Annotated in this window: 45 protein-coding genes, 8 tRNA genes, 1 pseudogene and 1 riboswitch (1 of these 55 cut by a window edge); of the genes and pseudogenes, 28 read left to right on the top strand and 26 right to left on the bottom strand. The window is 70.8% G+C overall.

All coding sequences use genetic code 11. The annotated features are described in order from the left end of the window. The 3 genes from STRVI_RS01570 to STRVI_RS01560 all read right to left on the bottom strand — a co-directional run. On the bottom strand, positions 1-592 hold the start of the coding sequence (locus tag STRVI_RS01570) for a M23 family metallopeptidase (protein WP_014053858.1). 599 nt of this gene lie to the left of the window's left edge; 592 of the gene's 1,191 nt are visible here — the first part of the coding sequence; its start codon is at positions 590-592; its stop codon lies beyond the left edge, outside the window. An 11-nt stretch (positions 593-603) separates the two neighbouring features. Next, positions 604-738, bottom strand: a riboswitch (cyclic di-AMP (ydaO/yuaA leader). 282 nt (positions 739-1,020) lie between these two features. Beyond that, complete coding sequence (locus STRVI_RS01565; RefSeq protein ID WP_014053857.1) at positions 1,021-2,427, bottom strand: PP2C family protein-serine/threonine phosphatase; 1,407 nt, start codon at positions 2,425-2,427, stop codon at positions 1,021-1,023. Between the two features lie 458 nt (positions 2,428-2,885). Beyond that, a complete protein-coding gene (locus STRVI_RS01560; RefSeq protein WP_014053856.1) occupies positions 2,886-3,656 on the bottom strand; it encodes a DUF6227 family protein in 771 nt (256 codons plus the stop codon). 532 nt (positions 3,657-4,188) lie between these two features. Here STRVI_RS01560 and STRVI_RS01555 point away from each other — a divergent pair. The 3 genes from STRVI_RS01555 to STRVI_RS01545 all read left to right on the top strand — a co-directional run bounded on the left by STRVI_RS01555 (position 4,189) and on the right by STRVI_RS01545 (position 6,088). After that, positions 4,189-4,548, top strand: a complete 360-nt coding sequence (locus tag STRVI_RS01555) for a hypothetical protein (protein ID WP_014053855.1) — start codon at positions 4,189-4,191, stop codon at positions 4,546-4,548. A gap of 118 nt (positions 4,549-4,666) precedes the next feature. Continuing rightward, on the top strand, positions 4,667-5,272 hold the full coding sequence (locus tag STRVI_RS01550) for a hypothetical protein (RefSeq protein WP_208949117.1): 606 nt from the start codon (positions 4,667-4,669) through the stop codon (positions 5,270-5,272). 291 nt (positions 5,273-5,563) lie between these two features. Continuing rightward, complete coding sequence (locus STRVI_RS01545; RefSeq protein WP_014053853.1) at positions 5,564-6,088, top strand: hypothetical protein; 525 nt, start codon at positions 5,564-5,566, stop codon at positions 6,086-6,088. Positions 6,089-6,189: 101 nt separating this feature from the next. On the opposite strand, the gene STRVI_RS01540 is transcribed toward STRVI_RS01545, so the two are convergent. From STRVI_RS01540 to STRVI_RS01520, 5 genes are all read right to left on the bottom strand, one after another. Next, positions 6,190-7,284 carry a right-handed parallel beta-helix repeat-containing protein gene (locus tag STRVI_RS01540; protein WP_014053852.1) on the bottom strand — a complete coding sequence of 365 codons (1,095 nt, stop codon included), beginning with the start codon at positions 7,282-7,284 and terminating at the stop codon, positions 6,190-6,192. Between the two features lie 224 nt (positions 7,285-7,508). After that, positions 7,509-7,581: transfer RNA gene (locus STRVI_RS01535), tRNA-Lys, on the bottom strand. Between the two features lie 108 nt (positions 7,582-7,689). Next, positions 7,690-9,897 (bottom strand): DEAD/DEAH box helicase, encoded by a 2,208-nt coding sequence (locus STRVI_RS01530; protein WP_014053851.1) that lies wholly within the window; start codon positions 9,895-9,897, stop codon positions 7,690-7,692. Between the two features lie 368 nt (positions 9,898-10,265). Then, complete coding sequence (locus STRVI_RS01525) at positions 10,266-10,871, bottom strand: hypothetical protein (RefSeq protein WP_014053850.1); 606 nt, start codon at positions 10,869-10,871, stop codon at positions 10,266-10,268. A 199-nt stretch (positions 10,872-11,070) separates the two neighbouring features. After that, a complete protein-coding gene (locus STRVI_RS01520; RefSeq protein WP_043235238.1) occupies positions 11,071-11,421 on the bottom strand; it encodes a metallopeptidase family protein in 351 nt (116 codons plus the stop codon). Between the two features lie 268 nt (positions 11,422-11,689). On the opposite strand from STRVI_RS01520, the gene STRVI_RS01515 reads away from it, so the two are divergent. The 6 genes from STRVI_RS01515 to STRVI_RS01490 all read left to right on the top strand — a co-directional run bounded on the left by STRVI_RS01515 (position 11,690) and on the right by STRVI_RS01490 (position 15,532). After that, positions 11,690-13,282 (top strand): metallophosphoesterase family protein, encoded by a 1,593-nt coding sequence (locus tag STRVI_RS01515; protein ID WP_014053848.1) that lies wholly within the window; start codon positions 11,690-11,692, stop codon positions 13,280-13,282. Positions 13,283-13,363: 81 nt separating this feature from the next. Next, a tRNA-Glu gene (locus STRVI_RS01510) sits at positions 13,364-13,439 on the top strand. Between the two features lie 212 nt (positions 13,440-13,651). Continuing rightward, a complete protein-coding gene (locus tag STRVI_RS01505) occupies positions 13,652-14,476 on the top strand; it encodes a DUF1684 domain-containing protein (protein WP_014053847.1) in 825 nt (274 codons plus the stop codon). A gap of 202 nt (positions 14,477-14,678) precedes the next feature. Further along, positions 14,679-14,753, top strand: a tRNA-Asp gene (locus STRVI_RS01500). Positions 14,754-14,757: 4 nt separating this feature from the next. Continuing rightward, positions 14,758-14,831, top strand: a tRNA-Phe gene (locus STRVI_RS01495). A 158-nt stretch (positions 14,832-14,989) separates the two neighbouring features. Further along, positions 14,990-15,532, top strand: coding sequence for an NUDIX hydrolase (locus tag STRVI_RS01490; protein ID WP_043237654.1), 543 nt, complete (start codon positions 14,990-14,992; stop codon positions 15,530-15,532). On the opposite strand, the gene STRVI_RS01485 is transcribed toward STRVI_RS01490, so the two are convergent. Further along, entirely contained in the window at positions 15,529-16,845 is a 1,317-nt protein-coding gene (locus tag STRVI_RS01485; protein WP_014053845.1) for a hypothetical protein, read from the bottom strand. The two genes, STRVI_RS01490 and STRVI_RS01485, sit on opposite strands and share 4 nt — an antisense overlap. Before the next feature lie 161 nt (positions 16,846-17,006). On the opposite strand from STRVI_RS01485, the gene STRVI_RS01480 reads away from it, so the two are divergent. The 3 genes from STRVI_RS01480 (at position 17,007) to STRVI_RS01475 (ending at position 19,066) form a co-directional block, all read left to right on the top strand. Then, positions 17,007-17,450: an ATP-binding protein gene (locus STRVI_RS01480; protein WP_251982538.1), complete on the top strand. Its 444-nt coding sequence runs from the start codon at positions 17,007-17,009 to the stop codon at positions 17,448-17,450. Continuing rightward, on the top strand, positions 17,443-17,604 hold the full coding sequence (locus STRVI_RS52450) for a hypothetical protein (protein WP_167543191.1): 162 nt from the start codon (positions 17,443-17,445) through the stop codon (positions 17,602-17,604). Before STRVI_RS01480 ends, STRVI_RS52450 begins: the two co-directional genes overlap by 8 nt. Before the next feature lie 454 nt (positions 17,605-18,058). After that, positions 18,059-19,066: a zinc-binding dehydrogenase gene (locus STRVI_RS01475; protein WP_014053843.1), complete on the top strand. Its 1,008-nt coding sequence runs from the start codon at positions 18,059-18,061 to the stop codon at positions 19,064-19,066. Positions 19,067-19,161: 95 nt separating this feature from the next. On the opposite strand, the gene STRVI_RS01470 is transcribed toward STRVI_RS01475, so the two are convergent. Continuing rightward, complete coding sequence (locus STRVI_RS01470) at positions 19,162-19,554, bottom strand: hypothetical protein (protein ID WP_014053842.1); 393 nt, start codon at positions 19,552-19,554, stop codon at positions 19,162-19,164. A 286-nt stretch (positions 19,555-19,840) separates the two neighbouring features. Here STRVI_RS01470 and STRVI_RS01465 point away from each other — a divergent pair, with 286 nt between their 5' ends. Continuing rightward, a complete protein-coding gene (locus STRVI_RS01465) occupies positions 19,841-21,199 on the top strand; it encodes an MFS transporter (RefSeq protein WP_014053841.1) in 1,359 nt (452 codons plus the stop codon). A 124-nt stretch (positions 21,200-21,323) separates the two neighbouring features. Continuing rightward, a complete protein-coding gene (locus STRVI_RS01460; RefSeq protein WP_014053840.1) occupies positions 21,324-22,415 on the top strand; it encodes a DUF1152 domain-containing protein in 1,092 nt (363 codons plus the stop codon). Positions 22,416-22,646: 231 nt separating this feature from the next. On the opposite strand, the gene STRVI_RS01455 is transcribed toward STRVI_RS01460, so the two are convergent. Continuing rightward, positions 22,647-23,867, bottom strand: coding sequence for a membrane protein (locus tag STRVI_RS01455; RefSeq protein ID WP_014053839.1), 1,221 nt, complete (start codon positions 23,865-23,867; stop codon positions 22,647-22,649). A gap of 110 nt (positions 23,868-23,977) precedes the next feature. Here STRVI_RS01455 and hrpA point away from each other — a divergent pair, with 110 nt between their 5' ends. From hrpA to STRVI_RS01440, 3 genes are all read left to right on the top strand, one after another. After that, entirely contained in the window at positions 23,978-27,904 is a 3,927-nt protein-coding gene (gene hrpA, locus STRVI_RS01450; RefSeq protein ID WP_014053838.1) for an ATP-dependent RNA helicase HrpA, read from the top strand. Positions 27,905-28,042: 138 nt separating this feature from the next. Next, positions 28,043-28,117, top strand: a tRNA-Asp gene (locus STRVI_RS01445). Positions 28,118-28,232: 115 nt separating this feature from the next. Then, entirely contained in the window at positions 28,233-28,457 is a 225-nt protein-coding gene (locus STRVI_RS01440) for a DUF6274 family protein (protein WP_014053837.1), read from the top strand. Between the two features lie 450 nt (positions 28,458-28,907). Here STRVI_RS01440 and bldC read toward each other — a convergent pair whose 3' ends face one another. Together bldC and STRVI_RS01430 are read right to left on the bottom strand one after the other, a co-directional pair. Continuing rightward, on the bottom strand, positions 28,908-29,114 hold the full coding sequence (gene bldC / locus STRVI_RS01435; protein ID WP_003949541.1) for a developmental transcriptional regulator BldC: 207 nt from the start codon (positions 29,112-29,114) through the stop codon (positions 28,908-28,910). 497 nt (positions 29,115-29,611) lie between these two features. Beyond that, positions 29,612-30,448, bottom strand: coding sequence for a hypothetical protein (locus STRVI_RS01430; protein WP_014053835.1), 837 nt, complete (start codon positions 30,446-30,448; stop codon positions 29,612-29,614). 176 nt (positions 30,449-30,624) lie between these two features. Between STRVI_RS01430 and STRVI_RS01425 the strand changes: the two genes are divergently transcribed. Together STRVI_RS01425 and STRVI_RS01420 are read left to right on the top strand one after the other, a co-directional pair. Then, the gene (locus STRVI_RS01425) at positions 30,625-31,779 is read left to right on the top strand and encodes a Leu/Phe/Val dehydrogenase (protein WP_043235236.1); all 1,155 of its coding nucleotides are present in this window, start codon (positions 30,625-30,627) and stop codon (positions 31,777-31,779) included. A 369-nt stretch (positions 31,780-32,148) separates the two neighbouring features. Next, positions 32,149-32,403: a DUF3073 domain-containing protein gene (locus STRVI_RS01420; RefSeq protein ID WP_014053833.1), complete on the top strand. Its 255-nt coding sequence runs from the start codon at positions 32,149-32,151 to the stop codon at positions 32,401-32,403. 120 nt (positions 32,404-32,523) lie between these two features. Here the strand turns inward: STRVI_RS01420 and purM are convergent, their stop codons facing one another. From purM to STRVI_RS01405, 3 genes are all read right to left on the bottom strand, one after another. Continuing rightward, the gene (gene purM / locus STRVI_RS01415) at positions 32,524-33,591 is read right to left on the bottom strand and encodes a phosphoribosylformylglycinamidine cyclo-ligase (protein ID WP_014053832.1); all 1,068 of its coding nucleotides are present in this window, start codon (positions 33,589-33,591) and stop codon (positions 32,524-32,526) included. Between the two features lie 40 nt (positions 33,592-33,631). Continuing rightward, the gene (purF, locus tag STRVI_RS01410) at positions 33,632-35,191 is read right to left on the bottom strand and encodes an amidophosphoribosyltransferase (protein ID WP_014053831.1); all 1,560 of its coding nucleotides are present in this window, start codon (positions 35,189-35,191) and stop codon (positions 33,632-33,634) included. Between the two features lie 189 nt (positions 35,192-35,380). Then, the gene (locus tag STRVI_RS01405; protein WP_014053830.1) at positions 35,381-36,169 is read right to left on the bottom strand and encodes a maleylpyruvate isomerase family mycothiol-dependent enzyme; all 789 of its coding nucleotides are present in this window, start codon (positions 36,167-36,169) and stop codon (positions 35,381-35,383) included. An 84-nt stretch (positions 36,170-36,253) separates the two neighbouring features. On the opposite strand from STRVI_RS01405, the gene STRVI_RS01400 reads away from it, so the two are divergent. Beyond that, positions 36,254-36,652 (top strand): nuclear transport factor 2 family protein, encoded by a 399-nt coding sequence (locus STRVI_RS01400; RefSeq protein ID WP_014053829.1) that lies wholly within the window; start codon positions 36,254-36,256, stop codon positions 36,650-36,652. Positions 36,653-36,757: 105 nt separating this feature from the next. Here STRVI_RS01400 and purL read toward each other — a convergent pair whose 3' ends face one another. The 3 genes from purL to purS are packed head-to-tail and all read right to left on the bottom strand — an operon-like array spanning position 36,758 to position 39,989. Continuing rightward, positions 36,758-39,031, bottom strand: coding sequence for a phosphoribosylformylglycinamidine synthase subunit PurL (gene purL / locus STRVI_RS01395; RefSeq protein WP_014053828.1), 2,274 nt, complete (start codon positions 39,029-39,031; stop codon positions 36,758-36,760). Further along, the gene (gene purQ, locus STRVI_RS01390; protein ID WP_014053827.1) at positions 39,028-39,708 is read right to left on the bottom strand and encodes a phosphoribosylformylglycinamidine synthase subunit PurQ; all 681 of its coding nucleotides are present in this window, start codon (positions 39,706-39,708) and stop codon (positions 39,028-39,030) included. Before purQ ends, purL begins: the two co-directional genes overlap by 4 nt. Beyond that, positions 39,705-39,989 carry a phosphoribosylformylglycinamidine synthase subunit PurS gene (gene purS / locus STRVI_RS01385; RefSeq protein WP_014053826.1) on the bottom strand — a complete coding sequence of 95 codons (285 nt, stop codon included), beginning with the start codon at positions 39,987-39,989 and terminating at the stop codon, positions 39,705-39,707. Before purS ends, purQ begins: the two co-directional genes overlap by 4 nt. Positions 39,990-40,292: 303 nt before the next feature. On the opposite strand from purS, the gene STRVI_RS01380 reads away from it, so the two are divergent. The 5 genes from STRVI_RS01380 (at position 40,293) to STRVI_RS01360 (ending at position 41,982) form a co-directional block, all read left to right on the top strand. After that, entirely contained in the window at positions 40,293-40,610 is a 318-nt protein-coding gene (locus tag STRVI_RS01380; protein ID WP_014053825.1) for a histone-like nucleoid-structuring protein Lsr2, read from the top strand. A 104-nt stretch (positions 40,611-40,714) separates the two neighbouring features. After that, a tRNA-Gly gene (locus tag STRVI_RS01375) sits at positions 40,715-40,786 on the top strand. 81 nt (positions 40,787-40,867) lie between these two features. After that, positions 40,868-40,943 (top strand) — tRNA-Gly (locus STRVI_RS01370). A 203-nt stretch (positions 40,944-41,146) separates the two neighbouring features. Next, positions 41,147-41,767: a response regulator transcription factor gene (locus STRVI_RS01365; protein WP_014053824.1), complete on the top strand. Its 621-nt coding sequence runs from the start codon at positions 41,147-41,149 to the stop codon at positions 41,765-41,767. 139 nt (positions 41,768-41,906) lie between these two features. After that, positions 41,907-41,982 (top strand) — tRNA-Gly (locus tag STRVI_RS01360). A gap of 50 nt (positions 41,983-42,032) precedes the next feature. Here STRVI_RS01360 and STRVI_RS01355 read toward each other — a convergent pair. Then, a complete protein-coding gene (locus STRVI_RS01355; protein WP_014053823.1) occupies positions 42,033-42,953 on the bottom strand; it encodes a phosphoribosylaminoimidazolesuccinocarboxamide synthase in 921 nt (306 codons plus the stop codon). A gap of 287 nt (positions 42,954-43,240) precedes the next feature. Between STRVI_RS01355 and STRVI_RS01350 the strand changes: the two genes are divergently transcribed. Continuing rightward, the gene (locus STRVI_RS01350; protein WP_014053822.1) at positions 43,241-44,695 is read left to right on the top strand and encodes a phytoene desaturase family protein; all 1,455 of its coding nucleotides are present in this window, start codon (positions 43,241-43,243) and stop codon (positions 44,693-44,695) included. Between the two features lie 246 nt (positions 44,696-44,941). Here STRVI_RS01350 and STRVI_RS01345 read toward each other — a convergent pair whose 3' ends face one another. The 3 genes from STRVI_RS01345 to purD all read right to left on the bottom strand — a co-directional run bounded on the left by STRVI_RS01345 (position 44,942) and on the right by purD (position 50,177). After that, positions 44,942-46,453 carry a N,N-dimethylformamidase beta subunit family domain-containing protein gene (locus tag STRVI_RS01345; protein ID WP_014053821.1) on the bottom strand — a complete coding sequence of 504 codons (1,512 nt, stop codon included), beginning with the start codon at positions 46,451-46,453 and terminating at the stop codon, positions 44,942-44,944. Between the two features lie 273 nt (positions 46,454-46,726). Further along, positions 46,727-48,574, bottom strand: a complete 1,848-nt coding sequence (locus tag STRVI_RS01340; protein ID WP_014053820.1) for a hypothetical protein — start codon at positions 48,572-48,574, stop codon at positions 46,727-46,729. A 337-nt stretch (positions 48,575-48,911) separates the two neighbouring features. Beyond that, entirely contained in the window at positions 48,912-50,177 is a 1,266-nt protein-coding gene (purD, locus tag STRVI_RS01335; protein WP_014053819.1) for a phosphoribosylamine--glycine ligase, read from the bottom strand. A gap of 559 nt (positions 50,178-50,736) precedes the next feature. On the opposite strand from purD, the gene STRVI_RS01330 reads away from it, so the two are divergent. Then, entirely contained in the window at positions 50,737-51,471 is a 735-nt protein-coding gene (locus tag STRVI_RS01330) for an SLATT domain-containing protein (RefSeq protein WP_014053818.1), read from the top strand. Positions 51,472-51,532: 61 nt separating this feature from the next. Here the strand turns inward: STRVI_RS01330 and STRVI_RS01325 are convergent, their stop codons facing one another. The 3 genes from STRVI_RS01325 to STRVI_RS01315 form a co-directional block, all read right to left on the bottom strand. Further along, positions 51,533-52,183, bottom strand: coding sequence for a hypothetical protein (locus tag STRVI_RS01325; RefSeq protein WP_014053817.1), 651 nt, complete (start codon positions 52,181-52,183; stop codon positions 51,533-51,535). 200 nt (positions 52,184-52,383) lie between these two features. Further along, complete coding sequence (locus STRVI_RS01320; RefSeq protein ID WP_014053816.1) at positions 52,384-53,103, bottom strand: GntR family transcriptional regulator; 720 nt, start codon at positions 53,101-53,103, stop codon at positions 52,384-52,386. A gap of 221 nt (positions 53,104-53,324) precedes the next feature. Next, a complete protein-coding gene (locus STRVI_RS01315; protein ID WP_014053815.1) occupies positions 53,325-54,686 on the bottom strand; it encodes an aspartate aminotransferase family protein in 1,362 nt (453 codons plus the stop codon). A gap of 307 nt (positions 54,687-54,993) precedes the next feature. Between STRVI_RS01315 and STRVI_RS55475 the strand changes: the two are divergent. Continuing rightward, positions 54,994-56,364: pseudogene (locus tag STRVI_RS55475) on the top strand (serine/threonine-protein kinase); the annotation flags it as partial. Positions 56,365-57,671: the final 1,307 nt, after the last annotated feature.

Below are 57,671 nucleotides of genomic sequence, written 5' to 3'. Positions count from 1 at the left end.
GCTGGAGGATGCGGGCGCGGAGCGCCTCGCCCGCGTCGGTGGTGCCGCGCTGCTCGTCCTCGCTGGTCAGGCCGGCCTGGGAGAGGGGGGCGGCGGCCGTCTGCGGGCCACTGCTGTCGTCCGACGTCCAGGAGCCGATGCCGGGCAGGTCCTTGGCGGCGGGCAGGCTGGCTTTGACCTCATCGGCGACCTGGCCGAGATCAGGCATGGAAATGGGCGGCTTGGGACGGTCCTTGGCGCTGGCCATACCGCCCGCACCGACCGCCGCGATCACGCCGACCCCGAGGACGGCGCCGCTGCGCGCCATGGTCCCGCCGCGCTGCTTGGCCACGCGGTGCCGGCCGCGTACGGGAGCGATGGACTCCTCGGTGGGGTTCCACTCCTCCCAGGGCTCGGTCTCGAATCCGGCACCCGGGCCCTCGAACGCGTGCCCATCCGCGTCCAGGTACCGATCGTCGGGGGCGAAGTGGCCGTCCCCGGAGCTCATCCCGCCGCCGGCGTCAAAGCCGGGGCCGTAGGCGGTGGCGGTCCCCAAACCGCCTCCCCGTGTGCGATACGGGGCTTCGTCCAGGGCAGACCTGTTGGACGCCACGGAGGCGCACTCCTTTCCTTCCTTCTCGCCTACCGGGTTAGCTGACGGGTTCGGAGCAGGAAGGTCTCCTACGGGTCAGGTTCGACCCGATTCACCCCAAGGTGTTGGTTCCCCGGTTCCCTTGGTGCTGCTGGTGGTGCGGTACTGCCGGTGTGCGTACGGGATTCGGCGACGGCGCACGGTGCCGCCCTTGCGACGGTTGTGACGACCGCGCTGCGTTATCGAACGTTAATAGAGAGCACGATGTGATTCCAAGCTGTTCTGAGGAATCCGCGCACCTTTGGCATGAACTTAGCGCTCAAGAGGGGACAGATGGGGGCGAGTCGACGCACTGGCCAAAGGTTCGCAAAAACGCGTGCAGACCGATCGTGCAGCAATTGTTATGCGGAGGGGGCTCGGTCGACTACGCACGGTAAGGGCCCGGTCGGCTACGGACGGTGTGGGGCTCCGCTGTCCTTCGTATGGCCGCCGCGGTTCGCACCACCGTCGTCGAGCCCGTTGCCCCTGTCGTCCCCCTGACCATTGCCCCCATTGCCCTGCCCGTTCCCTCGTCCGATCCCGCGGGCCGGGGTCCGGCGGACCGCCAGCAGCGCCATGTCGTCCGACGTCTCGCCGCCCGTATGGCGCTCGACATCGGCCACCAACACGTCCAGCAGCTCCTGCGGATCGGCGAAGCGGCGGCCGCGTAGCTGCTTCTCCGGGTCGTAGAACTCGCCGTCGCGGTCCCGGGCCTCCGTCACCCCGTCCGTGAACAGCAGCAGCGTCTCCCCCTCCTCGAACCCCAGCTCCATCACGCGGTCCGGCCACCCGGCCAACTCCCCCATCCCCAGCGGCAGCGCCGACGCCTCCGGCTCCAGGGCGCGCACCGCGCCGTCCTCCGCGATGAGCAGCGGCGCCGGATGGCCGCGGTTGATCAGCCGCAGGATGGAGTCGCCGCGCGGAATTTCGGCCACCACCGCCGTCGTGAACCCCTCGAACACCTCCAGGTCGGCCCGCCGGGCGCCCTCACGCCGCAGCGCCCGCTCCAGGCGGCCCACGAGCGCCTCCAGGGTCGTCTCCTGCTCCGCCGCCTCCCGGAAACAGCCGAGGAGGATCGCCACGACCTCCACGGCCTGCAGCCCCTTGCCGCGTACGTCCCCGACGATGAGCCGTACGCCGTGCGGGGTGTCCTGGACCGCGTACAGGTCACCGCCGATCGCCGCGTACTTCTCCGCCGGTACATACCGCGCGGCGATCTCCAGCCCGGCGAGACGGGCGGGCGGCGCGGGCAGGACGGCGCGCTGGGCCGCCTCCGCGACACCGCGCGCCGAGGCGAGCCGGTGGTAGCTGCGGCGTACGACACGGTTGATCGCCACCGCCAGCACGGTCACGGTGGCAACCGTGACGATCTCGGTGGCCGCCTGGGTCGGGTCCCTCACACCATGCAGCTCCGCCAGCAGGCAGGTCGTGAGGACGGCGGTGACGGCCATGATGAGGGTCTGGCGCAGCGGTAAGAGCGCCGCGGCGGCCAAGGGGGCGGCGGCGAAGAAGGGCGAGGCGGTGTAGCCGGACGGGGTGGCCAGGTCGAAGCTGACGCCGCCGAGGAGGAGGATGACGGGAACCCAGCGGGCCACCCGGCGGCCCGGCGGCCCCTTGCCCTCATCCTCGGCCGGGCCAGGTCCCGCGGTGGGCCCGGTGAACCCGTCGGCGGAGGCGCCACCGGCCGCGGCGCCGGTGTCGATGAGCGTGTGCAGACGGGTGTGGCGGCGGTGGGCGTGCGGGCGGCTCAGCCGGGGCCAGGCCGTACGCCACTCCGTACGGGCGCCCGTACGAGCCCTGCTCCCTCGCACCCGCACCGGCTTCTCTCGCTTCCCTGGTCCGCGTCCCGTCGCCGTCACAGCGTCGCCGTCGTCACAGCGTCGCCGTCGCCACCCTGGTCACCTTCGTCACCAGGCTTCCGGCTGACGGGCTGCCAGGCGAATCGGTGTCGGCCAAGCGGGTGCTGGACGGACGCCGTGAGCGGGCCCGGCTCCCGTGCGTGCGCTGCGGGCACAGGACGGGCGCGCGACGGGGGCACCGCGGGCACGCGAGGGGGCGCTGCGGACACGTAGCGGGCACGTGCCGGCGCGTCAGGGGCTGTGGGCGCGTCAGAGCCACGAGGGCGTCAGAGGGCGTCAGAGGTTACGCGGCGGGCGCGCTGCGGGCCCGTCAGAGGCCACGAGAGCGTCAGCGGCTACGGGCGCATCAGAGGTTCGGATACGCCAGAGATTACGGATGCTTCAGAGGTGACGAGTGCGTCAGCGGCACCAACGCGTCAGAGGTCGACGCCGAGCGCGCGGGCGTGACGGTCCGCCGCCAGCTCCGCCGAGACCTCGTCGAGGTACACCTCGCACACCAGCCGTCCGTCCCGGGTGAGATTGTGCTCCAGCTCCCACAGCACGACCTCGTCCCCTCCCGCGAGCAGGAAGGCGTGCTCATAGAAGCGGCACCAGGTCGCGTCGGGGCCGCCGGAGCGGCGCCGGGGCTTGGGCGCGAGGGCGATGTCATGGGCGAACGCGGTCGTCAGCAGCCGCTCGGTCTCCTCGCCCGGGCGGTCGGGGTTCTCCGCGCGGCGCAGGACACGACGGGCATGGTCGGCCGAATTGTCGGCCACATACGCACGGGAGCTCTCCAGGGGCTCGGCCGTGTGCAGCAACTGGTCCGGCAGCCACAGCGGTAACCCGTCGAGCTCCTCCCAGCGGGCGCCGCCGAGGCGATCATGGACGCGGCGCTCGGCCAGCGTCAGGGCTTCCTCGTCCGCGTAGAGCTCGTACAGCGGGCGACCGCCCTCGCCGGTGTTGTGCTCCAGTTCCCACAGCAGCAGGCTGCTGCCGTCGGGGAGCAGGAAGACATGCCGGTAGGTGCTGTAGCCAAGCTGGCCGCACCGCTCATTGCACTGTCGGCAGGACCGCAGCTCGGACTGGTGCATCAGGGCGCTCCGCGCCTGGTCCAGCACCGCCTCGCCGATCTCGAAGCCGTTCTGCGCACGGGCCAGCAGCCCGTCCATCAGCTCGGCCGGGGTCCCGTCCGCTCGTGAGTGCCCCATGCCTCTCCTCCCGCCTCCCGGCGTTGATTCGCCGCGCCCCCCGGGCGACCACCTCGCGCACTTAGCGTAGCGGCGTGAACACGCGCCGCGCTGCGGTTCCGCGAAGCTGTCGGTGTGACTGTGCCTCACTCACTCCTGCGTCGTAGGGCTTGGATGTATCACTCGTCCGACCGGTCGAACAAGTAGGCGGGCGGGGCAGGGTGGGTCGGTCGGCCACCGTGGGCGCCGGGTCCCAGCGCGTCCAGGCTCCCTCTGCCGGGGGATCGCCGGGCAGTCGCCGGGGAGCCGCCGGGGAGCCGCCTCCCCTCATTCAATTAAAGGGATTCAGGTGTCCGCCGGGCCATGCCGGGCCGAGCTGGGCCAAATGGTCCTTGCATTGGTCCCCCTTAGCGGGATTCTCGGAGAACACGCCCCGGAAGAACAGCACTATGCCGGACGGGTGAAGCTGACTGGCGGCCCGAAGCCTTAACTGATGAGCTTCGTTGTGTCATGCGTCCGTGAATTCGCGGAGCAACCCAGACGGAGGAATTAAGTGAACATCGGCAAGAAGGCGATTCTCCTGACCGCGGCCGCCGGCGCTCTGGTCATCGGTGGTGCCGGCGGTGCCCTGGCCAACAACAACGACGACTTCATCGTGCAGCTCAACAGCTGTGACACGTCCACCGGTGCGACCACCAACACCGGCGGTGCCGCCCCCACCGGCGACATCAACATCGGCTCGGACTGCATCAACTTCACCAACAGCCACGGTTCGGTCGTCCAGTCCAACGACTGCGACACGGCCACCGGGATCACGCTGGTCACCGGCGCCGCCGCCCCGACCGGCGACACCAAGATCGGCTCCAACTGCACGAACATTGCCGTCGACGACGACAGTGTCAAGCGTCACTGAGTCGCTGACCCTTTCATGGTGTTCCCGCCCGCGGTAACACCATGAGGCATCCCCCCGTTGGGAATCGCGGCCCTGGAAGCTTCTCTTCCAGGGCCGCTGCCATGAAAAAGGTTTTTCGGTGACGGTGCCGAGCACACCGCACCGAAAGCCCGATTGGAGGCTCTTTATGCACATGCGCAAAAGGTCGGCCCTTCTTGTGGCCGCCGTGGGTGCGCTGCTCATCGGCGGTGCGGGCGGAGCCGACGCCGCCGATCCCGGTCCCAGCCGCGCGGCAGGCGCCAACGGCGGGACGCAGAGCAATCGCTGCACCACCAGTTCCGTAGTCGGCACCATCACCGTGGCGGCCGGCCCGACCGAGCTCAGCAATCAGACCGACTGCGTCAACACCGCCGAGTCGGGTGTGTCGGAGCAGAAGAACCGCTGCCGTACCCACTCCGTCATCGGTCCGATCACCGTCGCGCTGGCTCCCGGATCCGAAATCAAGAACGGGACCAACTGCGTCAACGTCAGCAAGTCGGGTGGTGTGACGAAGCAGACCAACGACTGTCGCACCACCTCCGTTACGGGCCCGATCACGATCGGCCCCGGCTCCGATGTCACCACCGAGACCAACTGTGCCAATGTCGCCGGCTCCGACCCCCAGAACGGACGTCAGGGCACGAGCGCGAACGGCACGAAGAGCGGCGGCAAGAGCGGTGGTCAGGGAAACCGTCAGCGTTCCTGAAACACCGAGCTCACCGGAGCTCGCCACCGAGCTTCCGGAAAAAGCCGCTCGAGATGAACGCGGCCTTGGGGAAATTTCCCCGGGGCCGCGTTCATTTTTTGCGAAGAGGAATCCACCGACTTCCGCACCGGCCGAATATACCTTTGTTGAACATATCTTTGCTGAACATATCTTTACTGTGGCGGATGGGTGATGCTTCGCATGGTCCCGGATCCCGCATTGCGGAAATCTCGTTCAAGAGGTGTCTGCGGAATATTCGCGGAGAAGACCCGATATGGAGGCACCAGAACAATGCAGATCGGCAAGAAGGCAGCTCTCATGGCCGCGGCGGCCGCGGGCACAATGGTGGTCGGCGGCGCCGGTAGCGCGAGTGCTCATGGGCTCTTCCCGCAGTCCAGCAGTGCTCAGCGAAACCACTGCGAGACCCACACCGGCGCCACCACCAACACCGGTGCCGCGGCCCCGACCGGCGACATCACCCTCGGCTCGGACTGCGTGAACTTCGCGCAGAACGTGGGTTCGGTCTTCCAGTCCAACGAGTGCGACACGGCCACCGGCCCCACCCTCATCACCGGCGCCGCCGCCCCGGCCGGCGACACCAACATCGGCTCCGACTGCACGAACATCGCCGTCAACGAGCCGGCCCCGGTCGTGGTCGTGCACAAGGAGCAGCAGAAGCACAAGGCCAAGGAGCAGCACAAGGCCAAGGAGCAGCACAAGGCCAAGAAGGTGCACAAGGCCAAGGCCGACCCGCACAAGGCCAAGAAGCACCACAAGGTCAAGGCCAAGGCCAAGAAGAAGGACTGCAAGCACTGACGGCCGATCTCGCGATCGAGCGCGCGGCGCCCCCGGAAGAAGCGACTTCCGGGGGCGCCGCGGCGTTCAGCCGAATTCAGTGACGGGTTCAGCGGTGCGATTCAGCATCCCGCGAGAGCCGGTACGCACTGGTTCGGGTTGTTCCCGGAGACCGTGGTCGCGGCGAGCGAGATCGTGCCGCCGTCGGTGAAGATGCCTCCGCCCTGGCCGCCATTGGCCGTATTACCGGTGACCGTGTCGCCGATCATTTGTGTCGTGCCCGCGTGCTGGAACAGCCCACCGCCGTTCAGCGTGGCGGTATTCCCGGACACGGTGGTGGCCAGCACGCGCAGTGCGCTGCCCATATTGGCGATACCGCCACCGAAACTGCCGGCGGTGTTCTCGGCGACCCGGCTGCCGTTGATCGTGAGATCTCCGGCCGAGGTGGCGATGCCGCCGCCCTCGAAGTTGGTGGTCCTGTTCCGCGCGACCGTGACGGCGGCCAGCAGCGTCGTTCCGAAGTTACTGACGCCGCCGCCCGAGCTGTCCGCGGTGTTGTCGGAAATGTTGCCGCCCGAGACGCTGAGGGTGGCCGACGTATTGACGTGGATGCCGCCGCCGTCCCCCGCGGAATTGTGCGTCACATCCGTGGCCGAAAGCACCGCTGAACCGCCCGAGGCTACCTCGACCCCACCGCCGATGTTGCTCGCGGTGTTGCCGGTGACCGTGGCGTTGATGAGCCTCAGTGAGCCCGCGTCGAACATGCCACCGCCGTCGGTGCCCGCCCCCGAGGTCGCCCGGCCGCCCGAGAAGGTCACGCCGTTGACCGTAAGGCTTCCACCGGGCGCGATCTCCGCGAGCCGGAAGTCGCCTGCGGACGCACTGCGTCTGATGGTCGCTTGGGTCCCACTGATGGTCACGTCACGGGTGATGAGCGGCAGTCCGTCGGCACCGTTGGGGCCGGTGTACGCCGCGGAACCCAGCGTGTACACACACCCCGTGGCCAGGGAGACGGAGCCTCCCAATGGCGAGCTGTTGGCCTCGCTCACCGCGGTGATCAGCGCCGCCACGTCCCCGCAGGGCACCGGGGCCGCCTTCTCGCCCGCCCCTCCTCCGCCTCCCTTCCCTTCGGCGGACGCCGGAGCGGAAACCGCCCATGCCGATACCGCCAGCGCCATGACGGGGATCAATCCGCGGATCGTTTTCGCGAGTCGCACGAGGAGTCTCCTTAAGCGTTTCCGAGCAGCGGGTCAGACGCAGCAGGTTCAGACTCTGCGGTCGAGTACCGTTCGGCATCTGCTCAAGCGCCGGTCGAGTGAGACTCGATCTTCCGTACGACGAGAGGGTGAACACCTCGCTCCCAGGCTGCGGAAGACCGCGCGACGGGACCCTCAGAAATGACGAAACCGCAGGTCACCGATGGCGCCTGCGGTTTCCGAGGTGGGTCATCAGGGGCTCGAACCCTGAACCAATGGATTAAAAGTCCACTGCTCTGCCAATTGAGCTAATGACCCGCACCCCCGCAGCATAGCTCGGCCAGTGGCCAACACCCGAGCCAATACCCTCCGGGAGCGAAAGGCCGTGCAACAGCGCGGTGTTGCACGGCCCTCTCCACGGCCCGATCAGCCGTTGCGCTTCCAGCGCGGCTTGTCGGCGCGCCGGTCGAAGGACGAGCCGCCGGAGCGCTCGTACGAACGGCCGCCGGTGGAGCCGCCCCGGTGATCGTCACGGCTGGCCGGGCGGTCGTCGCGACGGTCGCGGTTGAACGGACGGTCCCCGCCACGGTGGTTGTGGTCGCGGCGCTCGAAGGAACGGCCGCCACGGTCGTTCTCCCGACGGTCGCGGCTGAAGCCGCCACGGTCGTCACGGCGCTCGTACGGACGGCCGCCACGGTCGTCCCGCCGTCCGAAGTTGCCACGGTCGTCACGGCGGTCGCGGTTGAAGCCGCCACGGTCGCGGTCGTTGCTGTCCCGACGGTCGAAGGAACGGCCACCCCGGTCGTTTTCCCGACGGTCGCGGTTGAAGCCGCCTCGGTCGTCACGGCGGTCGTCACGACGGTCGTCACGGCGGTCCCGGTTGAAGCCGCCACGGTCGCGGTCGTTGCTATCCCGACGGTCGAAGGAACGGCCACCCCGGTCGTTGTCCCGACGGTCGTACGAGGAGCGGCGCGGCGCCTCGGCGTCACCCGCACCCTCGGCGGCGTCCGCGGCCTTCACCGCGGGCACGGTCGCGGGCTCCGCCGTACGCTGCGCCGGCAGCGCCACAGCGGCCTCGGCCACCGTCTCCGCCCCGGCCTCGGCCGCGGGCTCCGCCGGTGCCACGGTCTCGCCGCGCTCGCGCGCAGCCCGCGCGGACAGCCGGTCGGCCTCCTCGCGGAGCTCGACCGCGCGCCGCTGCACCCGCTCCAGCTCCCGGCTGAGGTCCTGCGCCTCGCGCTCGGCCTGCTTGGCGGCGTTCGAGGCCGCCTCCGCCTGCACCTCGGTGAGCGAACGCGCGCCCGTGATCTGGGCCACGTCCTCGTCGAACGCACCGCCGCCGCCGACGATGTGACGGGAGGCGTCGACGCCCGCGTCCTCCATCAGCCGGAAGATCTGACGGCGCTGGTGCGGCAGGGCCAGCGAGACGACGGTGCCGCTCTGGCCCGCCCGGGCCGTACGGCCGGAGCGGTGCAGATAGTCCTTGTGGTCGCCGGCCGGGTCCACGTTCAGCACCAGGTCGATGCCGTCGACGTGGATACCGCGCGCGGCGACGTCCGTGGCGACGAGCACATTGACGTACCCGTCCTTGAAGTCGGCCAGCGTGCGGGTGCGGGCGCCCTGCGTCATGCCGCCGTGCAGCGCGTCGGCGCGCACGCCCGCGTCGCACAGCTGCTCGGCGACGCGGTCGCAGCCCAGCTGAGTCCGTACGAAGATGATGGTGCGGCCCTTGCGCGCCGCGATGGCGGCGGTGACCGGGGCCTTGTCCTTCGGCTTCACGACGAGCACGTGGTGGGTCATCGTGGTGACCGCGCCCTGTGCCGAGTCGACCTCGTGGGTGACCGGGTCGACCAGGTAGCGCTTGACCAGGCTGTCGATCTCGTTCTCCAGCGTCGCGGAGAACAGCAGCCGCTGGCCGCCCTGCGGCACCAGGTCGAGGATCTCGGTGACCTCGGGCAGGAAGCCCATGTCGGCCATCTGGTCGGCCTCGTCGAGGACGGCGACCTGGACCTTGTCGAGGGTCGCGGCGCCGCGGTCGATGATGTCGCGCAGCCGGCCCGGGGTGGCGACGAGGATGTCGACACCGCGCTCCAGCGCGTAGATCTGATTGCCCATCGAGGTGCCGCCGCAGACGACCTTGAGCTTGAGGCCGAGAATGTCGCCGTAAGGCTGCAGCGCGTCGCTCACCTGCATCGCCAGCTCGCGGGTCGGGGTCAGGATGAGGCCCCGGGGTCGCTTCTTCTCGGTGTGTCCGCCGGCCAGCGTGGTCAGCAGCGGAAGACCGAACGAGAGGGTCTTGCCGGAGCCGGTACGGCCGCGGCCGAGGATGTCCTTCCCGGCCATGGCGTCGGGGATGGTCGCCGCCTGGATCGGGAAGGGCGTGGTCACGCCGTTCTGCGCCAGCTTGCGGACGATCTGTTCGGGGAGGCCGAGGTCGGCGAAAGTGATGTCGGGCGCCTTAGGGGTCTCGGGGGCTTCCGTGGCGGTTTGCTCGGAGGACGCCGGTGACACCGTCTGGTCGGCAGGCTCAGCCTGCTCGTCGCGCTCGTCCCGTTCGAACGGCTCGGCCGGAACGGTCAGGTCGCTCGGCTCGTCGACAGCGGGCATGACGGCGTGATCAGTGGAAACGGACATGCGAAATGCGAAACCTTCCGGAGTCTCGGCACGCGCCCAAACTCCGTGTTGTCGCAAACGACCGCCTCTATGCGGTCAGCCACGGGATGGCAAGGAACGCGCCTCACGGCGCACTTTTACGAGGCGCCGGGCAAATGGGATCAAACGATCTACCACCATACGCACCTTCACCCCTCAAGAGCAAATTGGCTCCGCCGGTGGTGGACAGTGGTGCTGGGACCTTGGGCCCGGTCCGATGCGTCTGCTGGATCTTCGGGGACTTCTGAGCTGCCTGGGTGGTGGGGATCTTCTGGGCGTGGGGCCTCTGGTCGTGGGGGTCTTCCGGGTCTGGATCGTCGCGGGGCCGGCCCCGCGACGTCCGGTGCGGCTCAGCCCGCCGGCTGGGCCGACGGGGAGGCGGGCGCGGTCGGGGGCTCGGCGTCGGTCGGCTTCGGGTCCGGCGCGCTCGGCGGCGGGCTCGTCGGCCGGGGTACGGGTGGCGCGTCGGACGGGGTGGCGCCGCCCGGCTGCGGCAGGGCGGTGGGGGCCGGGCCATGGTGCGGGGCCCCGTGCTTACCGGGCGGGGCCGAGGGCTCGGTCTCGGGGTCGGCCGCGGAGGCCGAGGCCGACCGGTCCTCGCCGTCCTTCCGCTTCTCGCCCTTCTTCCCCTTCCCATCCTTCTTGTCCCGGTCGGAGTCCTCGTACGCACGCCCCCTGCCGTCCGACCGCACCACGGCGCCGCCCGTGTCCGCCGCGTCACCCTTCTGGTGGGAGCCGCGGTGTTTGTCCGGCCGCTCGGGGTCGTCGGCGATGCTCATGCAGCCGCCCAGCGCCATCGTGACGGCCACGAGCGCCGCGAGCGCCGCCCCGCGGGCCGCGGGACGGGGCGCGCGCCGGGAGGGCGGGGACGTCCGGAGGGAACGGGACGTCCGGGCGGAACGGGCGGAACGGGCGGTGCGAGGAGCGGGGGATCCGGGCACGGGGAATCCAGGCATGCGCGGGACACCTCCAGACGGCAGGGATGTGACGCCCTGCCCAACTGGCCCCGCCCCGCCCAGGACACGCATACGGCGCGGACCCGGGCCCATCGCGTAGACCACGCGTCCCGCGTCGGTCGTAGGCGGGGGCGGCCGGAGACCGATACCGGCAGCGGGCCGGGATCGGCAGAAGACAGGGATCGGCAGAAGACAGGGATCAGCCGTAGCCGAGCGCGTGCAGCCGGGCGTCGTCGATCCCGAAGTGATGCGCGATCTCATGAACCACGGTCACCTCGGTCTCCTGGACGACGTCCTCCCGCGTCTCGCTCATCCGCAGCGTCGGCCCCCGGTAGACCGTGATCCGGTCCGGCAGGACGCCCGCGTACCACTCACCCCGGTCGGTGAGCGGCGTCCCCTCGTAGAGCCCGAGCAGCTCGGGATCCTCCGCCGACGGCTCGTCCTCCACGAACACGGCGACGTTGTCCATGAGGCGTGTCAGCTCCGGCGGAATCCGGTCCAGCGCCTCGGCGACCAGTTCCTCGAACTCCTCGCGCGTCATCTCCAGCACGAGGCCATTGTCAGGCAGTCGGGCCCGGAAAAGGAGCGGTCCGCGCCAGGCATCCGCGCCGGACGCAGGACAGGCACCTGGCGCGCCGCCGTCGCACGGGCACCTGGCCGCACCGTCACCGCCCCGGCATTCAGGCACAGCGCCACCTCCCCCGGCACCAGACGCGCCGCCACCCGCCCCGGTCACTCGACGCACCGCACCGCCCGCACAAGGCCCGCCCCCGCGCCGCCCAGGCATACGCCCCCGTTCGGCCGGGCATACGGGAGCAATGGCCCGCGAACCGCTCCGGCTGCTCCGTGCCACCGCTCAGCGCGCACGTACCGCGGCCGTCTCCCCCATCCGCCGCTTCCGCCGCCCCTCGCAGACGCACTCCCCCGCCGCCTCCCCCAACGCCGCGGCGTTCGATCCCTCGGCGCTCGACCCCACCGCGCGCCCCCGCCCCCTCGTCCGCGCCGCCGGGCTGGCCGCCGTGACCGTCCTCGGCGCCTGGATCGGACTGCTGGTGGTCGGCAGCGTCCATATCTCCGTGGGTCCCATGGACACCCGGATGGCGCTGCGGCCGTCCCTCACCGGCGGCACCAAGATCAATGTGGCCCCGCTCGGCGCGCTCGAGCTGGACAGCCACCACGCCCCGCTCCGCCTGGACGTGGATGTGGACCGGCTCGACCCCATACGCTCCCAGGCCCTCGTCGACCACCCCGAGCGGCTCTCCGGCCTGCAGGACGAGGTCGCGACCGATGTCACCCGCGGCACCCTCGGCCTCGCGTTCCGCTCCTGCGTCGCCGTCGTCTTCGGCGCCACCGCGCTGGGCCTGGCGGTCTACGGCCGTCCGCGCCGGGCGCTGGCCGCCGGGGGGCTCGCGCTCACGCTGCTGACCGCCTCCGGGGGCGCCGTATACGCGACCTGGAACCCGAATTCCGTCCTGGAGCCGCGCTACTCCGGGCTGCTCTCCAGCGCCCCCTCGGTGGTCGGCAACGCGCGCAGCATCGTGAGCGATTTCGACGTGTATCAGCGGGAGTTGGCCCGGCTGGTGACCAATGTCACCCAGCTCTACGAGGCGACCTCGACGCTCCCCGCGTATCAGCCCGATCCGACCACCATGCGGGTGCTGCACATCTCGGACGTCCATCTCAATCCGGCCGCGTGGCACATCGTGGAATCGCTGGTGCGGCAGTACAGGGTCAGCGTGATCATCGACACGGGCGACACGATGGACCACGGCACCGCCGCCGAGAACGGCTTCCTCGACCCCGTCTCCGACCTCGGCGCCCCCTATGTCTGGGTGCGCGGCAACCACGACTCGGCCTCGACCCAGCGCTACCTCGCCCGGCGCAAGGGGGCGCATGTGGTGGACAACGGCGAGGTGATCAACATCGCCGGGCTGCGGATCGCGGGCATCGGCGATCCGCAGTTCACCCCCGACCGTTCCAGCGCGGCCGCCGGTGACGCGGCCGAGCACAGCGCCGGGCGGCGACTGGCCGAGGCGGTCCGGGACCGTAAGGCCACCGGCGCCCCGGTCGACATCGCCCTCGCCCACAACCCCATCGCCGCCCGGGAGACCGACGGCACGGTGCCGCTCGCCCTCACCGGTCATGTCCATCACCGCCGTACAGAGATGCTCCCCGGCGGCACCCGGCTGATGACAGAGGGGTCGACGGGCGGCAGCGGGCTGCGGGCGGTGGACGACGGCACACCGGACACGGTGCAGGCTTCGGTCCTCTATCTGGACCGGGACACGCGACGGCTCCAGGCGTGGGACGAGATCGATCTGGGCGGTCTGGGCCTGGCGAAGGCCGAGGTCAGCCGTCATCTGCCCGCCGAGAACCGCCCAGGGGCGACGCCGACACCCACCACTCCGTAAACCGTTTTGGCGAACCTCACCGGCATCCCATATGCTTCTCGCGTCCCCGAAGGCGCCGCAAGGCGCCCAGGTGGGCCATCGGCCCTCATCGTCTAGTGGCCCAGGACGCCGCCCTTTCAAGGCGGTAGCACGGGTTCGAATCCCGTTGGGGGCACCACCTTCTTTTAGTCACCGCAGGTCAGAACGTACCTGCCGGTGACTTTTTTATACGCGCACGCACTCCGGAAACCCCCGGAACTCCCGCAACTCCCAGAACTCCCGCAACTCCCAGAACTCCCGCAACTCCCAGAACTCCCGGAATGACTTCCTCCCCCACGGGGTTGTACCCGACGGACCCGCCGCAGACCCCACGCACGCGAGGGAGCGCAGATGACCGTCCAGGACGTCGACCGGATGAGCTTCGCCGAGGAGTGGGAGCGGTGGCACCGCGCCCATGAGCAGGCACTCGCCGACCCGCACGGCTTTCTCGCGATCACCAGCCTGCACTGGCTGAGCCCGGAGCCGGCCCGCTTCGAGGACGCCCCCGGGGCCTGGTCCAGCGGCCCGGAGGGCGTGGTCGTCGAACTGGCCGACGGCGAGGAGCTGACCATCGACGGCACGGCGGTGCACGGACGGTACGTCTTCGGGGCGATCGCCGAGCGGGACAGCCTGTACGCGGGGTACGGCGACGCGGTGATCGAGATCGCCAAGCGCGGCGGCCACGACATCGTCCGCCCCCGCCACCCCGGCAACCCCCTCCGCACCGCCTTCACCCGCACCCCCGCCTACGCCCCCGACCCCCGCTGGGTCCGCGGTGGCCGTTACCTCCCCTTCGACGAGCCGCGCGCGATCACCGTGGGCGCCGTGGCGGAGGGGCTGGAGCATGTCTACGACGCGCCCGGCGAGGTCGAGTTCGAGCTGGCGGACGGCGGGACGTTCCGGCTCACCGCCTTCAACGGCAAGCGGCCCGGCAGCCTGATGGTGCTCCTCACCGACGCGACCTCGGGCGTGACCACCTACGCCGCGAACCGCTCCCTCCAGATCGACGCCCCCGACGACGCCGGCCGGGTCACCCTCGACTTCAACCGCGCCACCAACCTCCCCTGCGCCTACACCGACCTCGCGACCTGCCCCCTGCCGCCCACCGAGAACCGGCTGCCGGTCGCGATCGAGGCGGGCGAGCGGATCCCCCTGGAGCGCGGCGGCCGCCCCTGACCCGGGCCGACGCCAGCCGTGTCCTGACCCCTCGGTGAGCGGGCAGGACACGGTCAGAGGTCTGATACGCTGATCCAGCGACAACGACGCGGCGGAGAAAAATCAAAGCCCCGGTTCGAAATCGCAAGGAGTGCGAATCCACAGCGGGAAATTCCGTTGGGACCGCACCCCACATGTGCGAGACTCGTGCTCGTACACGCAAGGTCCTGTGGAGCAGTTTGGAGTGCTCGCCACCCTGTCAAGGTGGAGGCCGCGGGTTCAAATCCCGTCAGGACCGCTGCGGCTGGGTAGCTCAGTTGGTACGAGCGTCCGCCTGAAAAGCGGAAGGTCGCCGGTTCGACCCCGGCCCCAGCCACCGCAGCCCTCACCAGGGCAAAGCCCCCTCCCGGCCCGTCCGGAGGGGGCTTCTTCGTTGGCGCCGCGGCGATGTCTTACAGCTCTGGTACGCACCGTAAGAGCGCGGCCCCAGGGAGTGAAATGCTGGGCATCGCGTCGACGAAGGGGAGTGGGCTCATGCGGTGGACCGTCCATGGCGAACGGCAGATCTACAGCAACCCTTGGGTCAACCTGTGGCTCGTCGACGTACAGCAGCCCGACGGCCGCCGCTGGGAACACCACGTCGTACGCATGCGGCACCTCGCCGTCGCCGCCGTCGTCGATGACGACCAGCGCGTCCTGATGATGTGGCGTCACCGGTTCATCACCGACACCTGGGGCTGGGAACTGCCCATGGGCCTCGTCGAGCCGGGCGAGACTCCAGAGCAGGCCGCTGCCCGCGAGGTCGAGGAAGAGACCGGCTGGCGGGTCGAGGCAATGAAGCCCCTGGTGTACGCGCAGCCCGCGAACGGGATCACTGACTCCGAGCACCATGTCTTCCGAGCCGACGGAGCCACCTACATCGGGCCGCCGACAGAGCGGAACGAATCGGACCGGATCGAGTGGATCCCCCTCTCGGAGATCCGCAGGATGATCGACCACCGCGAGATCGTCAGCAGCGGCAGCCTGGTCGGCCTGCTGTATCTGCTGCTGGACGAAGCCACCGGGAGCGCCGGCTAGCCAAGTGACTCTCGCATCCGCTGCTCGAACCTGATCACCGGCGCCTCGCGGGCACATGGAGCCAGACGGCGGTGGAATTCATGGATATGCCCGGCGACCCGAGGTGAGTCGATCACGGCAGTCAGATCGAGTGCTAGTTCGGCACTGTGGCACGCATCGCCGAGCTTGCCCTGCTCGAGTTGGGTGCCGGCGAGCCAGAAGGCGTGGAGGGCCCGTCCGCGTTGGTGTGCGGACGCTTCACGGCGCAGCCCCTCGGCGATGAGAGGTTCAGCTCGTGGTGCCTCACCAAGACGGGCCAGGGCTATTCCGCTGTCGATGATGAGCTTGGTCTCGTCGAAATAGCGCACCCAGGAGGGTGCCTCGTCCGTCCGGCCGCGTGCACGTTCGAAGAAGTCGCGAGAACGGTCGATGGCCTGATGGCAGGCGGAGGCGTCGCGAAGAGAGGCATGGGCGAACGCTTCGCGCAGGTGCAGCATGGACATCACCAGAGGCTGGTCGCCGATCCCCCGGGCGACGTCCTGTGCCTTACAGGCGAGAGCGATGGCCTCTGCTGGATTGCCGTCATAGGTGGCTTGCAGGCTCATGCAGGAGAGCACATTGGCCATGAAGAGGCGATCTTCCTGCCCAAGCGAGAGGCCCAGGGCTTGACTGAAGTAGATACGTGCCGTGCTGTACTGACAGGCATCGAAATAGGCCCAGCCCGCGAGGCGGGCCAGCTCTGCGGCGAGGGATCGAAGATCCCGGCCCAGAGCCTCCCCGGCATGCCGCATCACCTGTGTGACGTAGGTGAGGTTGCCGACGACCGCAGGCCGCAGGGGCGCGCCACCGTGCTGGTCGTCCCGACGCCAGTAGTCCTCTACGGAGGAGCGCAGCGCGGCGAGCGTGGAGCGAGTGACCTGCGAGTCGGCCAGGGGAAGTAGGTGATCCAGGCTCTCCCCGGCGACAGAGCCGGTAGCCGCTGCCCCGTGCGCAAGCCGTGACACAGGGGCCGGGCTCCGCTCGTTCTCCGGAGCCGACGCGGGGATCTCCCAGGGCCGGTGCGCCAGACCCAGCATCGCGCCGGGGATGCGCAGCCCATCGGCGACTCTCTCGATTACGTCGATATGGGCCAGGCCACGACGTCCAGCCATGACCTCGCCGACTCTGCTGGGCGTCATGCCGCAAAGGGCGGTGATGCGCGAGGGATAGATCCCTGCTTTGAGCTTGACCATCTGGAAAATGCGGGTGAAGTCGCGTTTCTGGCATGCGTGCTGCCACTCAGGGCTGGCCAACAGGACTGGTAGCAGCGCCCCCTGAGGCTGCGATGCGGGCACTCTTGCCTCTCTCCCTCGTCCCACGGAAGCGGGCTGTCCGGGCGGTCAAGCGACCATGATTCTACCCACGTTGGGTAATCAGCATGGCCTGTTTCGGTGACGACCGCTGCGATGAGCTGGCCCCCTAGAACCACCCACGACGAGGGGACGCGATGCTCCCGATGACCAACGACAACCAACAGCAGATCACCGCCCAGCGATGGGCGATGCAGTTCACCTCCACGCCCAGGTGCGTCCGTCTCGTCCGGAGCCTGGTCGACAAAACCCTGCTGAGCTGGGGCTACGGACGAGAAGACATCGACCGTACGGTCCTGGTCTGCAGCGAGTTGGCGACCAATGCCGTGCAGCACGGCCACAGGAGCGGTCACCGCTTCGAAGTCCGCCTCAGCGGCGAAGGCGCCACGTGCCTGGTCGAAGTCTCCGACGCCCTCAGCCGCCGATTGCCTCGCCTCATGGAGACCAGCGACGAGGACGAGCACGGCCGAGGGCTCCAACTCGTCTCCGCGCTTGCCAAGGAGATGGGACACCGCGCCCGCAACCCCATTGGCAAAACCGTCTGGGCCCGCCTGGCTCTCCTCACTCCGGAGGAGGACACCCGTGCATGAGCTGATCGCCGCTCCATTCCTCGGCCATCGTCTCCTGGTATGTCCCGGCAGCGCCGATGCCACCCGGCTCCCGGTCACCGCGTACCGGGAGTTGGAGACGGCCGCAGGCTCCGCTGCGGCATCACCCGGTTGGCTGGTGGAGATGGCGCGCTAGTCACCGGAGACTCGCCCCTTCGGCCAACCACGGTCAACCGAGTACCCCCAGGCACCCCGCGACCGGGCCCGGCACGGCCTGAAAAGCGGAAGGTCGCCGGTTCGACCCCGGCCCCAGCCACCACAGCCCCCACCAGGGCAAAGCCCCCTCCCTGGCAAAGCCCCCTCCCGGGTCACTTGAGTTCTAGTGGTCGTCGCAACACCCCAGCTCAGGGGATGCGATGGACTTCGAGATCCGCAAGGACAGGAGTGGTGGGGCGGTGGTGGCCGAACCGATCGGCCTACTCGGCTGTGCCGCTGGTCGCCCACCGTGCGAGCGTGAGATGAGGAGGGCAGCGCGAGGCCGGGCGGCCATGCGCCTGGGCGGTCGGCCCCTCATAAAGCACCTGCTCCTGCGGGACGTCGATCGATGCCCCCTGTACGCCCCGCACGTACCACCGTGCAGGAGGAGAGCCATGAACCGGCGTGTCGTGTACACCCGTGGCGGGTCGCCCGCCGACGTCCTGACCGTCATCGAGGAGCCTGAGCCGGCGGCACCCGGGCGTGGCCAGGTCCTCATCCGCACCACGGCCTTCCCGGTGCACCCTGGTGATCTCCAGGCCATCGCGGCATACCCGGGGGAGGCCGCGGATCCGGTGACGCCGGGCATCGAGGCCACCGGGGTGGTGGAGGCGATCGGCCCGGGCGCGCGGTTGGCACCGGGTGTCGAGGTGGGGGGCCGCGTGACGGTCTTCCCCCAGCAGGGGGCGTGGTCCCAGTGGTTGATGGCGGATGCCGAGGCGGTAGTCGCCGTTCCGGAGAAGTTGCCGGACGCGGTCGCCGCACAGATGCTGACGAACCCGCTCACCGCGGTGATGCTGCGCCGTGAGGCGCAGGAGCACCTGGCCTTCGGCTACGACGGTGTTCTGGTGCAGACCGCCGCGGGCTCGTCGGTCGGGCGGCTGATGACGGGTGTGTCGCAGTTCCACAACTTCGGGCTCATCAACGTCGTCCGCAGTGAGCGCGGTGCGGCCGAGCTGCGCAAGCGGTTCCCGGATGTGCAGGTCGTGGCGACAGAACAGCCGGGCTGGGCCGACGACGTCCGCAAGGCCGCCGGTGGCCGGCCGGTGAGCGTGGCCCTGGACCCGATCGGGGGAGAGATGTCGAGGAGCCTTGTGGACCTGCTGGCGCCGGGCGGGAAGCTGGTCAGCTACGGAATGATCGCCGAGGAGCCCATCTCGGTGCATGCATCGACGCTGGTCAGCAAGTCCCTGACACTGTGCGGGAAGAACATCATCAGCGGGTGGCCCGCTGAGTCATCCCCTGAGCGACGGTCGTCCGACATCGCCACGGCCAAGCAGATCGCCCTGTCACTCACGGAGCAGTTCGACGTGGCCGCCACATACGGCCTCGACGAGCTGGCCAGTGCTGTGGAGCACGCGGTACGCCCCGGCAAGGTCGGCACCGTCCTGATCCGCCCCTGACAGCGGCAATGGCGTCCCCGTGCACGTCGTCCTGCAACGAAGAAGCCCCGTCCGGAGGGGGCTTCTTCGTCGGGGTGGACGGTGCGGCGGGTCGATCAGACGTAGGCGCAGATGACGAAGACGCTGATGCCCACATTGTCGGTGGTGGTCTGGCGGCCCAGGCCGATCCAGCCGGTGCCGTCGTCGGTGGGGAAGCTGCCGACGAGGATGGCGTTGTTGCCCCGGGCCTCGGCGCCGCCGCCGATGGCCTTCTTGCCCTCGGGGCAGTACACCGTGCGCCGCTGGAAGTTCGGGACGTTCTCATTGGGCAGGGTGACCAGCTCGTATCCGGGCACCCCCTCGTCGGGCCGGGGGGCTTCACGGGAAACTGACGCCTCGGGGCGGTGGGAACCGGTCGTCTGGTCGCCGTCGTCCTGTGCTGCCCACGCTGCGCCTGGCGTCAGAGCCATGGTCAGTGCGGCGGCAGCGATGACGAGCCTTCCACGCATGTGTCTACCTTCCGTCGCGGGTCCCTGGACGGGACCTACACCGTGAAGAGCGTGACCAGGCAAAGCGGAATCGAAGACTGATAAGTATGAAAAACGCACGAACGAGGGAAGCGTGAGGAGCGTACGGGTGCAGCGCGTCTGAAGATCGGCAGCTCGCCGGTTCCCGCCCGCGTCCCGGTGAGCGGAACGTCGCCATTCCCGCCACGAGAACCAGCGGCGAACAATCCCCGAACACAACCGAGCCGCAGGTCTTGATCCCATCCGAAGCGGCCATTGGAGAGCCGACATGGCAGACGTGAAGGGCAACCCGAGCGAAGTACGCAAGGCAGCGATCGCAAGTTTGTTCGGTAGCGCATTGGAGTGGTACGACTTCTTCCTCTACGGCACGGCCGCCGCGCTCGTCTTCAACACCCTCTTCTTCCCGACCTTCAATCCGCTGGTGGGGACGATCGCCGCCTTCGGTACCAACGCGGTGGGGTTCCTCGCCCGGCCGTTGGGCGGCATCATCTTCGGGCACTTCGGGGACCGGATCGGCCGAAAGTCGATGCTGGTGACCACCCTGGTGATCATGGGCGTCGCGACCTGTCTGATCGGCCTGCTGCCCACCTACGCCACCGTCGGCGTCTGGGCGCCGGTGCTGCTGGTGACGCTGCGGGTCGTGCAGGGCATCGCCGTCGGCGGCGAGTGGGGCGGCGGGGTGCTGATCGTCAGCGAACACGCGCCGAGCCACCGCCGCGGCTTCTACTCGGCCTGGAGCCAGACCGGCGTGGGGCTCGGGTTCGTCCTCTCCGCCGCCGCCTACGCACTGGCCCAGGAGGTCACCACCAAGGAGTCCTTCCTCGCCTGGGGATGGCGCATTCCGTTCGTGGTCGGCATCCTGCTCACCGCCGCCGGACTGCTGATCCGGCTCCGGATCATGGAGACACCCGCGTTCCAGGAGAAGGAGTCGGAGCCGAAGAAGTCCGCCCCGCCGCTTCTCGACGTCATCCGCACCCACCCCAAGTCCATCCTGATCGCCTTCGGCGCGCGGGTCGCCGAAACCGGTGCGAGTTACCTCTTCCTCACCTTCAGCCTCTCCTACGCGTCCGAGATCGGAGTGGGCAAGGGCGTGGTGCTGGCCGCGCTCGTGGTGGGGATGCTGTTCGAGTCGTTCGCGATGCCCATGTTCGGGGCGCTCTCCGACCGCATCGGACGTCGACCGGTGTATATCGGGGGCGCGATCGCGGTGATCGTCTGGGCGTATCCGTTCTTCGCGTTGTTCGACTCGCGCAATCCGGTGCTGATCTTCGTGGCGATCTTCGTGGCGGTCGTGATCGGCCACGGGGCGATGATCGGCACCCAGCCGGCGTTCTTCACCGAACTCTTCGCCAGCCGGGTGGCCTACAGCGGGCTCGCCCTGGGGCATGAGCTGGCGTCGATGATCGTCGGCGGGTTCTCCCCCATCGTCGCCACCGCGCTGCTCGCCTGGTCGGGCGCGTCCTGGCCGATCGCGCTGTTCCTCGTCGGCATGGGCCTGGTCACCGTCTTCGCCGTGGCGGCCGCCCCCGAGACCAACCCGAACGTCCTCGGGAATGGCAAGGCCCGGCAGGAGGCCGAGGCGGAGGAGAAGCCCAAGTCGTCCGATTCATCGCCGATTCATTCATAACCGGCCTCCATAACCGGCCCCGCCCCGCCCGCCGCCGGGGAGGCCGGGGAGGCCGGGCGGGGCGACGGCTGGCGGGGCGCGCGAAGTACGACGGTATCGGCCGTTCCGGCCGTACGCTGGGCTGATGACGCGGCTGATCATGGCGGGGGGAGGTGGCGGGGACGCCGTTGCCGCCGCGGTGATCGACCAGGCTCTGTACGGGCACGGGACGGCCGACGACCGGGCGGTGGTCCTGACCTACGCCTGGGACCGGCTGCTCGTCGACCCAGTCCCCGGGCCCCGGGGAGCGGCCGACTTCACCGGGCTGCGGGCGCTCACGCCGAGCGTGTACGCCGTGCCCAAGGACGCGAGGCCGGTGGCGCCGGCCGGGTCCACACTGCCCCGGCTGGCCGCCGAGCTGCCGCACACCTTCGCGCTGCTCGACCCCCACCACGGGGTGGAGGGCATGGTCCGGCAGTTGGAAGAGCTGATCGAGCACCTGGCCCCGGCCTCCATCGACCTGCTGGACGTGGGCGGCGACATCCTCGCGCGAGGGGATGAGCCGACGCTGTGCAGCCCGCTCGGGGACGCGCTGTCGCTTGCCGCGTGTGCGCAGGTGACCGCGGAGATCCGGCTGCTGGTCGCCGGACCGGGGCTGGACGGGGAGATCCCGGTGGAGGTGCTGCGCGAACGGCTGGGGCCGGTGGTCCATACGCTGACCGCCGAGGACGTCGCGCCCATCGGCCCCGTCATGGAGTGGCATCCGTCGGAGGCCACCGGCATGCTCACGGCCGCGGCGCGCGGTGTGCGCGGGCTGTGCGAGGTACGGGACGCGGGGCTCACCATTCCCCTGACGGACGACGGACCCGTGGTCCATGAGGCGGATCTCGACGCCGCGTTCCGCCGGAACCGGCTCGCCGGGGCCATCGCCGACACCACCGGTCTCGCCGAGGCCGAGCGGCACTGCCGGGACATCTGCGGATACTCGGAGATCGACTACGAGCGGGAGAAGGCCGCGCGGTCCGGGTCGGCGCCCGAGAGCCCGTTCCGGCCCAGGGCCGTACTGGCCGGAGTCGCCCGCTTCGCGGAGGAGGCCCGCGCCCGCGGGGTCAGCCACACCACCTTCCGCCACCTCACCGAGGCCCTCGGCCTCAGCGGTGTCCAACGCGCGGATCTGCGGGCCCTGCTGATCGGGACTCAGCCCGAGCGGTACGACGCCCCGCTGTGGCGGCTGTGATCACCCGGATGGGCTATAGTTGATCTCGCAACGCCGCCCCCGCGGGGCGGGAGTTGATGCGTCGGTCGTCTAAGGAAAGATACTCGTCTCCAAACGAGGGATGTAGGTGCAAGGCCTGCTCGGCGCTCCTTGGAGAAGTCCCTCCCCTGATCTTCGGGGGAGGGACTTTTTCGTGTGCTCGGACCGCATTGCGCCGCACCCCCACCGCGCCCCACCCCACCGCGCCGCCCCTCAGCACCGCGTCGGCGTCGCCTTCGGCGGCCGCCCGCCCGGGTGGCGGTGGCGCCAGGTCCAGAAGACCACGGCGGACACCACACACCAGCCCCCCAGCACCAGGAAGGGGAAGGGGTGCTGGTGGTGGGGGAAGTAGATCGCGGTGTGCTGGGCGTTGACCGAGGCACCCGGCGGGAGCCAGCGGCCGATGGTGCCCAGGAGTGAGGGGAGCAGGGGCCAGGAGACGGCGCCGCCGGAGGACGGGTTGCCGAGGATCACCATCACGCCCCAGGTGGGGAGGAGCGCCCAGCGCCCGAAGAGGACGTTGAACATGGAGAACACCAGCCCCGAGGTCAACATCGTCAACGCCAGGATCGCCCACGACTCCGCGAAGGGGAGCCGGAGCGCCTTCAGCCCCCAGTCCACGATCGCCGCGATCGAGAAGGCGCCGAGCATGGCGTACGCGACGTTGAAGCCGATCCGCTCGGCCGGGTTGAGCCCGGCGGCGTTGACACTGAGCTGGATGGCACCGAGGAAGCCGATGATCGTGGCGGCCAGGGAGATGTAGAAGACCGCGAGTCCGCGCGGATCGCCGGGCTGTAGCGGTTTCAGATCCCTGACCTGGACGGGCACCCCGGAGGCCCGGCCCACCTTGCCACCGGCCTGGCTGAGCACCTGGGCCACGGTCGCCCCCGCCGCGCCCGCGACATCCAGCTCGACGCCATGGTCGCGCGCCCGCAGGATCGCGAAGACCTGCTGCTCCTCCAGGGACCAGCGGGCCTTCGCATAGCTGGGGTAGGGGTGCAGCTTGAGGGACGCGTTCAGGGCCTTCTCCATCCCGGTGAGGAACTGGTTCCGCACGGCGGAGTCGTCATCGGTGGTCACGATGGCGGTGGGGATGTTCCGGGGGGTGGGATTGGCGAAGGCGAAGGTGTACGAGCCCGCGAAGAGCCCCGCGCCCGCGGAGATGAGCAGCACGATGACGGTCGCGGGGAAGAAGGGGGTCTGCTTGAAACGAGCCCATGGGGAGAGCCGGTCCGCCCCGCCCTTGGCCGCGTCCGCCCCACCCCTGTCCCTGCCCGCGTCCGCCCCGCCCCTGCCCCTGCCCCTTCCCTCGTCGGTCGCGCCCTTGCCCTCGCTCCCTTCGCCCCCACCCCCGCCCTTGCCCTCACTCGCGTCGCCCCTGCCCGCGCCCGTGTCGCCCCCGCCCGCGCCTGCGCCGCTTTCGTCGTCCGCCATGCGCCCACGCTAGAACGGACAATCCCGGCATACCGCGCGACGCGGCCCGGACAACACCCGGCGGAAATGGTTCGCCAGTCGTTTTGCCGAGGTGAGATCCTGGGATCCGTATGTCCACCACGCCTGCCCCCGCCCTGCCCGCCCTGCTGGAGCGGCTGCCCGAGCTGATGCTGCGCGACCAGCAGCGGCTGGGACGCCGGCTCGACGGTGCGCGCCGGATCCGTAAACCCGAGGCCCGAGCGGCCGTACTCGGTGAGATCACCGAGGAGATCACGCGTGCCGAGCTGCGGGTCGCGGACCGCCGCGCCGCCGTGCCGGCCATCACCTATCCGCAAGAGCTGCCGGTCAGCCAGAAGAAGGACGCGATCCTCGAGGCCGTCCGGGATCACCAGGTGGTGATCGTCGCAGGTGAGACCGGCTCCGGGAAGACCACCCAGATTCCGAAGATCTGTCTGGAGCTGGGGCGCGGCGTCAAGGGACTTATTGGCCATACGCAGCCGCGCCGTATCGCCGCCCGCACCGTGGCCGAGCGCATCGCCGAGGAGCTGCGGTCGCCGCTGGGCGAGTCCGTCGGCTGGAAGGTCCGCTTCACCGATCAGGTGGGGCAGGACACCCACGTCAAGCTGATGACCGACGGCATTCTGCTCGCCGAGATCCAGACCGACCGCGAGCTGCGCCAGTACGACACGATCATCATCGACGAGGCCCATGAGCGCAGCCTCAACATCGACTTCCTGCTGGGCTATCTGGCCCAACTCCTGCCCCGCCGCCCCGACCTCAAGATCGTGATCACCTCCGCCACCATCGACCCGGAGCGCTTTTCCCGCCATTTCGGCGACGCACCGATCGTCGAGGTCAGCGGGCGTACATATCCGGTCGAGGTGCGCTACCGCCCGCTGCTCGAGGAGGGCGGCGAGGACAGCGACCGCGACCAGATCACCGCGATCTGCGACGCGGTCGACGAGCTCCAGGCCGAGGGGCCGGGCGACATCCTGGTCTTCCTCTCCGGTGAGCGGGAGATCCGCGACACCGCCGACGCGCTGAACAAGAAGAAGCTCCCGGTCACCGAGGTCCTTCCGCTGTACGCCCGGCTGTCGCACGCCGAGCAGCACCGGGTCTTCCAGAGACACACCGGCCGCCGGATCGTGCTGGCGACCAACGTCGCCGAGACCTCGCTGACCGTCCCCGGTATCCGCTATGTGATCGACCCGGGCGCCGCCCGGATCTCCCGCTACAGCCATCGCACCAAGGTCCAGCGGCTGCCCATCGAGCCGATCTCCCAGGCCAGCGCCAATCAGCGCAAGGGCCGCTGCGGCCGGACCAGCGACGGCATCTGCATCCGGCTGTACTCCGAGGACGACTTCCTCACCCGCCCGGAGTTCACCGACGCCGAGATCCTCCGGACCAATCTGGCCTCCGTCATCCTCCAGATGACCGCCGCCGGCCTCGGCGACATCGAGAAGTTCCCCTTCATCGACCCGCCGGACCGCCGCAACGTCAAGGACGGCGTCCAGCTCCTGGAGGAGCTGCACGCCCTGGACGGCAAGGAGAAGGACCCGCGCAAGCGGCTCACCCAGGTCGGCCGGAAGCTGGCCCAGCTTCCGGTGGACCCGCGGCTGGCCCGCATGGTGCTGGAGGCGGACCGCAACGGCTGTGTCCGCGAGGTCATGGTGATCGCGGCGGCGCTGTCCATCCAGGACCCGCGCGAGCGCCCCTCGGACAAGCAGCAGCAGGCGGATCAGCAGCACGCCCGGTTCAAGGACGAGTCCAGCGACTTCCTGGCGTTCCTCAATCTGTGGAAGTACATCCGGGAGCGGCAGAAGGAGCTGTCCTCCTCCGCCTTCCGCCGGATGTGCCGCAATGAGTTCCTCAACTACCTGCGTATACGCGAATGGCAGGACATCTACAGCCAGCTGCGCACGGTCGCCAAGACCATGGACATCCATATGTCCGAGCAGGACGCGGCGCCCGACCACGTGCATACGTCGTTGCTGGCGGGGCTGCTGTCCCATGTGGGCCTTAAGGACACCGACAAGAACGAGTATCTGGGCGCGCGCAGCGCCAAGTTCGCGGTGTTCCCCGGTTCGGCGCTGTTCAAGAAGCCGCCGCGCTGGGTGATGTCGGCGGAGCTGGTGGAGACCTCCCGGCTGTGGGCGCGGGTCAACGCGAAGATCGAGCCGGAGTGGATCGAGCCGCTCGCCCAGCACCTGGTCAAACGCACCTACAGCGAACCGCACTGGGAGCAGAAGCAGGCCGCGGTGATGGCGTATGAGCGGGTCACGCTCTACGGGGTGCCGATCGTCGCCCAGCGGAAGGTCAACTACGGCCGGATCGACCCGGAGACCAGCCGCGATCTGTTCATCCGCAACGCCCTGGTGGAGGGCGACTGGCGCACCCACCACCAGTTCTTCCACGACAACCGCAAGCTGCTGGGCGAGGTCGAGGAGCTGGAGCACCGGGCCCGGCGCCGCGACATCCTCGTGGACGACGAGACGCTCTTCGACTTCTACGACCAGCGGATCCCCGAGCATGTGGTCTCCGGCGCCCACTTCGACTCCTGGTGGAAGCACAAGCGTCGCGAAGAACCGGAGCTTCTCAACTTCGAGAAGTCGATGCTCATCAACGAGCGGGCGCAGGACATCACCAAGGACGCCTATCCGGACTCCTGGCGCCAGGGGAAGCTCAAGTTCAAGGTGACCTATCAATTCGAGCCGGGGGCGGACGCGGACGGTGTGACCGTCCACATCCCGCTGCAGGTGCTCAATCAGGTCACCGCGGACGGTTTCGACTGGCAGATTCCGGGGTTGCGGGAGGATCTGGTCACCGAGCTGATCCGCTCGCTGCCCAAACCGGTGCGCCGTCACTACGTCCCGGCGCCGAACTATGCCAAGCGCTTCCTGGAAAGCGCTGCCCCCCTCCAGGAGCCGCTGACCGCGGCGCTGGGGCGTGAGCTGCAGCGGATGGTGGGCGTACGGATCGAGCCGGAGGACTGGGACCTGGCGAAGGTCCCCGACCACCTCAAGGTCACCTTCCGGGTGGTGGACGAGCGGCACCGCAAGCTGGCCGAGGACAAGGACGTGGAGGTGCTGCGGCAGCGGCTGCGGCCGAAGACGCGGGCCGCGATCTCCAAGGCGTTCGAGTCCTCCAAGGAGGGCGTGGGGATCCAGCAGCGCGGCGGGCTGACCCGGTGGACGGTCGGGACGCTGCCGCGCACCTTCGAGACGCGCCGCGGCGGCCAGCCGGTCAAGGCGTATCCGGCGCTCGTCGACGAGGGCGCCTCGGTGGCCGTACGGCTCTTCGACACCGAGGCCGAGCAGCGGGAGGCGATGTGGCGGGGGACGCGCCGGCTGATCCTGCTCCAGTTGCCGTCCAGCCCCGCCAAGTTCGTCCAGGGCAAGCTCTCCAACCAGGCCAAGCTGGCGCTCTCCAGCAGCCCGCACGGCGGTGTGCAGGCGCTCTTCGACGACTGCGTGGCCGCGGCGGCCGACCGGCTGATCGCGTCCCGTGGCGGCCCGGCCTGGGACGAGGAGTCGTTCCGCAAGCTCTTCGACGCGGTGCGCAGCGACATCACGGACGCCACGCTGGACACCGTGCGCAAGGTCCAGGAGGTGCTGGCGGCCTGGCAGTCGTGCGAGCGGCGGCTGAAGGACACCAGGAGCCCGGTGCTGCTGCCGTCCCTCACGGACATCAGGGAGCAGCTCTCGGAGCTCATCGCACCGGGTTTCGTGACCGCCCACGGCGTGCGGCGGCTTCCGGACCTCATGCGCTATCTGGTGGCCGTGGACCGGCGGCTGCAGCAGCTTCCGGGCAACGCCGACCGGGACCGCGCCCGGATGGCGAAGGTGCGGGAGATGCGGGACGAGTACGCCTGGCTGCTGGAGCAGTTCCCGCCGGGGCGCCCGGTGCCCCAGGAGGCGCTGGAGATCCGCTGGATGATCGAGGAGTTGCGGGTCAGCTACTTCGCGCACGCCCTCGGTACGGCCTATCCGGTGTCCGACAAGCGCATCGTGAAGGCCATCGACGCGGCCGCGCCGTAAGGGTGTCCCCGGGGCTCCGGCGGCCCGCCGGAGCCCCGCCGGGGGCGAGTTCGACCGCACCCCCTGACCTGCTGTAGAGTCTGCATCGCAGCGCACACCAGCGCGGCGCACGGCGACGAAGTCGCAGGCGTCACTCTTGGTCCTGTGGAGCAGTTTGGAGTGCTCGCCACCCTGTCAAGGTGGAGGCCGCGGGTTCAAATCCCGTCAGGACCGCTTAACCGGAAGGCCCGGATCCGTATATGGATCCGGGCCTTTGGCGTCTTGACGGCGCACCGCACCCAGAGGTACCCAAGCTAAAGGGCGCGGGGGTGCGCGGGAGGTGCGGCGTATGACGACGTCCGCGAGGCATGAGACCAGGGCGCTGCTGCGCGCCCATCTGGCGGCTGCCGCGGGCAATCGCCACTTCACCCGGCACTGTCCGATCTGCCATCGCCTGCTGCGGCTGGCGATGGAGCCCTCGGCGGCCGAGGAGACGGGTGGCGGCGCCGGAGACGAGGCCGGTGACGGGGCCGGCCAGGAGGCGACGGCCGCCACTCCACCGTCAACTCGGTAAGCCCTTACCGCAGTTGCCCTTTAGCGCAACCAGTGGGCACGAGGCAATGGTTGGGCAGTGTGACGGGAGTCACCGAATGAGTTTCCGGAGTGAGGGAACTTACACCCCGCTCACCATGGGTCAATTTAATATGTGCAATTGCACCGTCTGTCCGCGCTGGCCCGAACGCTCCCCGAGGGCCCCCCGGGAGCCCCCCGGAGACACCGCGGGACACCCCGGGCAAGCCGAACGATTGCCCCTCCGGGGCCACTTGCGACCCCCCTGGAGGCACCCTCCGGAAGGCCGTTCCCGGGCATAAAAAGATCGCGCCAGACCCGGCGGAGTCCAGCGCGATCAACGACGCACCCATGTCGAGCGGTGGCGGGCCTGTTGGGGCAGGCACCCGTCGTGTGGAGCTATACAGGCGAAAACCGGGCTGGGGGGCCCGGAAATGCCCGGTTATGCGGTTGTTCAGGCCTCGCTGCGCTGCTGCGGGATGCCCGCAAGAAGTGCACGGACCTCCGCTTCGCGGTAGCGCCGATGCCCTCCGAGCGTGCGGATGGACGTGAGTTTGCCTGCCTTCGCCCAGCGAGTGACCGTCTTCGGGTCCACGCGAAACATCGTGGCAACCTCAGCCGGGGTCAGCAGCGGCTCGGCATCAGGGGTGCGAGCGGTCATGAGCGGCCTCCTCGGGAGAACCGAACCATCACGGTTCTTTCCTCTAAATTCTGCACCTTGACCCGCGTTGCCCGAAATGGCGGACGCGGGCCGAGTCGGTTATAGGACGAACGGCTTGTCCTCGGCACTACAACTACACCATCTGTCCAGCCCCGTCGGCCAAACCGATGGAATTGCCCTCTCAGGTGTCCAACCTCAACGGAAGCCGATGGACCATGCCATAGCGGACAGTCACACGGCCGTGACGATCAGTCACAACAGGATCAGGGGTAACCAGATCCATCAAGGAGTGCAATACCGATGAATCCGCCCATAGTTGGGCGGAAGGAATCCCTCCCGGGCTCCTTGTCCTATTTTGACACGAGGATGGGCGATTACCGCAAGGCCCGAAGTCAGTGCTTTAGGTCACGATTGAGGCAATGGCCCGGATCGGGACCTACGTCCCCGTCTGTTCCGGCCGACCGTCAACCGGTCGCCCGGCGCCGCTCCGGCCGGGCTCAGCTCGCGTTCTGCCGCCCGCGGATCACGCTCCAGCGGTCGGTCAGCCGCTCGTACGCGCTGCCCGCCCGCTCCCCGTCCCCGTCGCGCAGCGCCGCGAGGCCCTCCGCCACATCCGCGGCCGAGTGGTCCTCCTCGAGCTGCCCCGCCGGCAGGGTGTGCACCAGACCGCCGTAGTCCAGCTCGACCAACGACCGGGGGTGGAACTCCTCGAGCCACCGGCCGACGTCCACCAGCCCGTCGATCAGCGGCCCCTCGCCGAGGGACTCCTTGAGCACCTTAAGGCCACGCGCCACCCGGCGCCTGGCCTGGACCATCGGGGTGCGGTAACGGAGAATGAACCCGCCGTCACCCTTGGTGAATTCGCGCTCCTCGTCCCCGAAGAGCACGAACCAGCGCACCGGCACATGCCAGGTGGCCGAGCGGATCCACGGCCGGGCGTCCGGGTTGCGCTCCAGCCACCGCTCGAAGTCCGCCACCGCCTGCCGGCGCACCACCGGGGGCAGGGCCGCGTCCAGGAGGGGCCCGGGAAGGCGCTCCGGCAGCTCTTCCAGGGCCAGCCAGCCCCTCAGCCGCGTACGCCACGGACAGACGCATGTGACGCCGTCCACGAGCGCCACGAAGGCGTCCGCGCTCTCGTGCACCGGAACCGCCACCGGAGGCACCGGCAGGAGGTCCGCGAGCGAGCGGCGCAGCTCGTCCTGCGCACCGGGCAGGTCGTCGCGCTTGGCATACCGCGCCCAGTGCGATCTCTCCGGCTCCGGAAACGCTGCCAGTGGCTCATAGACCCGGAGATACGCCGCGTACGGGACAATCACCGAAGACGCCAAGGTCACACGCGCTCCCTCAAGGCTGAGACCACCGCCAGGGGCTCCCTCACCCCCACCTGACGGCATCGTCCCATGCCCGGCATCCGGACTCGTCGGGGACATGGCCGATCCCCTGGGGCCCCAGGGCTTACCCTCTTGCCCACGGCCCTCCCCACCAGCCAGGAGGGCGTCTACCCCGACCTATGGGAGTCACCACCGTGACCGACGTACGTCACACCGTCAGCGCCGACGGTCCGACGGAGAGTCGCGTGCCGAACCCTCTCTCACCGCTTGCGACGCTGTTCCGGTCCGATCTCGGCGGGCATGAGCAGGTGCTGCTCTGCCAGGACCGCCAGAGCGGCCTCAAGGCCGTCATCGCCCTCCACTCGACCGCCCTGGGCCCGGCCCTCGGCGGCACCCGCTTCCACGCCTACGCCGCCGAGGAGAACCCCGAAGAAGCGGCGCTCCTCGACGCCCTCAACCTCGCCCGCGGCATGTCCTACAAGAACGCGCTCGCCGGGCTCGACCACGGTGGCGGCAAGGCCGTGATCCTCGGCGATCCCGAAGAGATCAAGACCGAAACGCTGCTGCTCGCCTACGGCCGCTTCGTGGCCTCTCTCGGCGGCCGCTACGTCACCGCCTGCGATGTGGGCACCTATGTGTCCGACATGGACGTCGTCGCCCGCGAGTGCCCCTGGACTACCGGCCGCTCCCCCGAGAACGGCGGCGCCGGCGACTCCTCGGTGCTGACCGCCTTCGGTGTCTTCCAGGGCATGCGGGCGAGCGCCCAGGCCTCCTGGGGCGCGCCCACGCTGCGCGGCCGCCGGGTCGGCATCGCGGGGGTCGGCAAAGTGGGCCACCACCTGGTCGAGCATCTGCTGGAGGACGGCGCCGAGGTCGTGGTCACGGATGTGCGCGGTGAGTCGGTGGACCGCGTCCTGGCCCGCCACCCCCGGGTGCGGGCGGTCCGGGACACCGACGCGCTGATCCGCGACGACCTGGACGTCTACGCCCCGTGCGCGCTCGGTGGCGCCCTGGACGACGCCACGGTGCCCGTCCTGACCGCGAAGGTGGTGTGCGGCGCGGCCAACAACCAGCTCGCCCACCCGGGGGTCGAGAAGGACCTGGCCGGCCGCGGGATCCTCTACGCGCCGGACTATGTGGTGAACGCCGGTGGTGTCATCCAGGTGGCGGATGAGCTGCACGGGTTCGATTTCGATCGGGCCAAGGCGAAGGCGGCAGAGATCTTCGACACGACGTTGGCCATATTCGATCGGGCACAGACCGACGGAATCCCGCCCGCCGCGGCCGCCGACCGGCTGGCCGAGCACCGGATGGCGGAGGGCCACGACGCCTGAGCCGTGGTCCACAGGCGCCTGAGAGCTTCTGGGCGCAGCCGTGGACAGGCCGTGCGGGATCTTGCCGGAGGCCGCCGGACGGGCGTCGTGGGAGCCCCCTGGGAGCCATCGGCGAGAGATCCCTCACGGCCTGTCGGCGGGTCGGCCCGCAAGACAGGTTAAAATCGCAGTTGACCAGCGAGGAACGGGCTCCTCGCGGGTTCTGCCTCGTGGCACGTCGTGTGGGCGACGTACCGTATGGCCACAGAAGCAGGTACCGTTGAAGCCCTACGGACCGGTCTCTCTTATGAGAGTCCGCTCCGATTTATGAACGTGAACGCGTGTCAAGACTCTGGGGCCGTCGAGCCCCGTCGTTGAGGGGGTCGAGCCATGGGGCGCGGCCGGGCCAAGGCCAAGCAGACGAAGGTCGCCCGCCAGCTGAAGTACAACAGCGGTGGGACGGATCTCTCACGCCTGGCCGAGGAGCTGGGCGCATCGACACCGAGCGAGCCGCCGAATGGCGAGCAGTTCGAGGACGATGAGCTGGACGACGACCCGTACGCACAGTACGCGGATCTGTACAACGACGATGAGGACGAGGACGACGACCAGTCCGATCCGTCCCCGCAGCGTCGCCGCGCCTGAACCACCCGTTCCAGGCGCTCGGCTTTTCGCCGCACACCTCCACCGGTCCGGGGCACCCGCCTCGGACCGGCTTCTGTGCTGTTCGCGCACACCACGCGGTCCACTCGGCCCGCATGGTCATCAGCTCGCATGGTCACCGGTCAGCGCCACCGCTTCCGCGTCCCCGGCCGTGCGCTCGGTGATCTCACCGCTGACCCACGCCTCGACACCGCGGTCGGCGAGCGTGGTGAGCGCCACATCGACGGAGTCGGCCGGGACCACCGCCATCATGCCGACGCCCATGTTGAGGGTCTTCTCCAGCTCAAGACGCTCGACCGAGCCGGCCTCACCGACCAGCTCGAAGATCGCGCCGGGGGTCCAGGTCGAGCGGTCCACGACCGCGCGCAGCCCCTCGGGGATGACCCGCGCCAGGTTGTTGGCGAGCCCGCCGCCGGTGATGTGCGAGAAGGCGTGCACCTCGGTGGTACGGGTGAGGGCCAGGCAGTCCAGCGAGTAGATCCGGGTGGGCTCCAGCAGCTCCTCCCCCAGCGTCCGGCCGAGCTCCGGCACCTCGCGGTCCAGCGCCCAGCCGGCCCGGTCGAAGAGCACATGGCGGACGAGTGAGTACCCGTTCGAGTGAAGTCCGGACGAAGCCATGGCGATCACCGCATCACCCGTTCGGATGCGATCGGCGCCCAGCACCCGATCGGCCTCGACCACGCCCGTACCGGCCCCGGCGACATCGAAGTCATCGGCGCCCAGCAGCCCCGGGTGCTCGGCGGTCTCGCCGCCCACCAGGGCGCAGCCGGCGAGGGTGCAGCCCTCGGCGATGCCCTTGACGATGGCGGCGACGCGCTCGGGGTAGACCTTGCCGACGCAGATGTAGTCGGTCATGAACAGCGGCTCGGCACCACAGACCACCAGGTCGTCCACGACCATGCCGACCAGGTCGTGGCCGATGGTGTCGTACACGCCCATCCGCCGGGCGATGTCCACCTTGGTGCCGACGCCGTCGGTGGCGGAGGCGAGCAGCGGACGCTGGTAGCGGGCCAGCGCGGAGGCGTCGAAGAGCCCGGCGAAACCGCCGAGGCCGCCCACGACCTCGGGCCGGCTCGCCTTCTTGACCCACTCCTTCATCAGCTCGACGGCGCGGTCACCCGCCTCGATGTCGACGCCCGCGGCGGCGTAGGTGGACCCGGACTCAGGCATGACGTTGAGATCTTTCGTATCGGGGATGACAGGCGTGCGCTCAGGGACGGCGCAGGGCGTCGGCGCCGCCGACACCAGCGGTCAGCGTCGTCACACCATCGGCGTCGGCGCTGTTCGGGGCCTGTGTTTCGGACTCCAGGAGGTGCTTGCCCAGCAGCCCCGGATCCGGCAGCTCCATCGGGTACTCACCGTCGAAGCAGGCACGGCACAGATTCGGCTTGGCGATCGTGGTCGCCTCGATCATGCCGTCGGTGGAGATGTACGCCAGCGAGTCGGCGCCCAGCGACTTGCCGATCTCCTCGACCGAGAGGCCGTTGGCGATCAGCTCGGCGCGGGTGGCGAAATCTATGCCGAAGAAGCACGGCCACTTGATCGGCGGGGACGAGATCCGGATGTGGACCTCGGCGGCCCCGGCCTCGCGAAGCATCCGCACCAGGGCGCGCTGGGTGTTGCCGCGGACGATCGAGTCGTCGACGACCACCAGGCGCTTGCCCCGGATGACCTCCTTGAGGGGGTTCAGCTTGAGCCGGATGCCGAGCTGGCGAATGGTCTGCGAGGGCTGGATGAAGGTCCGGCCCACATAGCTGTTCTTGACCAGTCCGGAGCCGTACGGAATCCCGCTGGCCTCGGCGTAGCCGACGGCGGCGGGGGTGCCGGACTCGGGCGTCGCTATGACCAGGTCGGCGTCGGCCGGGGCCTCCTTGGCCAGCCGGCGGCCCATCTCGACCCGGGAGAGGTACACGTTCCGGCCCGCGATGTCGGTGTCGGGGCGGGCGAGGTACACGTACTCGAAGACACAGCCCTTGGGGCGGGCCTCGGCGAAGATGGTGGAGCGCAGCCCGTTCTCGTCTATGGCGACCATCTCGCCGGGCTCGATCTCACGGATGAAGGACGCGCCCACGATGTCCAGGGCGGCGGTCTCGGACGCCACCACCCAGCCGCGCTCGAGGCGGCCGAGGACCAGCGGGCGGACGCCCTGGGGGTCGCGCGCCGCGTACAGCGTGTGCTCGTCCATGAAGACGAGGCTGAAAGCGCCCTTGACCTTCGGCAGCACGATGGGGGCCGCCTGCTCGACGGTCAGCGGCTTGCCGTCGTCGTCCGCCTGGCCCGCGAGCAGGGCGGTGACCAGGTCGGTGTCATTGGTCGCCGCGACCTGGGTGGCCCGGCCGCCGTCCCGTGGCAGGGCCGCGACCAGCTCCGCCAGCTCGGCGGTGTTGACCAGGTTCCCGTTGTGGCCGAGCGCGATCGAGCCGTGGGCGGTGGCCCGGAAGGTCGGCTGCGCGTTCTCCCATACCGAGGCTCCGGTGGTGGAGTAGCGGGCGTGACCGACCGCGATATGGCCCCGGAGAGAGCCGAGAGAGGTCTCGTCGAAGACCTGGGAAACCAGGCCCATGTCCTTGAAGACGAGGATCTGGGAGCCGTTGCTCACCGCGATGCCCGCGGACTCCTGTCCGCGGTGCTGCAGTGCGTACAGCCCGAAATAGGTGAGTTTGGCGACCTCTTCACCCGGTGCCCAGACTCCGAAGACGCCGCAAGCGTCCTGGGGGCCCTTCTCACCGGGGAGCAGGTCGTGGCTGAGTCGTCCGTCACCACGTGGCACGTCATCGAGTCTAGGCCAGTTCGGCGGTGCCTCCGAACGAGGGACCCGTCAGGGGGGCGTAAGTCACATTCCCCGCACCGCTCCGGGCCCCCGGAACCCCTGCCCGACCTGCGAACCGCCAGGGCCGGAAATTCGTGGCCGAGGCAAGGATCACATCTCGCTCCCCGAAAAGGATCACATCGCGGGCGCTCAGCCGAGCACGGGGAGGTGGGCGGAGAGGTCGGCGCGGTCGCCGCTCGCGGTCAGCGGCGCAGAATCCAGGGCATCCGCCCAGGTCAGGCGGCCCGTGGCGAGGCGGATCCAGGTCAGCGGGTCGGTCTCCACGACGTTCGGCGGGGTGCCGCGGGTGTGCCGGGGGCCCTCGACGCACTGGACTACGGCGAACGGTGGGATCCGCAGCTCGACCGAGCCGCCGGGCGCCTTCGCCGCGAGGGCGTCGGCGAGCACCCGGACCGTGGTGGCCAGCGCCTGACGGTCGTGCCGTACGGGCACTCCGGTGGCGGCCGTCAGATCGTCGGCGTGGACCACGAGCTCCACACAGCGGGTGACCAGGTAGTCCTCCACCCGCATCGCGCCGACGCGGGTGGCCAGCAGCCGGTCGCCGGGCGCGACGGAGGCCGTCTCCGCGAACCGCGCCTCGGCGCGCTCCAGCAGCTCGCCCAGGTCCTCGCCCGCCGCGAGGGCGCGGGTTTCCTCGTCGATCGGCCCGGAGTGCGCGGCCAGCGCCGCGGCCCAGCCGGTGACGGTGACCTCGCGCGCGGGCGGCGCGGGCCGCTCCAGGAGCCGGACGACGGAGGTGACGGCCATCGCCAGATGCGCGACCAGCTCCCGGACCGTCCAGCCGCCGAGCCGGGTGGGGGCGTCCAGGCCCGTCTCGTCCAGCTCCTCGGCCGCCTTCCGCACCAGCCGCAACTGCGCGATCACGGCGGTACGGGTCTTGGCGGGGTCATAGCTGCGGGCACGGGCACGGGGCGGCATGGCGGAGAGCTTAGAGGAGGCCCCGGACAGCGGCAGGATGGGAGGAGGAAGGGTTTTCCATCGGCATGGAGGGTGTGAGATGCCATGGCCGAACACCCCGATCGCGCCTTGGTGCGCCGCGCCTGCACGGCCTTCTCCCAGGGCGATCTGGACACGGTATCGACGCTGATGACGGCGGACGCCGTCCATCATCTGCCGGGTGACCACGCGATGTCGGGCCACCACAAGGGCCGGGACGCCTGCATGGACCTGTACCGCTCGTTGTACGAGGAGACCGGCGGCACGCTGCGGGTGGACCTGGAGACGGTGCTGTGCGACGGGCGCGGACACGCGATGTCCGTCCACCACCTGCGCGCCGAGCGCGGCAACCGTGGCCTGGATACGAAGACCGGACATTTCTTCACCGTCGTCGGCGGGAAGATCACCGACATCGACGAATGCGTCGAGGACATCGACGCCTGGGACGCGTTCTGGGGCCCATGAACCCCGTCTGGGGTAGATGAACCCCGGCGCGCGAGGCCCGAAGCGACCTCACGGCCCGCTCCCTGTCGTCAGGGAGCGGGCCGTGCGTCACAAGGACGCGGGTCCTCAGGCCAGCAGGCCCGGGATCGTCGCCTCGTACGGCTCCCTCAGCTCGGCCAGCGGGATGGAGAACTGCCCCTGGACGTCGATCGCATCGCCGTCGATCACGCCGATACGGGCCGCCGGAAGCCCCCGCGCCCCGCACATGTCCTTGAAGCGGACCTCCTCGCTGCGCGGTACGGCGACGACCGCCCGGCCCGCGGACTCGGAGAACAGCAGGACGAACGGGTCCAGACCGTCGGGGACGACGATCCGCACGCCCTTGCCGCCGCGCAGACACGACTCGGTGAGCGCCTGGATCAGACCACCGTCGGACAGGTCGTGGGCCGCGTCCACCATGCCGTCGCGCGAGGCCGAGATCAGGATCTCGGCGAGCAGCCGCTCCCGCTCCAGGTCCACCTTCGGCGGCAGTCCGCCCAGGTGGTCGTGGATCACCTGGGACCAGGCCGAGCCGCCCAGCTCCGCCGCGGTGTCACCCAGCAGATAGAGGAGCTGGCCCTCCTCCGCGAAGGCGATCGGGGTGCGGCGGGCCACATCGTCGATCACACCGAGGACGGCGACGACCGGCGTCGGGTGGATGGCCACCTCGCCGGTCTGGTTGTACAGCGACACATTGCCGCCGGTGACCGGGGTGCCCAGGGTCAGGCAGCCGTCGGCGAGGCCGCGGGTGGCCTCCGCGAACTGCCACATGACCGCGGGGTCCTCCGGCGAGCCGAAGTTGAGGCAGTTGGAGATGGCGAGCGGCGTGGCGCCGGACGCGGCCACATTGCGGTACGACTCGGCGAGCGCGAGCTGCGCCCCCGCGTACGGGTCCAGCTTGGCGTAGCGGCCGTTGCCGTCCGTGGCGACGGCCACGCCGAGGCCGGTCTCCTCGTCCACGCGGACCATGCCGGAGTCCTCGGGCTGCGCGAGGACCGTGTTGCCCTGGACGAAGCGGTCGTACTGGTCGGTGATCCAGGACTTGGACGCCTGGTTCGGCGAGGCGACCACCTTGAGGACCTGCTCGCGCAGCTCCTCGGCGGTGGCCGGGCGCGGCAGCTTGTCCGCGTCGTCGGCCTGGAGCGCGTCCTGCCACTCGGGGCGGGCGTAGGGGCGCTCGTAGACCGGGCCCTCATGGGCGACGGTGCGCGGCGGGACGTCGACGATCTGCTCGCCGTGCCAGTAGATCTCCAGCCGCTCGCCGTCGGTGACCTCACCGATGACGGTGGCGATGACGTCCCACTTCTCGCAGATCTCCAGGAAGCGGTCGACCTTCTCGGGCTTCACGATCGCGCACATGCGCTCCTGCGACTCGCTCATCAGGATCTCCTCGGGGGAGAGCGAGGAGTCGCGCAGCGGCACGGTGTCCAGCTCGACCCGCATACCGCCGGAGCCGGCGCTGGCGAGCTCGCTGGTGGCGCAGGACAGGCCCGCGCCGCCGAGGTCCTGAATGCCCTCGACCAGCTCCTCCTTGAAGATCTCCAGGGTGCACTCGATGAGCAGCTTCTCCTGGAAGGGGTCGCCGACCTGGACGGCAGGGCGCTTGGTGGGCTTGCCCGTGCCGGAGGCACTATCGCCCGCAGCGTCGAAGGTCTCCGAGGCCAGCACGGAGACGCCGCCGATGCCGTCGCCGCCGGTGCGAGCGCCGTAGAGGATCACCTTGTTGCCGGCGCCGGACGCCTTGGCGAGGTGGATGTCCTCATGCTTCATCACGCCCACGCAGAGCGCGTTGACCAGCGGGTTTCCCTGATAGCAGGGGTCGAAGACGACCTCGCCGCCAATGTTGGGCAGGCCCAGGCAGTTGCCGTAGCCGCCGATGCCCGCGACCACACCGGGCAGCACCCGCTTGGTGTCGGGGTGGTCGGCGGCGCCGAAGCGCAGCGGGTCCATCACGGCCACCGGGCGGGCGCCCATGGCCAGGATGTCGCGGACGATGCCGCCGACGCCGGTGGCCGCGCCCTGGTAGGGCTCGATGTACGAGGGGTGGTTGTGCGACTCGACCTTGAAGGTGACCGCGTAGCCCTGGCCGACATCGACCACACCCGCGTTCTCGCCGATGCCGACGAGCAGGGCGTCGCTCTCCGGGGCCTTCTCACCGAACTGCCGCAGATGGACCTTGCTCGACTTGTACGAGCAGTGCTCGGACCACATGACGGAGTACATCGCGAGCTCGGCGCCGGTGGGGCGGCGGCCCAGGATGGCGCGGATGCGCTCGTACTCGTCCTGCTTGAGACCGAGCTCGGCCCAGGGCTGCCCGTCGTCCGGGGTCTGCGCCGCGTGCTTGGTGGTGTCCAGGGTCATGCGCTGACCAGCCTCTTGAGGATCGAGGTGAAGAACCCGAGACCGTCGGTGCGACCGGTGCCGATCAGCGGTTCGACGGCGTGCTCGGGGTGGGGCATGAGGCCGACGACATTGCCCGCCGCATTGGAGATACCGGCGATGTCGCGGAGCGAGCCGTTGGGGTTGAGCTCCTCATAGCGGAAGACGACGCGTCCCTCGGCCTCGAGTTCATCGAGGACGCGCTCATCGGCGACGTAACGTCCGTCGATGTTCTTCAGCGGGATGTTGATCTCCTGACCCTGCTCGTATGAGCGCGTCCAGACGGTCTCCGCGTTTTCCACTCGCAACTTCTGATCGCGGCAGATGAAGTGCAGATGGTTGTTCCGCAGCATCGCACCGGGGAGGAGATGGGTCTCGGTCAGAACCTGGAAGCCATTGCAGATGCCAAGCACCGGCATACCGGCCTTCGCCTGATCGATCACCGACTCCATTACCGGGGAGAACCGGGAGATCGCTCCGGCGCGCAGATAGTCGCCATAGGAGAAGCCGCCCGGCAGGATCACCGCGTCGACCTGCTTGAGGTCCTTGTCGCGGTGCCACAGCGGTACGGCTTCGAGGCCGGCGGTGCGCACCGCGCGCTGGGTGTCGCGGTCGTCGAGCGTGCCGGGGAAAGTGATGACTCCGATGCGTGCGGTCACGACTCGGCCTTCACGGCGGTGACGTCGGCACCCTCGCCGACCTCGACCTTCACGGAAAAGTCCTCGATCACGGTGTTCGCCAGGAAGGTCTCGGCGATCTCATGGATTCGGGCGAGGGCGGCATCGTCGACCGGGCCCTCCACCTCGAGTTCAAAGCGCTTGCCCTGACGGACATCGGCGATCCCCTCGAAACCGAGGCGGGGCAGTGCTCGCTGCACCGCCTGGCCCTGGGGGTCGAGGATCTCCGGCTTGAGCATGACGTCGACTACGACGCGTGCCACTGGCACTCCCGGTGGTGTGGTGCTGGTGCGTAAGGCGGTGGCGCAAGCCTACCCCGGCGAAAATTCTACGCGAGTAGATATGCAAGGGTTCGGTCACGTTTAAGCATCGTCGGTGGCAACCGATGGGGAAAGGTCGCGGAAAAACGTATGGTCCCGATCGCGGCGTGACACGCGGATGGAATTACCGGGGTTCACAATGCAATGCCAGTCGCTGTACAAATGAAAAAGCATTGTTGGACACAACTGGACAGCTGACATCTTTGCACGTCAACGCATCGATGCAGCCCGAAAGGACCGATATCCGTGGCGCAGCGCGTAGTAGTCACGCTCTCCGACGACCTCGAGGGCGGCCAAGCGGAAGAGACGGTCACGTTCGGACTCGACGGCAAGGTGTACGAGATCGACCTCAACTCTGCCAATGCGTCGAAACTGCGCGACGCCCTCGCGCCGTACGTGGAGGCCGGACGCAAGCGAGCCCGCTCGGGCAAGACGTACCGCCGCACCGATGTCGCCCCGGACCCGGCCGCGGTGCGCGCCTGGGCCAGGTCGCACGGCATGGAGGTGCCTCCGCGCGGCCGGATCCCCAAGAAGGTCTACGAAGCCTTCAACGAGTCGGTCTGAGTGACCCGTTCAGCCGAGTTGCACACCACCCCGGGGGATCCGCTAAAGTCTGGAGCACGCCGAGGGGCGAGGCCGAAAGGCCGAAACCCCGAGGAAGACACCATGCGGGTGTAGCTCAGTAGTAGAGCGCCCCCTTTCCAAGGGGGAGGCGCAGCGTGCGATCCCTGTCACCCGCTCTCATCGTCTATCGCCCTCTTGCCAAAGAGGATCAGGTAGAGTGATGCACGCGCCGATCGGTGAAAGCTGGTCGGAGGCATGCGGACGTGGCTCAGTTGGTAGAGCATCACCTTGCCAAGGTGAGGGTCGCGAGTTCGAATCTCGTCGTCCGCTCCAGATCTGAGGCGCCGGTCGAATCGACCGGCGCCTCAGGCGTTTTCAGGCCCGGAATCCCTGGCTGGTACTGGGGCCGGGGCCGGGGCGGGCGCGAACGGCGGTGCCGCTGAGGGAAAGTGACGGCGTGCCGGGTCGGTGTGATCCCGCCGGAAGAGGCCCCTGTGCGAGGGGCGCGCTGGAAGAGGTCCCGCTGGGAGGGGCGTGTGAACGACACCGCGGCGATCCGGGTGCTGCTGGCCGACGACGAGCATCTGATCCGGGGCGCCCTGGCCGCCCTGCTGGCGCTCGAGGACGATCTGCTGGTGGTCGCGGAGGCGGCGTCCGGGCCCGAGGCGCTGGCGATGGCGCGGGCGCACCGGCCCGATGTGGCGGTGCTGGACCTCCAGATGCCGGCGGCGGACGGGGTCTCGGTGGCCGCGACGCTCCGGTCGGAGCTGCCCGGCTGCCGGACGATGATCGTGACCAGCCACGGCCGGCCGGGGCACCTCAAGCGGGCCCTGGAGGCGGGGGTGCGGGCGTTCGTGCCGAAGACCACCTCCGCGCAGCGGCTCGCGGAGATCATCCGCACAGTGCACGGCGGGTCCCGCTATGTCGACCCCGGACTGGCCGCCGACGCGATCAGTGCGGGGGACTCCCCGCTGACCGCGCGGGAGGCGGAGCTGCTGGAGCTGGCGGCGGACGGCGCCTCCATCGCGGAGATCGCCCAGCGCGCCGGGCTCTCCCAGGGGACGGTCCGGAACTATCTGTCGGCCGCGGCGGCGAAGCTGGGGGCGGAGAACCGGCACGCGGCGGCACGGATCGGCCAGGAGCACGGCTGGCTCTGAGCGGCTCCTGAGCGGCTCCTGAGCGGCTCCTGAGCCCTCCGCGCCGCCGCCCCGAGCGGCCTCGACACCCGGGTGGTAGTTCACCGGTCGAGGGTTTGGTTATAGTAGAGGCGCGTCGAATCGGAAGAGTCCGGCGCAGGCGGACGTAGCTCAGTTGGTAGAGCGCAACCTTGCCAAGGTTGAGGTCGCGAGTTCGAGCCTCGTCGTCCGCTCCACGAACCAAGGGTCCCGGCCATTCGGCCGGGACCCTTGGTCGTTCTGCGGCCTACTTCCAGCGGGTGCCGGTCAGCAGCCCGTAAGCCTCCGCGTACTTCGCCCGCGTCCGCTCGACGACCTCCGCCGGGAGCGGGGGCGGCGGCTGCTCGGCGGTCCGGTCCCAACCGGAGGCCGGGGAGGTCAGCCAGTCGCGGACGTACTGCTTGTCGAAGGACGGCTGCGCGCGGCCGGGCTGCCACTGGTCGGCGGGCCAGAAGCGGGAGGAGTCCGGGGTCAGCACCTCGTCGGCGAGCACCGGCTCGGCGCCCTCCGCGCCCAGGGTCGCCTCCGCGTAGCCGAACTCGAACTTGGTGTCGGCGAGGATGATCCCGCGGGCTCGGGCGATCTCCCGGGCCCGGTTGAAGATGGCGAGGGTGGCCTGGCGAAGCTGGGCGGCGGGCTCGGCGCCGATGCGGTGGGCCACCTCCTCGTACGCCACGTTCTCGTCGTGCTCGCCGACCTCGGCCTTGGTGGCCGGGGTGAAGATCGGGGAGGGCAGCTCGGAACCGTCGGTCAGCCCCTCGGGGAGGGCGATCCCGCACACCGTACGGGTCTCGCGGTACTCGGCCAGGCCGGAGCCGGTCAGATGGCCGCGCGCCACGCATTCGACCGGGACCATCCGCAGCGACCGGCACACCAGGGTGCGGCCCTCCCAGTCGGCGGGGGCGCCGGGGGGCAGCTCGGTGGACAGGACATGGTTGGGGACGAGGTCGGCGAGGAGATCGAACCACCAGAGGGAGAGCTGGGTGAGGATCTTGCCCTTCTCGGGGATCTCGGTCGGCAGGACCCAGTCGTAGGCGGAGATCCGGTCGCTGGCGACCATGACGAGCTCACCGCGCTCGTTCCGGTAGAGGTCGCGCACCTTGCCGGTGTGCAGGTGCTGAAGGCCCGGAACCTCGACCGGTTCGGGCTTCTCGACGAATCCGGACACGCTTCCTCCTGGTGTTTTTGTCCATTTGTCCTAGCCCTCCTCGATTCTGCCGCACGAAGCGGCGGTGACCGGCGGCGGGGCGCGGACCGCGGGACCCGGCGCTTCGGGTTCCGCTTCCGGCCGGTTCGAACGCCTCGTAGGAGGAACTCGTGCGGCAGGACGAGACGAAGGAGGGCTGCGGGACACGGGACGGAGGGCTGCGGTCCCCTCCAGCCGCCTCCGGACGGGTCCGGAGGCGGCTGGAGGGGACCGGAGAAGGCCGGATGGGGCCGGATGGGAGGTGTGGCATGGCCGACGCGGCGATCGTGGGCAGCGGCCCCAACGGGCTCGCGGCCGCCGTCACCCTGGCCCGCGCCGGGCTGCGGGTGGAGGTGTACGAGGCCGCCGACACCATCGGCGGCGGGCTGCGCACCCAGCCGCTCTTCGACGCGGACATCGCACACGACATCTGCTCGGCGGTCCACCCCATGGCGCCCGTCTCCCGCTTCTTCCGCGCGTTCGGCCTGGCCGCGCGCGGGGTGGAGCTGCTGACGCCCGAGGTCTCCTACGCCCATCCGCTGGACGGCGGCCGCGCCGCGCTCGCCCACCGCGATCTGGCGGCCACCTGCGCCGGGCTCGGCCCGGACGGGGAGCGCTGGCGGCGGCTGATGGCGCCGCTGCTGCGGCACAGCGAGGGCCTGGTCGACTTCGTCCTCTCCGGACAGCGCGCGCTCCCCCGCGATCCGGTGGCACCACTGTTGCTGGCCTCGCGGATCCTCGTCCACGGCACCCGGCTCGGCGCCGCCCGCTTCACCGGCGAGGCGGCGCCCGCCCTGCTCGCTGGGGTCGCCGCCCATGCCGTGGGAAAACTGCCCAGCCTGGCCGGGGGCGCGGTGGCCGCCCTCCTCGGGCATCTGGCGCACGGCCCCGGCTGGCCGCTGCCGCGCGGCGGAAGCGCCCGGATCGCCGAGGCCATGGCGGACGACATCACCGCGCACGGCGGCACCTTCCACACCGGGCGCCCGATCGGCGACCTCGCCGAGCTGGCCGGCGGCGCTCGTGCGGTGCTGCTCGACACCGGTGTGCCGGGACTGCTGGACATCGCCGGGCGCCGGCTGCCCGACCGCTACGTCCGGGCGCTGCGGCGGTTCCGCTACGGCCCGGCCGCCGCCAAGGCCGACTTCCTGGTCAGCGAGCCGATCCCGTGGGCCGACCCCGCCGTGGGCCGCGCCGGGACCGTGCACCTGGGCGGCGGCCACGCCGAGCTGGCCCGGCAGGAGACCCTGACGGCGCGCGGGGTGCGCAGCCGGGAGCCGTTCGTCCTTCTCGTCGACCCGGCCGTCACCGACCCCGGGCGCGCCCGGCCCGGCAGGCGCCCGGTGTGGGCCTACGCCCATGTGCCGAACGGCGACGACACCGACCCGGTCGAGCTGATCCGCTCCCGGATCGAGACCTACGCCCCCGGCTTCGGCGACACCGTGCTCGCGGCGCGCGGCCTGTCCGGGCGGGACCTGGAGGCGTACGACCCCAACGATGTGGGCGGGGACATCGGCTCGGGCGCGATGACGCTGTGGCAGAGCCTCGCCCGGCCGGTGCCCCGCCTCGATCCATACCGCACCCCGCTCCCCGGGCTCTTTCTGTGCTCGTCGGCGACCCCGCCGGGGCCGGGTGTGCACGGCATGTGCGGATACCTGGCGGCCTTGTCGGCGCTGAGGCATCGTTTCGGCGTACGGACGGCGCCGTCCCTGGCCCCGGCGTCGTAGGGGTCGCCCCGCTTGCGGAATCGGGGCCGCCCGCCTCAACCCCGCTTGCAGATCCGATCCAGCAAATTCGCCGTCGCCCGCTGAATCCGCTCATCCGTATGCCCCGGACGATCCAACGCAGGCGACCACGCGAACGTCCCCGACGCGAACACCAGAGCGCCACGCACCTCCCCACCCGCCGCACCTCACCGCAAGCCGCAACCCACACGGCTCCGCCCCGCCCGCCCCCGGTCGGGGCCGCCCACCTCAACCCCGCTTACAGATCCGATCCAGCAGATTCGCCGTCGCCCGCTGAATCCGCTCATCCGTATGCCCCGGACGATCCAACGCAGGCGACCACGCGAACGTCCCCGACGCGAACACCAGAGCGCCACTCGGGGCACGGTAGAGCGAAGTCTCCTGGTGGCGGACGACCCCCTCCGTGTCCTCGTACGGCGAATGGGCCAGCAGGATGCGGCGGAGGTGCTCGGGCAGGACCGTGCGCGGGAAGTAGCGGTCGGCCTCGCCCGCGACCAGGCCGGGCAGCTCGTCGCCCTCCTCCGCGCCCGTGGCCTCCCACAGCCAGTGGCCGGCGTTGCGCACGATCAGCGGGCTCGGCTCGGGCACCCGGCCGGCGTACTGGATGCCGATCAGTTGCTGTTCGGGCGCGGTCTCCCGCCACAGCGCCGAGCGGCCGGGGCCGCGACGCTTGCGGCAGGTCAGCAGCCGGTCCGGACCGGAGGGCGAGGCGGTGAGCTCGACCTGCCAGTACATGGTGTTGGCGGAGAGGAAGACCAGCGAGGTGCCGCTGTCGCGGGCCGATTCCACGGCGCGGCGCATCGGCGCCGACCAGTACTCGTCGTGGCCGGGGAAGACCAGCCCCCGGTAGCGGGTGGGGTCGACCCGACGCGCGTGCAGATCGCTCATCTCGGCGTAGGCCAGGTCGTAGCCGTAGCGCTCGGCCCAGCGGATGAAGTCGTACGCATGGCCCACATGGAGGGGCAGCCCCGCGCCCGCGTACGGCCGGTCGAAGGAGACGGTGATCGCCGCCTCCGACTCGCCCAGCAGTTTTCCCCGCTCGTCCCAGGCGTGGTAGAGGCTGGCGCCGGTCCGGCCGTCCTCCGGGTAGAGGTTGTACGCCTGCCAGGTGAGGTCGGGGAGGACGAGGAGGAGATCGGCGGGGCGGGGGTCGCGGACGGTGAACGGGATATGGCTGCGGTAGCCGTCCACGGTGGTCAGCACCGCGACATAGGCGCCGGGCTTCCAGTACGAGGGGATCTGCAGCCGCCACGACAGCCACCAGTGGTGGCAGGAGACGGTGCGGTCGGCGGTGAGCGGGGGCGGCTGGACGATCCCGGACAGCCGGGGGCTGGTGGTGATCTTCAGCGCGCCGACGCCGTCGTAGTAGCCGATGCGGTAGATGTCCACGCTGAACTGCTGGGGCGGATCCACCGTGATCCGGAAGTCGATGGCCTCGCCGGGGGCCGCCGCGGAAGCGGAGGGGAAGCCCTTGATCTGTCGGTGGACATCGTCGGCGGTGCGGGGGCCGGGGATCCTGGCGGGACCCTTCGCACGGACCCGCCCGGCCGCCCGGTCGATGGCCCCGGGGTGGGCCCCGGAGTGCTGGACATGGTCGACGTACCACGGGACCACCCGCCCGGTGTCGTCGAAGTAGTTCTCACTGTCGCGCAGCCAGGGCAGCGGGCCCTGGCCGAAAGGATCCGTCACCGCGTGCGCGAGCGCTCCTGACTCCCAGCGCCGGATCTGGTCCGTCCCCACAATCGTTCCCCTCCCCTGCGTGCCCGGCGGCGCCTCGCCTCGCTGTCCTCGCACACCGCACCGCAGCGGATCCGGCCTTGTGGGCCGGGCTGCAGCGCCGGTCTGGCGGTCCGGGCCGGTGGGCCGGAACTCGTGGGCCGGGCGGACAGCGACCGGTCCAAGCACATCACATTACGCACCTACTCCGTCACCGATAGTCGCTAATTTGCCGGAACAGACGCCGAACGCGCGACAAGGCTGGACATAGGAGCGGATCCGGCGCACTATGCGCGCCTACACCAGCCGGACGGGCTTTTCCGGACGGATTCCCACCTCGCCGAGCCAGGCGCGCAGCGGCCCGTCGTCCCCGTCCTCCACCAGGCTGAGCACCGGATGGGCCAGGTCGGCCCGCCGCCGCCCGTCGACGAGCAGCGCGGGCCCGTCGAGCCAGTCGAGGCCGGGGGCCGCGCCCGCGGTGTCCACGGCGGCGCAGCAGACCATGGCGGTCACATGGTCGGCGAGCAGCTCGCGGCCGGTGCGCGGCGGCTGCAGCGGGAACGCCGGGGCGAAGTCGTCGATCCACGGGTCGCCACCGGACCCGCCGGCGGCCCCCTCCGCCCCCGCCGCGGGGCCCTGGCCGTACGCCCGGGTGGCGGCGGCCTCCTCATGGGCCACCTCGACACTGAGCCGGGCGGCGAGCCCGGGGGCGCCGCCGTCGGGGGCGTCGGCGGGGTCGGCCGCGGTGGCGGTGAGCCGGTCCATGACCCGGGCCAGGGTGGGCGGCGCGGGCGCGCTCACGGGGACCGGTGCGCGAGCGGCGCCCACGAGGTCGTGGGTGTCCTCCCGCTCGTCCAGGAGCCGGTTCAGCCGGGCGGCCTCCTGCCGCCATTTGCGGTCCACGACCTCCTCCGGATACGCGCTCCAGTCGACCGGGGACCAGTCGGGGCCCGGCTCCGGCGGGCCGCCGTGGAAGAGGCGGGCGGCCAGCAGCGAGGTGGCCTCGTCTATCACCCCGGGCTCCTCCAGGAGGTCGCAGGCCGGGCGCTCGCTCAGCCGGGAGGTGAACCCCTCGGCGAGCCGGTCGCGGCGGGAGAGCTCGGTGAGCGCCGAGACCACGCCCGCGTCCAGCCGGGAGGGCCAGCGGCCCATCCGCCAGGCGGGCAGCGCGACCCGGGTCAGCAGCCGGTCCCAGCCCGCGTAGGCGAGGCCCACCTGCTCCTGGGCGACGATGCGCAGCCCGTAGTCGACCGTCCGGGCCCGCTCGGAGGCGGCCGCGGCGACCGCGCGCTCCATCTCGGCCGCATGGTCCCGGCAGCCGCGCAGCAGCAGCCGGGCGACCCAGCCGACGAAGGCGAAGGCGGGGCGGCGCACCACCGCCACCAGGGCGGGCGCGGGTCCGGACGACGGCTCGCCGCCCTGGGCCGCGACGGCCACGGCGGCGTCCAGCCCGCGCACGAAGCGGCGGGCGGAGGCTATGTCGGGATGGACGGACGGGCCGGTGCCCGCCACCACCGGGGCGAGCAGCGCGCGCAGCTCGGCGACCCGCATCCACCACAGGAACGGCGAGCCGATCACCAGCACCGGCGCCTGCGGGACCCGCCGGTCGGGGCGGTCCACGATCCGGTCCGCGCCGCTCGCGGGGCCGGGGGCACCCCGCGCGGAGCGGGGCTCCTCGACCGCCAGGGCGCCGCGGTCCCTATGCTCCCGGCGCTGGGCGTGCGCCGGATGCGTACGGTCCTCCAGCCAACTGTCGCAGTCGGGGGTGAGCGCTATGGCCGAGGGCGCGGGCACCTCCAGCCGCTCGGCCAGATCGCGCACCAGCCGGTAGAGATCGGGCGCCGTCTCCTCGACGATGGCCACCGTCGGGGTGAGCGCGGGCCTGGCCCGGACGACCACGGCGGCCACGGCCGCCGCCAGCAGCAGGACCAGCAGAGCGCCCCCGGTCACCACCCAGCGCAGGGCCGTCCAGCCCTGGTCCTGGGAACCGCCGACGCTGCCGGTGGCGCTTCCGGCCAGCAGCACGACGGCTGCCGCGGCCGGAAGGAGTGCGACCGCGAGCGCCGTGCTCCGGATGCGCAGTACCGCGAGGGCGCGAGCGCGCGCCGTCAGGGCACCTGCTTCGATACCTGCCACGGTTCCCATCACCCCCTACTGTCCGGCCGATGTTTGAACAGCGGACGACGGCGGCGTTGTCTTCTCCCCACCCACTGTCGCACTGGCCGCTCACTCCGCAATGCCGGTGGGCCAGTTGCCGCACCTCGCCTGAGCGGCACACTAGTTGGGGGCCGGGCGTGCGTCAGCAGGATGCGGAAGCGCTCACCCGATGGAATGGCCTTGGGTAAAACCGGGAACTTCGCGATGGCGACGCCCGGCCCCGTGTGAACAGGCGCAAGCGGGCTTCGGGGCCGTTCGCGGGCCCGCCTGGGACACCCTTGAGACTCTTCTTACAGCGTCGCTTTACGCGTCTTACGGCTTGTCCCTACGAGGCCGCTTCGGCCGCCGCCTTCGCGGCGATGTCCGAGCGGTGGTGCGAGCCCGCCAGCCCGATCCGGCCCACCGCGCGGTAGGCCCGCTCGCGCGCCTTCGCCAGGTCGGAGCCGGTCGCGGTGATGGAGAGCACCCTGCCCCCCGCGCTCACCACCGCACCGGACGCGCCGTCCCGTTTGGTGCCCGCGTGCAGGACGTACGCCTTGGGGCCGTCCTGCTCGGCCACCGCCTCCAGCCCGGTGATCGGGTCGCCGGTGCGGGGGGTGTCCGGATAGTTGTGCGAGGCGACGACCACGGTCACGGCGGCGCCGTCGCTCCAGCGCAGCGGCGGCTGGGCGTCCAGACGGCCGGTGGCGGCGGCGAGCAGCACCGCGGCCAGCGGGGTCTTCAGCCGGGCCAGGACCACCTGGGTCTCCGGGTCGCCGAAGCGGGCGTTGAACTCGATCACCCGCACCCCGCGCGAGGTGATCGCCAGGCCCGCGTACAGCAGCCCGGAGAAGGGCGTGCCGCGGCGGTGCAGCTCGTCGACGGTGGGCTGGCAGACCGTGGCCACGACCTCGTCCACCAGCTCGGGGTCGGCCCAGGGCAGCGGGGAGTACGCGCCCATGCCGCCCGTGTTCGGGCCCTCGTCGCCGTCGTGGGCGCGCTTGAAGTCCTGGGCGGGCTGGAGCGGGACCACGGTCTCGCCGTCGGTGATCGCGAAGAGGGAGACCTCCGGGCCGTCCAGGAACTCCTCGATCACCACCCGGCCGCAGGCCAGCGCGTGCGCGCGGGCGGCCTCGACGTCCTCGGTCACCACGACGCCCTTGCCCGCGGCCAGGCCGTCGTCCTTGACGACGTACGGCGCGCCGAACGCGTCCAGCGCCTCGTCGATCTCGGCGGGCGTGGTGCACACATAGGCGCGGGCGGTGGGCACGCCCGCCGCCGCCATCACGTCCTTGGCGAACGCCTTGGAACCCTCCAGTTGCGCCGCCTCGGCGGACGGCCCGAAGGCCGGGATCCCCCGTTCGCGCACGGCGTCGGCCACCCCCGCCACGAGGGGGGCCTCCGGCCCCACGACCACGAGGCCCGCCCCCAGGGAGGCGGCGAGGTCGGCGACGGCGGCGCCGTCGAGCGCGTCGACCGCGTGCAGCTCGGCCACCTCGGCGATGCCGGCGTTGCCGGGGGCGCAGTGCAGGGCGGTGACGTCGGGGTCGAGGGAGAGAGCGCGGCACAGGGCATGTTCGCGGGCGCCGCCGCCGATGACGAGGACCTTCACGGTATGCAGCCTATTGCCTCGGGACCGGTGCACCCCGCCCCGGGGGCCGGTGCTGCGGCAGGGCGCTGTTGGGCGAGGCAGCGCCGTTGGGCGATGGGTGGTGTGTTCGGCCGCGTCGCCCTTTCGCGCCTTCGGCGCCTTTGAGCATGGGTCGGGGGGTGGGGGCGCGGGCCACTCGCCGGTCGCCGGGCCGGTCGGAGGCCGGGGCCGGTGGCGGCTCCGGCACTCGGGGCTGATGCCGATGCCGGACCACCGGGGGACGGGGGTAGTCCCCCTGGATATCGATTGACAATTTAGTTGCACCAGATCAAGCGTTTGGGGCAAACGCCGAAGGCGCGAGAGAAAGCCGCACCCGACCGGGCCGAGCAGTGCCGGCCCATGGGCAGTGAGACGGGACACTCTTTTGGGTGAGGAGTGGGCGGTCCTATACCCGATGGGGCAGCTCTTACGGGCTGAAAACCCGTGATCGGGTCTTCGTGGCCAGCCGTTCGGCGGTAGGAATGGTGGTCGCGCATCAGCCGCGCGCCAGGAGAAACGCCGCCGCAGAGGGAGTTGCACGGTGAGTCAGCCGGAGACGCAGCCCGAGGGGCTCCCTCGGCAGGAGGGTGCGAGAGCCCAGGGAGATCTGCTCGGTCGCCCCTTCCCGCACGGCGACTGGGGGGAGCCGGCGGAGCGGCTCGACGAGTTGTACCGGTGGGTCGAGGAGGGCGCCCTGGAGGTCGCGGGGTGGTACCTCGCCGAACGGGTGTGGAAGCGCCGGACCGCCCGGGTGCTGCGGGTGGGCGCCGCGGTGGCGGCGGTCGTGGCGGGCGTACTGCCGCTGCTGGATCTGAACGGGGCGCTGGACGGCGGCGGCGGGTGGGGCGCGCTGGCGCTGCTGCTGGCGGCCGCCTGCGTCGGCGGCGACCGGTTCTTCGGGCTGACGTCCGGCTGGATGCGGGACGTGGCCACGGCGCAGGCGGTGCACCGGCGGCTGGAGGCGTTGCAGTTCGACTGGGCGTCGGAGAGCGTGCGGGAGGTGCTGGGCCCGACCGAGGGCACCGCGAGCGAGGCCGTGGAGCGGTGTCTGTCGGTGCTGCGGCGGTTCTGCGAGGACGTGTCGGAGCTGGTGCGGGCCGAGACGGCGGGCTGGATGGTGGACTTCGGGGCCGGTGCGGCACCGCTGGTCACGCAGGCGCTGATGGCCCAGGGCTCCCGTCCGGACAGCGGGAGCCCCGCGAGCCGCTTTCCGCTGCCGCCGGGCCCCGCCCGGCCCAATATGCCGCGGCAGCGTCCTCCCGAGCCGCCCCGCTGACGACCGGACCGCAACGCCTGTCGGAGCGATCAGCCAATGGAGCGGTAAGCCGAAGGAGCGGTTAGCTGAAGACGATCATCGAGCCCTGGCCCAGGCTGCGCGTCGCCGCCGCGTGCAGGCCCAGCCAGACATGGCGCTCCCGTGCGAAGGGGCTGTCCTCGTACGGGACCGAGGCCGCCGGCTCCTCCAGGCTCGTGGGGCGGGCCGGGGGCGCGGGGGCGGCCGGGGGGTTGGACGGGTCGATGCCGAGCGCCGGGGCGACCGCCTCCAGCTCGCGCAGCAGGCCGTGGCTGGATCCCAACGGGCCGCCGCCCTCGAGGAGTTCGTCGTTGGACAGCGGGCTCTGGAAGTCGACGGGGACATACGCCCCCGCGTGGTCGTAGTGCCACACCAGATGCGACTGCTGGGCCGTGGGCTCGAACATCTCCAGCAACTGCTCGTAGTCCCCGCCCAGTTCGTCCACCGGCGTCACCGCGAGTCCGCACAGTTGCAACAGATAGGCACGGCGGAGAAAGTGCAGCGCGTCGTAGTCGAAACCGGCCACCGGGGCGACATCCCCGGACAGTCCCGGCATATAACTGAAGACGGGTACGGGCGGCAAACCGGCATCACTGAGCGCCTTGTCGTACGCGGCGATCTCTTCGGCGAAGGGGTTGTCGGGGCTGTGGCACAGCACATCGACGAGGGGGACCAGCCAGAGGTCACATGCCACGCGATCTCACTCTCGTATCCGTACGGTCGATGGTCGGCTCAGCGTAATGCCCCGCGTACGCGTCGCGAAGAGTGCCGGAAGCCAACCCTGGCGGGTCGGTCCACCCGCCGCCGCTCCGGCCTCCCCGGCCTCCGGCTCACTCACCGCCCGGGGGAACCGCTGACGGGCCGGGAGGAGTTCGGGAAGAGTTCAGGAGGAGATCAGGGGGAGTTGACCTCCGACGTCCGGTTCTGCGCGCGCGACTCCTCGCGCTCCACCAACCGCTCGATCAGCGCACGGAAATGCGTGTTGTACGCCCCTATCAACCGCTCCGAGTCATGTGGGTCCCCGCGGGTGACCGCCGCGGTCAGCTCGGAGTGCCCGGTCCATAGCTGACCGCGCAGATCGGGTACGCGACGCAGATACGGCACCGTGAAGACCCAGGTCTGCACGCGTAGCCGCTGCAGAAAGTCCGACACATACGGATTGCCGACCAGCCCGCAGATCTCGCGCCAGAAGCGCAGGTCGTAGCCGATGAGGATGTCCAGGTCACCGGAGCGGGCGGCCCGCTCCGCCTCCTCGGCCCGCCGCCTTACCGAGGCCAGCGCCTGCGGGGTCATGGTTTTCAGCTCGACGTAGTGCCGGAAGACGCCCTCGACCACCATCGTGCGGGCGTCGACCATGTGCCGGAAGTCGTCGATGGTGAAGTCGTGGACCCTGAACCCCCGGTGCTCCTCGACATCGAGCAGCCCCTGGGAGCACAGATCCAGCAGCGCCTCCCGGACGGGGGTCGCGGAGACGCCGTACTGCTGGGCGATCTCCTTGACGGTGAACTGGCGCCCCGCAAGGAGCCGGCCCGCGAGCACCTCGTCACAGAGCGCGTCGGCGATCTGCTGCCGCAGGGTGTTCCGCTTGACCGGGCTGGCGCCGGGCACGGGCATCGAGGACCGTCTCCTTCCACGGCCGTCGGTGTAAGAAAGCGGACGGCCCTCGCATCACGATATGCGAGGGCCGTTGCGCGGAACACGCAGAGTGCGGCGGTGGTCTACACCGGGCAGCGGTCGGGCAGCGGCCCGAGGGCAAACGGGCAGCGGAACGAGGACCACCCAGGCAGCCCACCCGGGACGGCCCGGGGTCGGCGTTCCCCGGGCCCCCGGTGCGGCTACGCCGTATGCGCGTCGGCCGCGGCCAGCGCCTCGTCCAGGATCGCGAGCCCCTCCTTGGCCTCGGCCTCGGTGACGGTGCACGGCGGCACGACATGGGTGCGGTTCATGTTCACGAAGGGCCACAGACCGCCGCGCTTGCAGGCCGCGGCGAAGCCGGCCATCGGCTGGTTGTCCGGTCCGCCGGCGTTGTACGGGACGAGCGGTTCGCGGGTCTCCTTGTCCTTGACCAGGTCCAGCGCCCAGAAGACGCCGAGGCCGCGCACCTCGCCGACCGAGGGGTGACGCTCGGCGATCTCCCGCAGCCCCGGGCCGATCACGTTCTCTCCGATCGCGGCGGCGTTCTCCACGATCCCCTCCTCCGCCATCGCGTTGATCGTCGCGACGGCCGAGGCGCAGGCCAGCGGGTGGCCGGAGTAGGTGAGACCGCCGGGGTAGGGCCGCTGGTCGAAGGTCGCGGCGATCTCGGCGGAGATCGCGACGCCACCGAGCGGCACATAGCCGGAGTTGACGCCCTTGGCGAAGGTCAGCAGGTCCGGGGTGACGCCGAAGTGGTCGGCCGCGAACCAGTGGCCGGTGCGGCCGAAGCCCGCCATGACCTCGTCCAGGATGAAGACGATGCCGTAGCGGTCGCAGATCTCGCGGACCCCGGCGAGATAGCCGGGCGGTGGGACCATGATCCCGGCGGTGCCGGGGATGGTCTCCAGGATGATCGCGGCGATGGTCTGCGGGCCCTCGAAGGCGATGGTGTCCTCGAGGTGGCGCAGCGCGCGCTCGCACTCCTGCGCCTCGCTGTCGGCGTGGAAGGGCGAGCGGTAGAGGAACGGCGCCCAGAAGTGCACCACGCCCGCCGAGGCGCTGTCGGAGGGCCAGCGGCGGGGGTCGCCGGTGAGGTTGATCGCGGTGGCGGTGGCCCCGTGGTACGAGCGGTAGGCGGAGAGCAGCTTGGGGCGGCCGGTGTGCAGCCGGGCCATCCGGACCGCGTTCTCCACCGCCTCGGCGCCGCCGTTGGTGAAGAAGATCTTGTCGAGGTCGCCGGGGGTGCGCTCGGCGACCAGCCGCGCCGCCTCGGACCGTACGTCCACGGCGAAGCCCGGGGCGATGGTGCACAGCTTCGCGGCCTGCTCCTGGATCGCGGCGACGACCTTGGGGTGCTGATGGCCGATGTTGGTGTTCACCAACTGGCAGGAGAAGTCGAGGTAGCGGTTGCCGTCGTAGTCCCAGAAGTACGAGCCTTCGGCGCCCGCGACGGCGAGGGGGTCGATGAGGCCCTGCGCGGACCAGGAGTGGAACACATGCGCGCGGTCGGCGGCCTTGACGGCGGCGCCGGCCGCGAGGTCGGGGCTGGGCTGCACGGACACGTTCGGTACCTCGGATCGCTCGCGGGTCGGGGTGGAACCAGCGTACGGACCGCATCCCCGGGCCGGGCACCGACAGGCTGTCAGGGTTTCGGCCCGCCCACCGACACCTTGCCGGGCCGCGGCGCCCCTGTCGTCACCGCCGGTGACCGGGACGCGGCGTCCGGATTTCGCTCCCCGGCCCGCGAGTGACACAGGACGGATACGGAACCGATAACGGATCGTCCGCGTCGTCCACTTCGCTCTCAGCCGCCTTTATTCTCTCCAAGGGGCTGATCAGGGGGATTCACGGGGAAGGGGCGATCGACGCATGGAAGACCTGGGGGCCGAGGACCCTCGATGGATCGGTGAGTACCGGCTGCTCCGGCGCCTTGGCGCGGGTGGCATGGGCCGGGTGTTCCTGGCTCATTCTTCGCGCGGCCGTACGGTGGCGGTGAAGCTCGTCCAGACCGAGCTCGCCCAACAGGCCGAATTCCGGCGGCGGTTCAAACAGGAGGTACGGGCCGCGCAGCGGGTCGGCGGCGCGTGGACCGCGCCGGTGCTGGACGCCGACACCGAGGCCGCCACCCCATGGGTCGCCACCGGCTACATCGCCGGTCCCTCCCTGCACGCGATCGTCTCCGAGTCGGGCCGCCTGCCCGAGCGGACCGTCCGCATCCTGGCCCACGGCCTCACGCAGGCCCTGCGGGACATCCACGACGCCGGTCTGGTCCACCGCGACCTCAAACCCTCCAACGTCCTGGTCACCATCGACGGTCCGCGCGTCATCGACTTCGGTATCGCCCGGGCGCTGGAGACCGTCACCGACGGCATCCTCACGCGCAGCGGCGCCGTCGTCGGGTCGCCCGGTTTCATGTCGCCCGAGCAGGTGCGCGGCGAGCGGGTCACCCCCGCCAGCGATGTCTTCTGCCTCGGCTCGGTAATCGCCTACGCGGCGACCGGCCGTCAGCCCTTCGGCACGGCCAACAGCGGGGTGCACGCGGTCATGTACCGCATCGCACAGGAGGAAGCGGACCTGGAGGGGCTGCCGGAGGGGCTGCGCGAGCTGGTCACCGACTGCCTGAAGAAGGCACCGGACGACCGGCCCTCGCTGGAAGCGCTGCTGGACCGTACGGCCGGTGCGGACGACGACGGCGAACCGTGGCTGCCGGGCGGGCTCGTCGCCCAGCTCGGACGGCATGCGGTGCAGCTCCTGGAGGTCGAGACGCCCGCGGGGCCGGGGGTGCCCGCCGTGCCGGGAATGCCCGCGCGGCCGGCCGTACCGCCGATGGCCGGGGCGGCGGGACCCGCCGCGCCCGTGGCCGGGGCGGCAGGGCCCACCGTCCCGCCGCCGCCCTCCGCGCCGCCGTCGGCCACGTCGTACCCGCTGGCTCCGGCGGAGCCCCCCACGCCCCCGCCACCCATCACACCGCCGCTCCCGTCGGCCGCGCCTCAGGCGGGCGCGGCACTCCCCCCGGCTCCGTCCGCGCCTCCTTCGGCGGGCGCGGGGCAGGGCGGCACGGCCCAGCCGGGCGGGCACGCCGCCGGACCGTACGCCGCGATGCCGCAGGCGGACGCGGGGCAGGCGGGCGGGCAGCAGGCGGGCGCGGGGCAGGCGGGCGCGGGGCATGCCGCCGGGCAGCACGCTGGCGCGGGACAGGCCGCCGGACCCGCGACGCCCGGCGGGCACCCTGCTGCGCCGTACAGCGCCACACGGCAGTCGGGCGGGGACCGGCGCACCCCTGACCCGGCCGCCGGGCCGCAGGCTGCCGCGTCGTCGGCCGACGCGCCATCGGCCGACGGCGCGCACGCCGGTTCGGGCCACGGCAGGACGGGGCACGCCGGGCCGGGTCACGCCAGTTCGGGCCACGGCGGGACGGGGCAGGGCGCGCCCCAGCAGGCCGCCGCGCATCATGACGCCCCGGGCCATCCCGCCGCCGCGCCCGCAGCGCCGGGCGGGGCAGCCACAGGGCCGCAGGGCGCCGCGCCTTCGGCGGGCGCGGCGCAGGCTGGGGCGGCGGGAGGATCCGCCGCGTCGCCCAGCACGCCCAGTGGTGCCGCCACGAGCCACGCCGCCGCATCCGGAACACCCGCAACACCCGGCCGACCGTCCGCCGCGCCCCAGGCAGACGCGGCGCAAGCAGGCGCGGCGCAGGCAGGCGCGGCGCAGGCAGACCCGAGGCAGGCGGACGCGTCCCCGGCCGGTGGAAGCCAGGGCTCCGCCTCTGCCGCGACGCCGGGCGGGCCGCAGAAGGGCGCGCTCTCCTCCGCCGGACCACAGGCGGGCGAAGGCCAGGGCGCACCCGGGCACCCCACGCCGCCGCACGCCGGAACGGGCGACGCGGCAGCCGCATCGCCCAACTCACCCGTCGGCGCCGGGCCACAGAGCCCCGCACCGTACGCAGCGCCGCAGCAGGCAGGCGGCGCGCAGGGCACACCTGGAAGCGCCACACCGCCCCAGGGCGCGCCGCCCCACGCCACACCCGGAAACGCCACACCGCCACAGAGCGCACCCGCCCACGGCACCCCCGGAAACCCCACCCCACCTCACGCCGGAGCAGCTCCCGCCGCGCCCAACTCGCCCGGTTCCGCCGCCCCCTACGCCGCTCCGGCGTACGGCTACCCGCCGCACGCCACCCCGTCGCAGCCCGGCGCGGACGGCGAGCCGCAGACGCCGCCGCACGCCTTCGGGCCGCCCGCCGTCACCTCGTTCGGGCCCGCCCCGTCCCCAGGCCAGGCGGCCGCCGCCACGCCCTCCGTCGGCTTCGGCCTGAGCGGTCCGAGCGGTCCGGGCGGACCGAGCGCACCGGCTGCGCCAGGCGGACCCGGCGGACCAGGCAGGCAAGGCGGCCCCGGCGGCGGCTCGCCGCAGCCGCCCCAGCCCAAGCGCCGCCGTAAGACGCTCATCGTCGTCTCTGCCGCCGTCGCCACGCTGCTCATAGCCGGGGTCGCCGCCCTCGTCGTGGTCAAGGGGAACGACGACAAGGGCGACAAGGCCAAGACCGACTA

This window comes from Streptomyces violaceusniger Tu 4113, from assembly GCF_000147815.2.
Taxonomy (GTDB): Bacteria; Actinomycetota; Actinomycetes; order Streptomycetales; family Streptomycetaceae; genus Streptomyces; species Streptomyces violaceusniger_A.
This window is presented reverse-complemented; position numbering and strand designations above follow the sequence as displayed.

What these genes read in the sequence shown, in the direction of transcription:
- STRVI_RS01560 (WP_014053856.1), bottom strand. Translation starts at nt 3,656, where the DNA reads ATGGGGCACTCACGAGCGGACGGGACCCCGGCCGAGCTGATGGACGGG.
- STRVI_RS01545 (WP_014053853.1), top strand. Translation starts at nt 5,564, where the DNA reads ATGCAGATCGGCAAGAAGGCAGCTCTCATGGCCGCGGCGGCCGCGGGC.
- STRVI_RS01530 (WP_014053851.1), bottom strand. Translation starts at nt 9,897, where the DNA reads ATGTCCGTTTCCACTGATCACGCCGTCATGCCCGCTGTCGACGAGCCG.
- STRVI_RS01525 (WP_014053850.1), bottom strand. Translation starts at nt 10,871, where the DNA reads ATGCCTGGATTCCCCGTGCCCGGATCCCCCGCTCCTCGCACCGCCCGT.
- STRVI_RS01515 (WP_014053848.1), top strand. Translation starts at nt 11,690, where the DNA reads ATGGCCCGCGAACCGCTCCGGCTGCTCCGTGCCACCGCTCAGCGCGCA.
- STRVI_RS01505 (WP_014053847.1), top strand. Translation starts at nt 13,652, where the DNA reads ATGACCGTCCAGGACGTCGACCGGATGAGCTTCGCCGAGGAGTGGGAG.
- STRVI_RS01490 (WP_043237654.1), top strand. Translation starts at nt 14,990, where the DNA reads ATGCGGTGGACCGTCCATGGCGAACGGCAGATCTACAGCAACCCTTGG.
- STRVI_RS01480 (WP_251982538.1), top strand. Translation starts at nt 17,007, where the DNA reads ATGACCAACGACAACCAACAGCAGATCACCGCCCAGCGATGGGCGATG.
- STRVI_RS01475 (WP_014053843.1), top strand. Translation starts at nt 18,059, where the DNA reads ATGAACCGGCGTGTCGTGTACACCCGTGGCGGGTCGCCCGCCGACGTC.
- STRVI_RS01470 (WP_014053842.1), bottom strand. Translation starts at nt 19,554, where the DNA reads ATGCGTGGAAGGCTCGTCATCGCTGCCGCCGCACTGACCATGGCTCTG.
- STRVI_RS01465 (WP_014053841.1), top strand. Translation starts at nt 19,841, where the DNA reads ATGGCAGACGTGAAGGGCAACCCGAGCGAAGTACGCAAGGCAGCGATC.
- STRVI_RS01460 (WP_014053840.1), top strand. Translation starts at nt 21,324, where the DNA reads ATGACGCGGCTGATCATGGCGGGGGGAGGTGGCGGGGACGCCGTTGCC.
- STRVI_RS01455 (WP_014053839.1), bottom strand. Translation starts at nt 23,867, where the DNA reads ATGGCGGACGACGAAAGCGGCGCAGGCGCGGGCGGGGGCGACACGGGC.
- hrpA (WP_014053838.1), top strand. Translation starts at nt 23,978, where the DNA reads ATGTCCACCACGCCTGCCCCCGCCCTGCCCGCCCTGCTGGAGCGGCTG.
- STRVI_RS01440 (WP_014053837.1), top strand. Translation starts at nt 28,233, where the DNA reads ATGACGACGTCCGCGAGGCATGAGACCAGGGCGCTGCTGCGCGCCCAT.
- bldC (WP_003949541.1), bottom strand. Translation starts at nt 29,114, where the DNA reads ATGACCGCTCGCACCCCTGATGCCGAGCCGCTGCTGACCCCGGCTGAG.
- STRVI_RS01425 (WP_043235236.1), top strand. Translation starts at nt 30,625, where the DNA reads ATGGGAGTCACCACCGTGACCGACGTACGTCACACCGTCAGCGCCGAC.
- STRVI_RS01420 (WP_014053833.1), top strand. Translation starts at nt 32,149, where the DNA reads ATGGGGCGCGGCCGGGCCAAGGCCAAGCAGACGAAGGTCGCCCGCCAG.
- purM (WP_014053832.1), bottom strand. Translation starts at nt 33,591, where the DNA reads ATGCCTGAGTCCGGGTCCACCTACGCCGCCGCGGGCGTCGACATCGAG.
- STRVI_RS01405 (WP_014053830.1), bottom strand. Translation starts at nt 36,169, where the DNA reads ATGCCGCCCCGTGCCCGTGCCCGCAGCTATGACCCCGCCAAGACCCGT.
- STRVI_RS01400 (WP_014053829.1), top strand. Translation starts at nt 36,254, where the DNA reads ATGGCCGAACACCCCGATCGCGCCTTGGTGCGCCGCGCCTGCACGGCC.
- purL (WP_014053828.1), bottom strand. Translation starts at nt 39,031, where the DNA reads ATGACCCTGGACACCACCAAGCACGCGGCGCAGACCCCGGACGACGGG.
- STRVI_RS01350 (WP_014053822.1), top strand. Translation starts at nt 43,241, where the DNA reads ATGGCCGACGCGGCGATCGTGGGCAGCGGCCCCAACGGGCTCGCGGCC.
- STRVI_RS01340 (WP_014053820.1), bottom strand. Translation starts at nt 48,574, where the DNA reads ATGGGAACCGTGGCAGGTATCGAAGCAGGTGCCCTGACGGCGCGCGCT.
- STRVI_RS01320 (WP_014053816.1), bottom strand. Translation starts at nt 53,103, where the DNA reads ATGCCCGTGCCCGGCGCCAGCCCGGTCAAGCGGAACACCCTGCGGCAG.